Genomic DNA, 56,136 nt, shown 5'->3' on the forward strand with positions numbered 1-56,136 from the left:
TCGAGGCGTTGCCGACCTGGCCGGACGCCTCGCGCACCCCGAAGATGTTCTTCAGCACATCCTGCGTGCCTTGAGAGGCCTGCTGGACGCTGCGGGCGATTTCCTGGGTTGCCGCGCCTTGTTCTTCCATGGCGGCGGCGATGGTGCTGGTGATTTCGTTCATTTGATCGATGGTCGTTCCGATTTCTAGGATCGCATCGGCGGTCGAGCCGGTGGCGTTCTGGATCGCGTCGATCTGTTTGGTGATGTCCTCGGTGGCTCTCGCGGTCTGCCCCGCCAGCGCCTTGACCTCGTTTGCGACCACCGCAAAGCCCCGGCCGGCTTCGCCGGCGCGCGCCGATTCGATGGTGGCGTTCAGCGCCAGGAGATTGGTCTGTCCGGCGATGGTCTGGATCAGCGCCAGCACTTCGCCGATCTTCTGCGTCGCCTGCACCAGCTGATCGACCATCGATTCGGTGCGGCTGGCCTGTTCCACGGCGCTGCGGGCGATCGACGAGGATTGCGCCACCTGCCGCCCGATCTCCCTGATCGAGGATGAGAGTTCCTCCGCCGAGGCCGCCACCGTCTGAACGTTCTCGGCGGTCTGTTCGGCGGCTGCCGCAACCCGCGCGCTCTGCTGTGTCGTGGCGTCGGCAACACCGGACATCGACGAGGCGGAGCCCTGCAGCGCGCCGGCCGCATCGGCTGTTCCGCGAATGACGCCGCCGATGTTGCGCTCGAACTCGTCGGCGATCCGCCCAAGCACCGCGCGGCGCTCGGCGGCGGCGCGTGCCTTGCCTTCCTCCTGTTCCGCACGAAGCCGGCCGGCTTCGGCCAGATGATCGCGGAAGAAACGGAGGCTTCTGGCGATGCGGCCGATCTCGTTCTTGCGGTCGGTGAACGGCACGTCGAAGGCGAGATTGCCCTTGGTCAATTCGTCCATGGTATCGCAGGTCCTCGCGAGCGGGACGACGAGGCCGCGCCCCAGCCAGAAAGCGGCAACGCCTGCAATAGCGAGACCCAGCAGGCCGCCGATCGCCGACCACATCGCCCGATGGAAAATGACGGCGTCGATGTCGTCGATGTAAGCGCCGGCCTGGATGGCCAGCAGCTTGTCGCCAGAGCCATAGGAGCCGACATAGGCAATCTTCTGCAGATCGGCGCCTCCCGCCGCGCGGGGCGCGAAATATTCGAGGAAGCCGCCGCCGCTACGCGCGGTATTGACGATGGTCTGGATCACGAACTCGCCGTGGCCGTCCTTGTACTGCCAGCGATTGACGTTGACGTATTTCGGATTGGCATGGACATAGGTGACACCGGCGTCGGTGCTGCCGCCGCCATAGACGCCGATATAGTCGTTATATTCGCCCCAGCGGATGGCGCCGATCGCCGCGAACGCCATGTGGCGGGCCTGATCGGGCGTGATCCTGCCGGCCTTCGCCTCAGCGTCATAATGCGAAAGAATCTTCGTGGCGGCATCGACGAGGTCGTGCACCGTGGTTCGCCGCTCCTCGAGGACGGTGTTGCGCAACACCATGATCTGCATTGCGGAGACGACAAAGAACGCGAACGACAACACCGCGATGATCATCGCGAGGCGCTGGTACACGGTGAGATGCCGCATCGATCGAACCCCCAATTGAGGGTTCGAGGTCTAGCAACCCGGCATTAAGCTTTGGTTATCCCTTGGAGGCGGCATGGCCTGCGGATTTTGTCCGGCAGCGGCCATCGGCGCGGGTCTCGTCCCCCGTCAATGCCCGCGCGCAGGGGCATTCAAATCGATGGTCTTCAAGGTCAGCGCGATCGGCACCATGATGGCGCCGATAATCGCCAGCGTCCAGAACACGTCGATATAGGCGAGCAGGTCGACCTGGTGCTGCAGTGTCTGTCCGACCCAGGCGACCGCCTGGGAGGCCGCGTCCGATGCGTTGGAGCCGTGCGCGCGGAAGAACCGCGTCATTTTCTCGATGGTCTGCTGATAGCCGATATCGGATGGCGAGATGTTTTCGACCAGCCGGCTTTGATGAAATTGCTGCCGCTGGGCCAGCACCGTCTGCGCCAGGGCCACGCCCATCGAGCCGCCAAGGTTGCGCGCGACATTGATCAGGGCCGAAGCCTGGTTCGTCTTGTCCGGCGGGATTCCCTCGTAGGAGGCGGTGGTGATGGGAAGGAAAAGCAGCGGCAGCCCGACGGCGAGATAGATGCGCGACATGGCCGCGTAGCCATAGGTGATGTCGCCGGTGATCCCGGTGAGATGCCACATCGACAGGCCTGCGATCGCCGCGCCTGCGGCAATCAGATATCGCGGTTGCACCGATCCGATCAGTTTGCCGGTGATCGGCATCATCGCCATGGTGACAAGGCCGCCCGGAGACAGAACGAGGCCGGCCAGGAAGGCGGTATAGTTCAATTCGGTCTGCAACAGCTGCGGCAGGATCTGCGTCGTCGCGATCACGATCGCGCCGGTGCCGAGCATCGCGAGGAAGCACGCGCCGAACTGCCGCTGGCCGAGCAGGCGGACATCGACGATCGGATCGTCACGCAACAGCTCCCAGATCACGAGCGCGATCAGGCAAGACGCCGCGGCGATTGCAAAGCCCAGGATCATGGTCGATCCGAACCAGTCGTTGCGCTGGCCCTCGTCGAGCACGAATTCCAGCGAGCCCAGTCCGATCGCGACCAGCGCAAAGCCGACGAAATCGAAGCGCAGACCGTTCTCGATCAGCCTGCGCCGCTCGTCTTCGGCGCCGGACGGTTCGTTGACCAGCGTTCCCACCAGGAACAGCGAGAGCAGCCCCATCGGCACATTGATCAGGAAAACCCAGTGCCACGAGTAAGTGTCGGCGATCCAGCCGCCAAGGGTCGGACCGACCACAGGCGCCACCACGACGGCGACGCCGTAGATGGCGAACGCCTGGCCGCGCTTTGCCGGTGGGAAGGAGTCGGCGAGGATCGCCTGCTCGCTGGTGGCCATGCCGCCGCCGCCCAGCCCTTGCAGGATCCGAAACAGCACCAGCGCCTGCAGATTCCAGGCGATGCCGCACAGCAAGGATGCAACCGCAAAGGTCGCCACGCAGATCATGTAGAAGCGCTTGCGGCCGATGACGGTGGACAGCCAACCCGAGATCGACAGCACGATCGCGTTGGCGACGAGATAGCTGGTGATGACGTAGGTGCTCTCGTCGAGACCGACCGCAAGTCCGCCCGCGATGTAGCGCAGCGCGACATTGGCGATCGTCGTGTCGAGCACCTCCATGAAGGTCGCAATCGAAACGACGAACGCGATGAGATAGGGGTTATGACCGCCGGCCGCCGAACGTTCCGGCGACCAGCCGCCGGCGCCCGCCTGCGCGGCGTCGGTCATCGCACCTTGGTCCAGGGCTCGACCGACATGCCGGGCCCGATGGGCAGGTCCGCGGGCCAGTGGTCGACCACGATCTTCACCGGAACGCGTTGCACCACCTTGACATAGTTGCCGGTGGCGTTTTCAGCCGGCAACAGGCTGAACGCCGTGCCTGAGCCGGGTTGCACCGAGGCAACGTGGCCCGTGAGCTTGCGATTGGGATAGGCGTCGATGGTGAATTCCACCTTCTGCCCGGGCCGCATGTCGGCAAGCTGCGTCTCCTTGTAGTTCGCAACGACCCAGATGTCGTCGGGGACGAACATCATCAGGCTCTGCCCGGCAGCGGCCAGCGTGCCGACCGCGCCGGTCAGTTCGACCACGCGGCCGGGCTGGGCGGCGGTGACGTTGGTGTATTGCAGATTGAGTTCGGCCTGGGCCTGCTGCGCCCTCGCCTGCTGCAACGAGGCGTGCGCGCTTTCCAGCTGGGCCTCAAGCGTCTTGATGCCGAGCTGGGCCGCGATCAGCGCCGCTTTCGCGCGCGCGTCGTTGGCCTGCTGCGCGTTCAGGTCGGAGTGCGTCTGTTGCTCGCGCTGAACGGTGCCCGCGCCCTTTTCGAGCAGATCCTTGGCCCGCGCCTCTTCCTGCTGGGCGAACTTCAGCTGCGCGTCGGCCTGCTCGAGCTGCGCCTGCGCCTGCTTGATCTGCTCGTGCTGGCTGTCGATCTGTGCCTGGATGTTGTCGATGTTGGCCTGCGCCGCAGCGACCTGCGCCCTGGCCTGATCGAGCGCGATTTTGTAGTCGCGGTCGTCGATCTTGGCGAGGAGGGCGCCGGCATTGACATGCTGATTGTCGGTGACCGGCACCTCGGTGACGTAACCGGAAACCTTCGGCGAAATCGAAAAGCTCCGCGCGGCGACGAAGGCGTCGTCGGTCCATTCGTAGTCGCGGACGTCGAGCCAATACAGCAAGGCGGCGATCGCGGCGACGATGAGCACGCCTGCGCCAACAAGCGACAGTATCCAGTGCTCGCGCAGGCGATCGCGCAACGAGGATTTTGGCTTGCGCTCCTGCCCGCCACCTTGCTCGCCCGTTTGATGATGCTCCGGCGGCTGTTGCGACCGCCTGGCCGGCGGCTGCGGTTTGTTTTCGTCACGGCCGCGCTGTGTGGTCTGAGCGTCCACCAGGATGAACCTTTCGGCAAAATCAACCGCTGGTGCTACGCACAAGGCGAGGCTTGGTTCCTGAGAATTGAAGAGCTTCATCAGCCTTTAGCGAGCCGAAATGCCTCGGCGGACGCCGTTGCAAAACTGCTGCGTGCTGAATGCAGGGCCGCTGCTTTTGCCGGTGTTACGTCATGCCTCAGGCTTGCGGAGATCGAGCGGTGCTCTCTCTATTTTATTGTGGTCGACGACGGAGCCTTCGAAGCAGGTCCGAAGAAATCTCAGGACAAAGATCTTCAGTGAAAAAAAGAGCGCGATGGCGAGGGACACCATCGCGCTGAGAGGGGTAGTCGGGAGGGGTAGTTCGCGTTCCGGATTTTGATTACTGGGCCGGGACGTGATGCTTGCGGACGCGGTCGTAGGCCGAGCGAACCTTGGCCTGCTGCGCATCGGTCAGCCTGGCGCCGTCATTGAAAGTCTGCGGCGGATCCAGCCGACGCAGGGCGTCAGGAACGCCTTGCGCCGCCGCGGGGGTGACCGGCGCTGCGGAAACCAGCGCGATAAAGGCGGCGGCCCCGAAAACGAGGCTCAGGGCTCGGGTGTTCTGAAAGGATTTCGACATGGTGCATCTCTCTCGGTTAAAGCGTCATCCGGGCGAGCTTCAGTACCAAGATACTCTTTCCTGCCATCCAAGGTGACTGGTCAGCTTGGGTTTAAGGCGAAGTGATACTGAAGTCAGGCTCAGATACGCAGTGCATTCAATATGACCGGTCAGCTTAAAATGTCAACCGAGCTCAAGATCACGTTCACTTTAACAGCGCCTTGAAGGCGATGTTGAAGAAGTCGTCGATCGGCTCGCGGGCCTGGGTGATCTTCAGACGTATCGTTGCGCCTTCCCAGGCATTGACGAGGAAGCGCGCCATCTCGCCGGCATCGTGACGGGGATCGACCTCGCCCACCGCTTGCGCTTCGCGCAAGCAGCTTTCGACGGCACCGCACCAGGTCTCGAAGATCGAGCGCAACTCCTCGCGCATCCTCGGATAATCCGTGCTCATCTCGGCGGCGAACAGTCCCAGCATGCATCCGCGCGTGAAACCCAGCGTGATAAGCCGCTCGGACAAGTAGCCGAAGTGATTCTTCAGGCGGGTCAGCGGGGATACGCTTTCGTCGAACAGCATGTCCGAGCGCGCATTCTCGTCGAGATAGCGCCGCAACGCGTCGATCGCGAGGTCTTCCTTGTTCTCGAAATGATTGAAGAACGAGCCCTTCGGAACGCCGGCGGCGTCGGTAATGTCCTGGATCGAGCAGCCCTTGAAGCCGTGGGTGTGCAGCGTATCCACCGCGCTGCTGGCGAGCTTTTCGCGCAGGCTGGGTCTGGCCATCTAAGCCTCCCGATGGATGTTCTCTGGTTCGCGAAGGATGAGAAATTCTTCCTCCGTACATGACAGATATGCGACTAAACGGCCTGCTTCAACGCTAATCATGCCAAATCTGACCAGTCAGATTGTAATCTGGCAGATAACTACCATGATACCGTATATAGGGGCTTAATTTCGTGGCACGGAACCGCCGCGATGCTCAGACCATCGCAGGCAGCAACGATAACCCTGTCATTGCTGCCCGCATGCTGTCCTTGAACTCACCGCGCCTGATATTCGCCGGAAATATCCTTGCCGGTGTAGTCCGTCATCAGTGCGGTCGCGATCAGCGTGATGACGGCGCAGGCTGCGATGTAGATCGCAATGGCGGTCGCCGAATGATAGGTGGCATACAGCCAGGTGGCGATCAGCGGCGCCGGTCCGCCGGCGATGACCGAGGCAAGCTGATAGCCGAGCGAGGAGCCGCTATAGCGCAGCCGGCCGGTGAAGCTTTCCGCGATCAAGGCGGCTTGCGGCCCGTACAACATGTCATGCGGAATCAGTGAAAGGATGATCGCGAGAAAGATGATCGGCTCCGATCCGGTCTTCAGCATGGCGAAATAAATGAAGCCGAAGATTCCCGTCACCAGTGCGCCGATCATGTACATGTTCTTGCGGCCGATGCGGTCGGAGACATGACCGAACACCGGAATGGAGACGAACGACACCACGGACGCCGCCAGCACGGCACTGAGCAGGAAGTCGCGCGAGACGTGCAACGTGCCGATGCCGTAAGAAAAGACGAACGCGGTGAAGATGTAGAACGGCGCCTGTTCGGCCATCCGCGCAAAGGCTGAAAGCAGGATCTCCTTCGGATGTTCCTTGATCACCGCTAGCATCGGGGCGCGCTCGACCTTGCGCTCGGCGATCAGCCTGGCAAAGATCGGCGTCTCAAGAATGCCGAGGCGGATGTAGAGGCCGAGCCCGACGAGAACGATGCTCAGCGCGAAGGGAATGCGCCAGCCCCAGGCGAGGAATTGCTCGCCGGACATGCCGCTGAAGGCGAGCACGGCGAGGTTGGCGAGGAACAATCCGCAGGGTACGCCGAATTGCGGCCACGACGCCACCAGGCCGCGCGAGTGATTGGTGCGGGCCCATTCCATCGACATCAGAACCGAGCCGCCCCATTCGCCGCCGACGCCGACACCCTGGATGAACCGCAGCACGGTCAGCAGCACCGCGCCCCAGACGCCGACGCTGGCGTAGGTCGGCACCAGCGCAACCGCGAATGTCGCAAGCCCCATCAACAACAGCGTTGCGATCAGCGTTGATTTGCGGCCGATGCGGTCGCCGTAATGACCGAAGATCGCCGCCCCCACCGGGCGCGCGACAAAGCCGACGGCATAGATGGCGAAGGCCTCAAGCGTGCCGACCCAGGGATCGGAGTGCGGAAAAAACAGCTTGGCAAAGACGAGACCGGTCACCGTGCTGTAGAGGAAGAAGTCGTACCACTCGATCGCGGTGCCGATAGTTGATGCGATCACCGCGCGTCTGAGCTGGGTTCGATGTTCGTCGGGGCTGAGGGTGGGACCAAGGGGAATAACGTTGGCTTCGAGCGCTGACATGGCAATCCCTCCGCTGGCGTCCGATTCTAGCTTTCGCACTCCGTCGAAGCGGACACTTTTGCGAACGCTGGAATCAAAGGACCACCAGGAACATCAGGTTTCGAGTGGAGTTCAGGATTTGACGATCGCTCGGCGAGCCACGCGGCTATTTGGGCGGGAATGTCAAATCCACTCCACTCGCCCCGCGGCGGCTCCGCACGCACAGGATCGGAAAAAATTCGCCAACGGGCGTTCCGAGGAAACGGCCGCGCGGTGATGAAGGTTCCGTCGCGATCATCGTTCGCGGCCTAAACTTTGGGAGGACGGCGGTCGATTCCATCCGTCGGGCAGCGCGTTCAGGCGCGGGATTTTTCGGGACTGCCGAGCATTTTCTTGAAGAATGCGGCGCTATCGTTAACAGCGTCACGCCCTTTCCAGCCCAGATAGGTCAGCCGGCCGGACAAGGAATTGTAGCTGCGCAGGCGCCGCGATCCAAGGACGTGACCGACATTATCCGGAAACCGCTTGATCTCGCTTTCCACGAGTTCGGTGATCGAAGCCATCAGCGCATCCAGTCTCCGCCCCCAGTCGGATTCCGCAAGCTGGTCGATCCGGACCCTCAGCGCATATTCGGTATCGTAGATGTCGACCAGGATTTCCTTGGCGACCAGGATTCGCTCATGCTTGAGCGCGATGCGCAGCATGGTGCGCCTGTCTTCCATCCTGTCCAGCACCATGGATACGGCGGCCGCACAGGGCGTGGCGGCGACGTCGGCCGCGTTCTTGCTGGCCGCAGCCTTGGTAGCGAGACGGATCAGCTGCCATGGAGTCTTCAGGCGTCGCAAGACCAGCATCAGCGCGAACGGAAGCTGTTCCGAATGGGTCTTTGCGAAAGCCGCCAGCAGCGGTGAAATCTTGGCGAGTTCGGCGTTCTCGAAGCGGGCGAGCTTGGCCGGCAAAGCCTCGTTCAACTTGGCGAGTTCTTCACGCGCGCGAAGCGCGCTCAGCATCTTGGTCAGGTCGTCGAAAGCCGCCGGCGAGGCAGTGTAGGTTGCGAGCCTCGCTCGAATCTGGTCGGCGCTCTCCGGCGAGCCGAGCACGCCTTCCATGCTCTTGAGGACCTTGATCTGGAATGTCGCCGCCGCCTGGCGGGCCTCCCGCTGTTTATCCACTGCGATCAGGTCGTTGAGGCTCTTGATGTAGTCGCGCGCCATCGTCGGCAGGAGATCGCGGCTGATCCATTCCCAGATCGCCGACAATGAACCGCGCTGAATTCCGCCCGTCGTGGCGTGCTGGGGCGCGCCGTCGACCAGCAACGGCTCCAGCGGCGCGAAGAAATAGCGGGCCGCCGGGCTGTTGCGCTTCTGGCTCTGGCCGCTACCGCGAAACTCGGCGCGCAACGCCTCCATGACTTCGCCCGCCCCCGGGATTTCATTTCCCGAAAGCTCCAACCGCTCCAGTTCGTCCAGCAGATTGCTGCGCGTCGGCGGCGTCAATCGCTGCAAGAATTCTTTGAGGCGAGTCTGAATCATTGCAAATTGTTTCGAATAGGGAGGAAACCTTTGCAGTCCATTGGCGGCATAAGGGGGCATCAAATCAGGGCGCCGTAAATTAAGTCGTAAAAAAAGCCGTAAGAGGTTGCGCTTTCCCGCAAAAGTACCGGTTCGCGTGCCGCCCGACCGTTGAAGACTCTGCGCCCGCACCAAATCACGCCAAGTGCGGCGATTTCTTCGGCCTTTTGGCGCGGGTGATTAGCCGAAATTTAACCCTGACAGCCGGGCGCATGTCCTGCCGTGAACTTCACCATTGCAGGGTTCTCCACCCGTATTTGCCCGGGCGACAAAATTAACGGGGCATTCGGCCTCAGCCCTCTAACGGTTGCAAAAGCGGAACCCGTTACTTCGGTCTCGACTCCCGGCGCTTGGGCCTTCGCTCTCAATCGCGCCTTCTGCACCGATATCCGGCTGAAACGATGTCTGAAGAAAAGAAAGTCCTGGATCGCGTCACGTTCGGCCGCGGCTTTGACGTTTGCATCATGGGGATCGACGGAACCTGGCGCCGCAGTTGCCTGCTCCAGGCCATCTCGGATAACGACGCCGTGCTGACCGTGGAGGGCTCCATCCAGGGCCTCAATCTCAAGGAGTTCTTTCTGTTGCTGTCGTCGACGGGTCTCGCCTATCGCCGCTGCGAACTCGTTCGGGTCAACGGAACCGAGATGGATATCCAGTTCCTCAAGACCAAGGGCCGGAAGAAGAAGTCCAACAGCCATTCGAATTAGCGCGCTGGCACCGCAGCCAGTGTCGATTGCGACCGCAGGAACAAGAGCCCGCGATCAGGCAACTGCGTTGCCGAAAACCTTTGGTGTTCGCGTTAGCCCAAACCAGGTTGCTACTTGTGCGTTAAGCATTCGTCCCGTAGAAATACGGGGAAAGCGATTTACGGACTGCTTTGCAGATCGGCGTCGTTTTTTGCAGTTCAAGGGACGATGTCACATGAACGAAAAGCCCGCCTCCCGCGGTGAGATATTCGTCGTCGATGATGATCCTGCCGTCCGCGAAACCCTGTCGATCGTCCTTTCCGCCGGAGGCTACCAAGTCATCTGCTTTGCAGATGGCGCTGCGCTGCTGTCGGTCGCACGAAACCGCACCCCCGCCGCCATTCTGCTCGATGTGCATATTCCCGGCAGGTCCGGGCTCGATATCCTGAAGGAACTGCACGGCGAGGACTACCCGGCGCCGATCTTCATCATCTCGGGGCAGGGCGACATCGCGATGGCGGTGAGCGCGATCAAGAACGGTGCGCTGGATTTCATCGAGAAGCCGTTCCGCGGCAGCGAAATCGTGATGCGGCTGAACGAGGCGATCGAGGCCTATGCGCGCCGTCAGGCCGATCGCTCCGCCTCCGATATCGGATCGCTGCATTTCCCCGGCCGCGAGCCGCTGACCAGGCGCGAGCGGGAGGTGCTGGAGCAATTCACCTCCGGCGCCTCCAACAAGGAGGCCGGGCGGCATTTGGGAATTAGCCCCCGAACGATCGAAGACCACCGCGCGAACATCATGAAAAAGCTGGGCGCCCGCAATGCCGCAGACCTTGTCCGGATCGTGATGACCGCCTCGCGCGCTCCCTGACCCGTCGGCGCCGAGGTCTCCTGCAAAAATACCGGTCCGCTCGCGGCGGCTCTTGCTCGTCATGGATCGCCTGTGACATGACACAATCGAGGGTCACGAGGTGTCACATGGCTGAAAACAGGAAAAATCCCGATACGCTGCGCAGCGCGCGCTGGTTTGCGCCTGACGATTTGCGTTCTTTTGGCCACCGCTCGCGCGCCATGCAGATGGGCTATGCGCCCGAGGAATGGAATGGCCGCCCGGTCATCGCGATCCTCAACACCTGGTCCGACGCCCAGCCCTGTCACATGCATTTCAAGAGCCGCGTCGACGACGTCAAGCGCGGCGTCCTGATGGCCGGCGGCTTTCCGATGGAACTGCCCGCCTTGTCGCTGTCGGAATCCTTCCTGAAGCCGACTACCATGCTCTATCGCAATCTCCTGGCGATGGATGCCGAGGAATTGCTGCGCGGTCATCCGGTCGATGGCGTGGTGCTGATGGGGGGCTGCGACAAGACCACGCCGGCGCTCCTGCTCGGCGCGACCAGCATGAACATCCCGGCGATCTATCTGCCGGCCGGGCCGATGCTGCGCGGCAACTGGAAAGGCAAGACGCTGGGTTCGGGATCGGATGCCTGGAAATACTGGGATGAGCGGCGCGCCGGAAAGATTTCCGAGAAGGACTGGGTCGATGTCGAGGCGGGCATCGCCCGCAGTTACGGCACCTGCATGACCATGGGCACCGCCTCCACCATGACGGCGATTGCCGAGTCGATCGGCATGACGCTGCCCGGCGCCTCGTCGATACCGGCGGCCGATGCCGGGCACATCCGCATGGCGTCGGAATGCGGACGGCGGATCGTCGAGATGGTCTGGGAAGACCTGACCCCGCGGAAGATCCAGACGCGAAGTGCATTCGAGAACGCGATCACTGTGGCGATGGCGATGGGCTGCTCCACCAACGCGATCATCCATCTTATCGCGCAGGCACGCCGCGCCGGACAGGATATCGGTCTCGATGATTTCGAGACGGCAAGCCGCAAGGTGCCCGTCATCGCCAATGTGCGGCCCTCCGGTGACAAGTACCTGATGGAAGATTTTTATTACGCCGGCGGGTTGCCCGGCCTGATGAGTCGGATCAAGCCGCACCTGCATCTCGATGCACTCACCGTCACCGGCAGGACACTGGGTGAGAACATCGCGCGCGCCGAAGTGTATAATGACGACGTCATCCGCACGGTCGACGATCCGATCTACGCCGAAGGCGCACTCGCCGTGTTGAGGGGCAATCTCGCCCCCGACGGCTGCGTCATCAAGCCGTCGGCCTGCGATCCGCGCTTTCTCAAGCATACCGGCACGGCTCTCGTGTTCGACGACTATCCGTCGATGAAGAAGGCGGTCGACGATCCCGATCTCGATGTCACGGCGGACCATGTGCTGATCCTCCGCAATGCCGGCCCGCAGGGCGGCCCTGGCATGCCGGAGTGGGGCATGCTGCCGATCCCGACCAAGCTCGTGAAACAGGGGGTGCGCGACATGGTGCGGCTGTCGGATGCGCGCATGAGCGGCACCAGCTACGGCGCCTGCATCCTGCACGTCTCGCCGGAGTCTTATATCGGTGGACCGCTGGCGCTGGTGAAGTCGGGCGACAAGATCACGCTCGACGTCGCCGCGCGCACCATCAATCTTGATGTGTCGGAAGCGGAGTTGAACAGGCGCCGCGCCGCCTGGAAGCAGCCGGAGACGCGCTTCGAGCGCGGCTATGGCTGGATGTTCACGAAACACATCAGGCAGGCCAACGAAGGCTGCGATTTCGATTTCCTTGAAACCACGTTCGGAAAGCCGGTCGGCGAGCCCTCGATCTTCTAGCTGAAGCTGTCATTCCAGGCCTGCGCCTTCGGCACATCCCGGAATGACGACGGACAGGGATGAACCAATGTCAAAGCTCTCCGAACCTACCCGCAACAAGCTGAAGACTGTTTCCACCGCGACGGTGGCGACCGCGCTGTTCAAGCGCGGTTTTCGCATCCAGATGATTCAGGATGTGCATCCCTTGAGCGCTGAACAGCCGGTGCTGGTCGGGGAGGCCTTCACGCTGCGCTACATGCCGGCGCGCGAGGACCTCAACAAGATCGAGGTGTTTCGCGATCGCAGCCATCCGCAACGCAAGGCGGTCGAGGACTGTCCAGCGGGCTGCGTGCTGGTGATGGACAGCCGCAAGGATGCGCGCGCGGCCTCGGCCGGCGCCATTCTGGTGACGCGGCTGATGAAGCGCGGCGTCGCCGGCGTGGTCACCGACGGCGGCTTCCGCGATTCCGCCGAAATCGCCAAGCTCGGTTTCCCGGCCTACCATCACCGCCCGAGCGCGCCGACCAATCTGACGCTGCATCAGGCAATCGAGATCAACGTGCCGATCGGTTGCGGCGACGCGCCGGTGTTTCCGGGCGACATCATTCTCGGCGACAGCGACGGTGTCATCGTGATTCCCGCGCATCTTGCCGACGAAATCGCCAACGAGGCGGTCGAGATGACCGCGTTCGAGGATTTCGTCACCGAGCAGGTGCAGAAGGGCAGAACCATCTTCGGGCTCTATCCCGCAACCGATGAGCAGACGCTGGTCGATTTCGCCACGTGGCGAAAGGAGAAGGGACGGTAGCTTTCTTCACCACGCCCGGCTTACGGAGGGAGGCCGCATCGTATCAATGATGCGATGCGGGTGAGGAGGAGGCTTCACCGCCCTCGTTTGCTTCGGTAGTAGCCTGCTGAATCAAGCTCCTCATCCCAATCCTGCCCCCGCAAGCGGGAAGAGTGAAGCGGCGCAAGCGGCCCAGCACCAAAACCCTACGCCTCCTCCTTCTCGGCCAGTCCCACCGCCCACAGCGCGAACGCATAGCCGATCGCGACCTCGTCGAGCCGATTGAAGCGCCCCGAGGCGCCGCCATGGCCTGCGCCCATGTTGGTGCGCAGGAAGACAGGACCGCCGCCGGTCATGGTCGCGCGCAACTTTGCGACCCATTTTGCCGGCTCCCAGTAGGTGACGCGGGGATCGGTGAGGCCACCCATTGCCAGGATGGCGGGGTATTCCTTCGCCGCGACATTGTCGTAAGGCGAATAGGAGAGGATGGTCTTGAAATCGGCTTCGCTCTCGGCCGGGTTACCCCATTCCGGCCATTCCGGCGGCGTTAGCGGCAGCGAGAGGTCCAGCATGGTGTTGAGCACATCGACAAAGGGCACTTCGGCGATGATGCCCGCGAACAGCTCGCCGGCGCGATTGGCCACGGCGCCCATCAGCATGCCGCCGGCCGAGCCGCCATGCGCAACGATGCGTTTGGCGGACGTATATCGCTCCGCGATCAGCGCGCGGGCGCAGGCGATAAAGTCGTCAAAACTGTTGGTCTTCTTGGCGCGCTTGCCGTCCAGATACCAGCCCCAGCCCTTGTCGGCACCGCCCCGGATATGGGCAATGGCATAGACAAAGCCGCGGTCGACCAGCGATAGCCGGTTGGCGGAAAACGACGCCGGCATCGCCATGCCGTACGAACCATAACCGTAGAGCAGCAGCGGTGCCGTGCCGTCACGCTTCAGGTCGCGGCGGTGCAGGATCGACACCGGCACTTCGGCGCCGTCGTAAGATTTCGCCATGATGCGCGTGGTGACATAGTCGGCCGGGTTGTGACCGGACGGGATTTCCTGACGCTTCCGCAAGATGCGCGTCCGCTTCGCCATATCGTAGTCGTAGACTTCCGACGGCGTTGTCATCGACGAATAGGAGAATCGCAGGTTCGTCGTCTCGAACTCGTAACCTCCCATGGTGTCGAGCGAGTAGGCGGCTTCATCAAAGGCGATAGCGTGCTCCTCGCCGCCTTCGAGATCGCGGATGACGATCGCGGGCAGCGCATTGGCGCGCTCCAGTCGTACCATGTGGCCCGAATAAAGCTCCACATCGAGAACAAAGATGCCTTCGCGATAGGGGATCAGGTCGCGCCAGCTAGTCCGCTCCGGCGCGTGTAACGGCGCAGTGACGATCTTGAAATCAATGGCGCCGTCGGCGTTGGTGAGAATGAACAGCTGATCGCCGCGATCGTTGACCGAATACTGCACGCCTTCCTCACGCACGGCCACCAGCCGCGGCGTTGCATTCGGGTCGGCGAGGTCGATCAGGCGCTGTTCGGAAGTTTCGTGGTCACCGCCCGCGATCACGCAATAGCGGCCGGTCGAGCTTTCGTGGATATGCGTGAACCAGCCGGCGTCCGCTTCCTCGTAGACCAGGACATCGTCGGATTGCCTGGTGCCGAGGCGATGACGCCAGACCTGGAGCGGCCGGTGGTTGTCATCGAGCTTCACATAAAAGAACGCGCTTGCATCGCTACTCCACACCACGGCGCCGTCGGTCTCATCGACGACATCGTCGAGGTCCTTCCGGGTTGCCCACTCGCGGACCCGGATCGAGAAATATTCGGAGCCCTTGGTGTCCGCGCTCCAGGCCTGAAACCGGTGATCGGGCGAATGCCGCGAGCCGCCGAATTTGAAGTATTCATGTTCCGCGGCGAGTTGGTCGCCGTCCAGAATAATGTCGGCCTCGCCGCCTTCGCGCGGAGTGCGTCCGAACAGCTGATGCTGTCCGCCCTCACGGAACTTGCTCAGGTAAGCATAGAGCCCGTCAGGGGAGGGGACGCTGGAATCGTCCTCCTTGATGCGGGCGCGCATTTCCTTGACCAGCCGCTTCTGCAGCGCGGCTGTACGGCCCAGAACGCTCTCGGTATAGGCGTTCTCGGCCTCGAGATAGTTGCGGATATCGGCTTTGAGAACGGACGGGTCGCGCAGCACCTCCTGCCAGTTCTCATCCTTGAGCCACGCATAATCGTCGGCGATCGTGATGCCGTGGGTCGTGAAGGAATGCGGGCGGCGCTGCGCGATCGGCGGCGTCAACGGGCTCTTCTGGTCCATCGTCTGTTCTCACTTCAAAATGCGACCCGGGTGGCTTCTAATATCGGGATGCCGGCTCAGGATTGCCAGAGACCGGGTTTCACCGCCGGATTCCGCCACGCCGGCCCGGCCTCGATGAGTTCGTCGGGCAGGTCGCAGCTAAATCAATTCCGCAGGCGGGCGCCGGCATTGCCGCCCAGCATCGGAATCCGGTTGACGGCCAGTACCACCGCAAAGGTGATGAGCAGCATGGCGATGCCGAGCACGGAAATGGCGGCAAGGTCGCCGCTTTCGTTGAGGTCGTAGATCAGGACGCTGATCACCTTGGTCTGCGAGGTGAAAAGCACGATTGCCGCCGACAGTTCACGCATTACGCCGATGAAGATGAAGCACCATGTGGCAATCACGCCGGTGCGCAAGAGCGGCGCGGTGATCTGGCGCAACGATTGCAGACGGCTCGCGCCAAGAATGCGGCTTGCTTCCTCAAGCTCGGGATGAACGGTGGCGAACGCGGCCTGCAATTGCTGATAGGCGGACGGCAGGTTGATGGTCAGAAATGCGATCAGAAGGATCCAGAGCGTGCCGTAAAGCACGAAGGGCGGCCGCGTATAGCTCAGGAACAAGCCAACGCCGAGCACGATCCCGGGAACAGCGACCGGCGCGGTGGCGAGAAAGCCGAGCACGCGATGGCCTGCGATCACCTTGCGCGTGGTGACATAGGCGATGACCAGCGCGAGCAGGGTGCCGAGCGTTGCCGTCGACGTGCCGAGGATCACCGTGTTCTTCAGCGCGAGCTGGGTCGAGGATAGCTCCGTGAACACGAACACGATGTTGTGCAGCGTGAAGGTCGATGGCGTGACCAGCGTCGTGGCGTTGGCCGAGAACGCCGCATTGAACAGCGCGAAATACGGCAGGAACACCGGGTTGAGCAGCATCACAAGACAGAAGGCGATCGCCACCCAGCGCCACTTCTTCAGCTCGACCCGGCGCGGCGCGCCGTACTTTCCGCCGAGCACCGAGAAGCCCCGCCTCCCGAGCAGGAATTTTTGCCCCTGCAACAAGAGCACGGTCAACACCAGGAGCGGCACCGCGGCCGCGGCGGCGAGTTCGAGCTTGGGTGGATACTGGAACAGGCTCCAGATCTTGGTCGTCATGACGTGGAAGCCTGCCGGCAGCGCCAGGATCGCGGGCGAGCCGAACAGTGTCATGGCTTGCAGGAAGGCAATCAGCGCGCCGGCGATGATTGACGGCAGTGCCAAGGGGATCGTGATGCGCCGCGCGGTCGTCCAGGTCCGGCCGCCGAGGATCGCGGAGGCGTCCTCTAGCTCGCCGGGCATGTTGTCGAGCGCGTTGGCGACCAGCACGAACACGAAAGGGAAAGTGTAGCAGGAGATGACGAAGATGATGCCGGCAAGCGTGTAGATATCGAACAGATGTTCGTCCGATTGGGCACCCGTGACAAACCGAAACAGCTGATTGAGCAGTCCGCTGTTCGGCGCGGCCAACAGTTCCCAGGCGATGGCTCCTAGGAAGGGCGGCGTCACGAAAGAGGCGGTAACCAGCGCGCGGACGATTTGCCGGCCGGGCATGTCGGTGCGCGAGACCAGCCATCCCATGGGAGCCGCGATCAGGCAGCAGATGATCGCCGAGCTGGTCGCAATGATCGCGGTCGTCAGCAGCGGATCGAGAAAATCCGGATCGGTGAACAAGGTGACGAAGTTCTGCAACGTCAGGTGATCGGCCTTGTCGGTGACGCTGTAGATCAGGAGCCACGACATCGGCAGCGCGATCAGGATGATCAGGAACGCCGCAAACAGCCACAGCACCGGCTTGGTGAAGTCGAACTTGGCTTTCGGAGCCTCGAGGGTTTGCTGAAGGGCTGTCACTTCTGTACCGCCGCCTTTGGAGTGCCGTCGTTCCGGAGCGCGAGCGAGTCCCGAATGCATCTATCGATCCGTTCGGTGTGGGATCGAGACCATGCCTTACGGGGCGTCGCGAAAGGACGGCGCGGTTCAATGGACTTCATGCTTACACTCTAAATAAGCGCGCATAGCGCGTCTTGATTTCGTCCATCATCTTCTCGACGCCTGCCGCATCTTCCTTCATCAGCTTGATCTCGGAGATCCTGCGGCGTCCCGGTCTGGATATGACCTGGGGGTGCGCCGAATATTGCGCGGTCGTGTCGCTGAAGAATTGCTGGGTTTGCCGCGTGTGCAGCCATGCCTGGAACAGCCGCGCCGCGTTCGGGTGCGGAGCGCTCGCGAAGATGGCGGTAGGCCCCGAAATCGTCGGCGTGCCCTCAGCCGGATAGACCGGCTCGACAGGCTGCCCGGCTTCCTTCAGGAGCACGACATTGTAATCGTTGCCGTCGGCCATGATCGCACGCTCGCCAAGCGCCAGCTTTTTCGGCGGGTCGGTCGAGGATTGAACCTGCATGACGCGCTGCCTGGACAGCTTCTCCAGATAGCTCCAGCCGAGGTCGCGAACGATCTGGAAGGTCGCCGTCATGATGGTGCCGCTATAGGCAGGGTGTCCCTTGACCATCGTGCCGGCCCATTTCGGCTCGAGCAGGTCGGCGAAACTCGCCGGCGCCTCGGAAGCTTTGACGAGCCTGGTATTGTAGGCCATGGAGGACAACCAGATGCGCGAGGTCGCGGACATGCCGTCCGCGTCGCGGTAGTCGGCCGGAAAATATTTCGCGACGTCTTCAGGCACGAAGGGCGCCAGCCAGCCGCTGCGCTTCCACGAGATGATGTGCGACGCATCGGCCGTGGTGATTACGTCGGCGGCGTGGATATTGGATGAGAATTCCTGGCCGATCCGCTGGAACAGCCGCTCCGAGCCGGCGCGTTCGATCTGAACTTCGATGCCCGGATATTGCGTCTGGAAAGCGTTGCCGAGCTTCTCTCCGACCGGCAGGTCCATGGCGGAATAGAGCACGAGCTTGCCTTCGCGCTTCGCCGCCTCGATCAGTTGCGGCGTGATCGCAACCGGCTCCGGCGCCGACGCCTTCACAGGCGAAGCAAACAGCGCAAGCCCGAGCGCAGCCGTTCCCTTGATCGCTTCGCGCCGTGAAAGAGTTCGCCGGGACATTGCGTTCCCGCCTATCGGCTCAGCGCCCGGCAGCGTTCCGGCGGCAGCGTCAGCCACACCGGCGTGCCGGGAGGAATCGCGGTCTGCGGCGAGGTGACCGCGCGCAAGCTGGTGCCGTCGGATGTCTCGAGCACATAGTCGCGGTTGGCGCCGAGAAACACCTGCCGCGTCACCGTCGCCTTCACGGTATTGTCGGTCGGGTCCGGCGCGCTCGTCGACAGCTGGATGTCATGCTGGCGGATGGCGACGGCTGCGTCCTGATTGGCCGAGAGCTTTTCGCCCACGACGCGCAAGGTCGCACCGGAAAACGACACGTGGTTTTCATCGCGCGCTTTGCCCTTGATGACGTTGCTCGAGCCGATGAAGCGGGCGACGAACTCCGATTGCGGCCGGTCGTAGATGTCTTCCGGCGTGCCGAGCTGGTCGATCTTTCCGCCATTCATCACCGCGATGAGGTCGGCCGTCGTCATCGCCTCCGACTGGTCGTGGGTGACGTACACGGTTGTATAGCGATATTCGTCGTGCAGTCTGCGGATTTCGAAGCGCATCTCCTCGCGCAGATTGGCGTCGAGGTTGGAGAGCGGCTCATCCAGCAGCAGGGTTTCGGGCTCGACGACGAGTGCGCGGGCCAGCGCGACGCGTTGCTGCTGACCGCCCGACAACTCGCCGGGATAGCGTTCCGCCAGAATTTCGAGCTTGGTGGTTTGCAGGATCAGTTTGAGCTTCTTGGCAATGGTGTCGCGGTCCATCTTTCGCAGGCGCAGCCCGTAGACGATGTTCTCGGCGACCGTCATGTGTGGCCAGAGCGCGTAGCTCTGGAAGATCATCGACATCTTGCGCTGCTCCGGCGGCAGCGTGCGCGCGGCCGACGAGACCAGGCGATCGCCGACGCGGATCTCGCCCGATGTGGGCTCAAGGAAGCCTGCGATCAGCCGCAACGTCGTGGTCTTGCCGCAGCCGGAGGGGCCGAGAAGACAGACCAGCTGTCCGTGATCGATCCGCAAGCTCACATTATCGACGACCGTCAGCGATCCAAACCGCTTGGTGAGGTCACGCAATTCAACCGACGCCAATCGCTCCACTCCCGTTTGTTCTTTTGCGCATTCCGCCGTCACCGGATCGCCGCGTTCGGCGGACCCGTTTGCGACAAGAACAGGCCGGTTACTGGGAATGCGCCCCTGGCTAATTATTTATCGCCAGATCAATACTAAGCACGAATGCGGGGCGGCCGGAAAGCCGCCTTCACCGAGATGTCAGGCCGGGACGTTGCTGCCGAGCCAGTCGACCGCGGCCTCGATGCCGCCTTTGCCATGGGGAATGCCGAGCGCCTTGAGCGCGACCTCGATGACGCCGAGCGTCCCCAGGATCATCGGCGCATTGACGTGGCCCATATGGGCGATGCGAAACGCCTGGCCGGTCAATTCGCCGATGCCGACCCCGAGCACCACGCCGCATTTTTCCTTGGCATAGCGCTGAAGCGCCGCCGGGTTGTGACTGTCGGCCATCAGCACCGTCGTCACCGTGTCGGCGCGTTCGCTCGCCTCCGCGATATTGAAGCCGAGCACCTGCCCCTCCGCCCAGACCGAGACCGCCGCGCGCACCGCTTCTGCCAGCAGGCGGTGGCGCAGGAAGACGTTTTCGAGGCCTTCCTCGTTGATCATGTCGATCGCCTGACGAAGCGCGAACAACAGATGGACCGGGGCGGTGCCGCCATATTTGCGGTAATGCTCGGTGCCTTCGCGCTCGGTCCAGTCCCAATAGGGCGTGCGCAGGTTGGCCCGCCGGTGCGCTTCCTGCGCCCGATCGTTGACGGCGCAAAAGGAAAGGCCGGGCGGCGTCATCAGGCCCTTCTGCGAGCCCGACATCGCGACATCGATGCCCCAGGCGTCCATCTCGAACGGCATGCAGCCGAGCGAGGCCACGGTGTCGACCAGGAACAAAGCGGGGTGAGATGTCGATTTGATCGCCTTGCCGATCGCCTCGATGTCGTTGTAGGCGGCGGAGGCGGTGTCGACCTGAACCGCGAGGATCGCCTTGATCTTGTGGTCCTTGTCCTTGCGCAGACGCTCCTCGACGTCGGCGACACGAATGGCGCGCCGCCAGTCGCCCTTGAGCACTTCGACATCGACGCCCATTGCGGACGCGGCATTGCCCCAGTTGATGGCGAACCGGCCGCTCTCCAGCACGAGGATCTTGTCGCCGCGCGACAGCACATTGGAGAGCACGGCCTCCCACGCGCCATGACCGTTGGCGATATAGATGTAGGATTTGCCTTTGGTCGCGAACAGTTTCGAAAGGTCCCGCAACAGCCCGTCCGACAGTTGCACCATCTCCTCGGAATAGATGTCGAGCGCAGGACGGTGCATCGCCCGCAGAACCTCGTCGGGCATGGTGGTGGGTCCGGGGATCGCCAGGAACTCCCGGCCCGCGCGAACGGCCATTTCTGTGATTCCTTGTCGGTTCGAAGTGTGACAAGGGATGCCGGGGAATGGCGGCAAATTCAAGCGCGGATGGGATGATATTCGGGTGAGGCTGTCATGCAGCACCCGCTATTTCGTCAACGCATTGGCCACCGCGTGCCAGATCTGGTCCTTCAGTTCGGTAGCCGGCGGGCTTGGAATGACATCGACCGGTGCTGTCCTTTTCCGGCACGCCGTGACCAGCCGCAAGATCCACACTTCGCCGTCGGTGTAATAGGGGTCGCCGCCGCCGTTTCGCCCCGTCAGGGTCACGCCGACGCCAGTCACCTGGTATTTGGCGTCGACCATCTGTGCCGTTTCAAGGTCGGAGGCGAGCAGGCTGCGCTCGGCGTCGATATCGGCGGCGATGTGGTGGGTGATCGCACCGGTGTAATGACTGACGCCGACGCCGCGATCGAAGGTGGCGGCGCCGAGCCAAACGGGGCGATTTTCCTGGCCGTGATCGAGCACCTTCCAGAAACGCACATGGTGACGGCGGTCGGCGCTCGCGCCGAACGGCTTTTCGAACGCGAAATCCTCCGGCCTGCCGAGATAGAACAGCGGACTGACCGGGGCTTGGCGATAGGGGCGGTCGAGCAGCACGCTGCCGGCGATCTCGATCGACGATCGCGCGGTCACGGGATCGGCCGGCAACCAGCCGGCCGCCTGCATCGCGCAGAGCACATCGCGCTTGTCGCCGATCAGGCCGACATTGATGGGATCGCCGGGAATGCCTTGCGCGGTGCGCGTTACCATCGGCAGGTCGGCAAGCCGGCGTTGATGTTCATAGTGACTCCACAGCGCCGGCAGCGCCAGATAGGCGAGCGCCGTATAGCTCAGTATGATGCCGATCGCGCCGAGCAGAAAACGCTCGAGCCGCGCATGGGGATGCTGCGGTGGAAGAGGGATTTGGATTTGATGTTCGGACAAGGCGCCTCATGATTGCAATTGCCGCCTCATGGTTCGAGACGCGCGACGTGGCTGCGCTCCTCGCCATGACGGGTGTAATCTATCCTGAGGAACGCTCCTTCGGGAGCGCGTCTCGAAGGATCAGGCCGCGGCCTTAGCGCCGGGTCTCGCGGCAGCCGGCGGCTTCGGCCTCTTCGACCGAGCAGAACCAGCGCGTGCCCTTGCTGATCTTCATTTCGATCCGGGCGTACCATCGGCTGGTCGGCTTGTGATAGATGCACTCGCCGGCGCGGTTGACATTGCCCTTGATGGTGCAATCCGGCGAAGGCGCGACCGGCCCCGACGCCGATGCGAGCAGGATCGCATGCGCGCTTTCCGGCGGCTTGGTGGCGCCGAGGATGGTGGTCTTCTTGTTGCGGATCCGCCAATCCCACGGCGCGATGAACGCGCCCTGCCACATGCCGGCCTTGGCGTCCCGGGCGGTCTTCTCGTCGGCGTCATAATCGTGCGACAGCCGAGCCAGCGCCCAACCGCTTCGTACCAGCCATCTCTGGATGTCTTCGTGGTCCACGTCGCATCGCGCCACCACCCGGCCGCGGCGATCGTGCGCCTGGCCGCCATGGCAGGTCCAGGTCTTGCCGTCGGTATGCTTGATCAGTTCGTCGCGGGCGGCGACGCCGCAGGTCCAGCGCTCGCCCTTGTTGTTGAGGCAGAGTTGATCCACCGACGGCGCGTCGATGCCGCTGAGGCGAATGCGGGTGGTGCCGATCATCACGGTGTCACCCTCGCGCACCTTCGCTTGGCCTGTGATGTCGGTTGCCTGCGCGGCCGCCGGCAGCAAACACGCCATCATCGCGAACAGGATTTTTTGGCGCATGTGAAAGAACCGTTCAAACCCAATGGACAATCGCGAATTGTGGGGCGGATTTGGCTGAAACGCCAGTGGATTTCTGATCGTGTCGAGCGGTGGATGCGCTGGTCCGCTCCGCTAAGCCTTCGCTTGCGTGAGTGCCTTGTGCGCCAGTGACAGACCCATCAGCACAAAGGCTGACGTGACTTCCGGGCCGCCGACGAGAATACGAGTCGGCGTCTTCATCTTGTTCCACTCATACGCCTTGAACGGCCCATGCCGGCCGCCTTCGCCGAGCCGGCGCACGATGCACTGCAAGGCCGGCGCGAAAGCCGCGGTCTCTGCCTTCAGATGCCCCAATGCGATCAGCGCCAGCGCCGCATCGAACGGGTTCATCTCGTGGGCGATGAGTTCATCCTGCACATAGGCCAGCACCCGCTCTCGGATAAAATCAAAAGCTCCATCGGGATCGATCGTCCGCCGCGCATCCCCAGTCAGCGCCATGAAGGCGGCGTAGCAGCGGCCGAAATAGGCAGCGTAGAGTTCGGGCAGGTAGTAGATGTGGGAGCGCGGCTCGGCGAAGGCGCCGCTAGCGGCGAGGTTGCGCTGGAACTTGACGATGCCACGCACGAGATCGAGCCGCTGGGGCGTTTCCAGGATTTTCCAGCGGGCGAGGTTACGAAAGCTCACCTCGAGGACATCGAGGTTGAGCGTCGGATCGAGGTCGTTGCCGTAGGGGCGATCGCCGTTGATATTGTCGATCCAGGTGACGATCGCGCCATCATAGTCGATATGGTCGTTGATCGCGACCGTGACCTTGGGAGCGTTCGATCCGGCCTTGACCTGATAACCGGCATAGAAATCGGGGAGTGGCTGGTCAAGCATCGGATCATGGGAGCCGGCCTGCAAGGCGGCGGAAAACGAACAGGCCGTGGTGTCGCAATCCGGCACGTAGAGGCCGAAGCCGAGCGTCTGCTTGATCTGGGCAAAGAAGCGGGAAAATCGCGGATGCGGGGCCGGCGCGATCGCGGTGACGACATCGAAGCTGCGGCCGTCGGCGCCGCGTACCTGCTCGCGGCTTGGGCCGAGGCAAAACTCGGCCATGGCTGATATCGTGCGCCGCGCGGCCGCGTTTTCTTCCCTCGAGGCGAGTCCGCTTTCGAGAAAGCTCAAGAGCGCCTCGATGTAGAACGCATCGTAATAGGCCGAGCGATGCCGGATCTGCATCGGCTGCCACATCGGCTCGGCGATACCTTTCCAGGGCGGGTTGATCAGTTCGCGCACCGGCGAGCGCGCGATGAAGACGCGTGCCAGGTTGAACAGCAGCGTCGAATTCTTGTAGCCGCGCGCGTCAAGCCCGGTCAGCGCCATCAGGAAGTCGCGGCCGCGCATGTCGGGATCGCCGATCAGGTTGAAGGCGGCGTAGGCCGGGATGAAAGCGTTCTTTCGGTACGAGCGCAGCAAATGCGCGCCGCAGGCGCGGATCGCGTGTTCGATCTCCGAAATCTTTGTCGGCGCGACGTCCGATGGGGCGGAGGGTGGTCTCGGATGGTGCAGCTTGATCGTGTCGAGCAAGCGGGCGACCGGCTGACCGATGGCGGCCCAGTCCGGCGTCTCGTCGTCGCGCGCCCGGACCAGCGCCTGGCGGAGCGCCTCAAGGTTCGAGTTGTCCTTCAACTCGGCGAGGCCGCTGCGGCGGAGCAGCGGCCGCAAGGCGGGATTGGCGAGCGCGGTCCGGTAGAACCTGGCGAGGTGGGCGTCGCCGCCGCCTTCCTTGAGCAAGATCGGATCGCAGACGTCATAGAGCGATGGGCCATATTTTGGGGCGGTCAGCGCGCGGCAGGCGGCCCCGGCCATGTCATGAAACGTCATGGAATTTTCTCTCCGCGCGGCCTGACGCCGCACGCCCCATCGATGTCCGCGTGAAGGCGTTATCGATTCGGGGGCTCCCCAGACCTACCAGTGCGCCGAGCATTGCCACGAAAGATGCAGCGATTTCAAGCCAATGCGCCTTGGCGCGCTGCCAGTAAGGCCGCTCCTGTTGCGATATTAGGGGGGAACTCGGGAACCCGGTCGTCTCAAATTAACGGACAAATAAGGTTGCGGGCAGGTTACCGGACGGGTTAAGCCTTTGTTTGTTGCGGCGCCGCAAATTAAGCACAATTCAACAGCAAACGGCCCCCATCCCAAAAACCAGGCACGTATCCGGCGCGACCAAACCAGCGCGCCAATGGTGAGCATGATCGGGAAAATTGGAAGCCGGTTTTCCTCGCGACAAACCCGAAAGCATTGCGCGGAGATCAAGCTCCAAGAGATTTATGTGATTGCGGAGTCAGACCTGTAATGAAGCTTTTCGGCCCGTTCTTCCGACTTGGCACTTCCCGTCGCCTGCTCGCCGTCGCGGCTGCGCTCGTCGGCATGGTCTCGCTGGGCATCGGGGCGCATGCCGCGCTGAACAAGCGAACCGCGGAGCCCGTCAAGGTGGCAGCCAGCGACCAGGCGGAGAGCACTGCCAAGCCATCGACCCGGATCGCACTCGTCATCGGCAACGGTCATTATCCCGACGCCAATGCGCCCCTGACGCAACCGATCAACGATGCCCATGCCTTGACTTCGGCGCTCCGTCACGAGGGCTTTGACGTCGATGCCCTTGAAGACGCGACCCATGACGACATGGTCCGCGCGGTGGCGCGGCTGAAGTCGAAGGTTCGCGCCGACTCGGTGGTGATGCTGTTCTTCGGTGGCTACGGCATCCAGGTCGGCCGCGAAAGCTACATGATCCCGGTGGATGCGACGATCTGGAAGGAAGCCGACGTGCGGCGCGATGGCGTCAGCGTCGAGGCCGTGCTCGACGCGGCCAAGGAATATGGCGCCTCGGCCAAGGTCGTGGTGCTCGATGCCTCGCGCCGTAACCCCTACGAGCGCCGCTTCCGCGCGTTCTCCCATGGTCTCGCGCCGATCAGCCTGCCTGACAATTCGCTGCTGCTGACGTCGGCATCGCCCGGTAGGGTTGCTGACGACTCCACCGGTCTCAATTCCGTGCTGGTGACCGAACTGCTCAATCACATCGACACCAAGCGTGCCGATCAGCCGCAGGCCGCGGAGGCGATCTTCGACCAGACCCGCGTCGCGATCTCGCGTGCATCGGATGGCGCCCAGGTGCCGGCCGTCTCATCGACGCTGCTGGAAGAGGTCAGCCTCAACGTGGGGCACTGAGACCGATCTTGTCGTCCCCGCAAAGGCGGGGACCCCTACGCCTTGCAGTTGGGCGTCGCGGCCAGAATCATCCCGTCATCAGTTGAGCCGGCGGTTATGGTCCGGTGCGATTGGTGGAGCATGCCCAACTGCCGCTACCGCGCCTCGGCGCTCTCCATCACCGGCCGCACCAGATCCCCTTCGCGCAACAGGGCGCCGGCCCGTGCGACCACGACATCGCCCTCGGTCAGGCCCTCGCGGATTTCGATCTCGCCGCCCGACGTCAGTCCCACTTCCACACGCTTGGTTTCGATCCGCGCCCGCCGCACCACCTGCACCACGGTGCCGGCGGTGCCATAGAGCACGGCGGTGAGCGGCACCGAGACGCCGCAGCTCTTGCCGGTCGTGATCATTGCGCGGCCGGAACCGTTGACGAACAGCTTGCGGTTGGTGGTGACGCCGACGAAGACCTGGCCGAGCTGGCTGTTGGGCTCGACGGTCGCGGCGATGCGGCGCACCTTGCCTTCCACCTCGCCGCCGCCGACCAGGCGCACGCGCGCCGGCTGGTTCACGGCGACCTTCGGCAAATCCTCCGTCGACACCATCGCCACCAGGTCGAACTCGCTGCGTGCAATCACGGAGAACAACGCCTCGCCCCGCGGCGAGGCGACGGCGCCAAGGGTGGCGGTCGAGCTCAGGACAAGTCCGCCAACCGGCGATAGCACAGCGATCGAGCCGCCTTCGGGCAAAGCGAGCCGGGCGAGCACCTGGCCGGCGGTGACGGTGTCGCCGGGCTCGGCCATGACTTCCGAAACCTTCAGCCCGGGCCGCTCGGGGCGGACAAAAGTCTCCTCGCGCGGAATCAGGGTGCCGAACGCCTCGACTACGTTGGGGAAGCAGGATTTCGCAGCTTTGAGCACCGAGACGGCGGCGCCTTGCGGCCCTTCCTTCGCGGCGAGATCATCGGCGGCGAGGGCGGGGGATGTCGAGACGAGGGCAAGCGAAAACGAAACCGCCACAGCATATTGCATCAGCTTTTTGGAAAAGTGCGCGGCGGCAGGGCTCATGGCAAGTCCGAAAGACATTCGCTGACCGCTTATCGTTATCAGTATGATGCTATCACGGCTACCGCAGCTTTGCTTTCCCAATACGGCTCGGAAGCCGACGCCTCGGCCAACTCTGCCTCGTGCTGCCAACGCGTGACCGCCCCGACCATTGGACGGCCTACCGGCCGAACAACTGGCGCATGATGTCGTTCATCGGCCGGCTGTTCTGGTCCGGCTTGGCCGGGTCATTCTGGTCCGGCGCCGACGGATTGTTCGGAGTGCCGTTGCGCCCCTCGCTGGCTTTCAGCCCCTGCTCGATCAGGTTGCCGATGGCCGCGCCGAGACTGTCGAGGCTATTGTCGCCGGCTGTGTTGTCGCTGCCCGGTTCGCCCGGTGCGAACAGGCCCTTGCCCAACTGCTTGAGCCTGGCATAGGCCGCATCCGGATCGTCGAGAATGCCGCTGATGTCGGGATAGATGCGAGGGTTCGTCCACGGCCCATCGACGACGACGGGAATGCCGAACGCCACCTGATCCGATTTGCGGCCCTGCCCTTCGGTGGTCATCGCCAGCTTCGGCTCGACATGCAACGCCAGCGTTTGCGCGCCGAGATCGACCGTCCCGCCGCCGGTCACCTTCACCAGGGGACCGATCAGGTTGATGTCGGCCGTTTTCCCCTGACCTTTGTCGATGCGGAACGATGCCGAAAGCTGGCTCAGGTCGGTGATCTTACCCTGACCTTCCTGCCAGCCCGACAGCGTGCCCGAGGTCAGCGAACGGATCATCTGCGCGACATTCAGCCCGCGGATGGCGCCGTCGCTGAAATTGGCGATTACCGTGCCGGAAAGATTCGACATCAGCGCCTGCTGGCTTTGGCCCTGGGAACGAACGTCGATTGTCGCTTGCAGCTTGCCGTCGAGCTTGTCGAAGCCGGCCGTACTGCTCAAGAGCGGAAGCGCGCGAACGCCGTCAAGATCGCCGCGGATCGTATAGACCGGCATATCGGGCGAGACGTCGATCTCGACGGTGCCATTCGCCTTGCCGCCATAGGCGCCGACATTCGACAGCCTGCCGTTGAGCTTGCCGCTTTGGAGCGAAGCCTCGATCGCCGCGGGTGCAAAGTGCGCACTGCCGATGTTGAACTCGTCTGCCGACAGACGCAGCTGGCCATCGACGTAGTTGAGCCCGATCAGTTCAAAGCGATCGTTGCTCCAGGCAGCCGAAGCGTCGTCTGGCTTGGCCTGCGCTGCGGTGGCCGCGATAGCGAGGCGGCGGCAATCGAGGTCGAGTTTGAGAAGCGGCTTGTCGGCGAAATCGACCAAGGCCCAGCCGTCGAAAGTGCCGGTGCCGATCGCCCCGGAGAGATTGTTGATGCGGAGCGTGCTGCCGCTGATGCGGACCTCGGCCTTGCCCGACACGGGCGCCTGCAGCAGGTCCGGCGCATCGAGCGAGAGCTGTACCGGGATGGCCTGTCCTGGCTGCGAGGAGTCGGGCAGCGGGGAAGTGAGATTGAATGTCAGCGGATGGCTGCCGGCGCGTGCGTTGCCGTCAAGGCTAAGATGGCGGTCCGCGCCGACGGCGGCGCGAACGCTGATGCCCGCGATGTGATCTTCTACGTGATCATGGGTATTGAAAAGCGTGACGGTGGCGTCCGACACGGTGATGCGCCTGATGGTCGCATCGCGCGCATTGGCCGTGCCGGAGGCGGGCGCGGGCGTGGCGGTCGCTTTTGCAACCGGCCGCCGTTCTCGGTGCAGCGGAATGCGGACGGCCGGGCGATTGATCACAAGCTCAGTGATATCAGGCCGGCCCGACCACAGGCCGGCAACCGTCATGTCGGCCCGGATGCTGCCAATCGTCAGCCGGTTGCCGGTGTCTCCATCCGTTGGCACCTGCAAGGTCACCTCGCTCATGGTGATGCTGGGCGACGGCCACAGGGCGATCCTGGTCGCCCCCTTGATTGCCAGGCGGTAGCCGGTTTCGTGCTCGACCCGCCGCTCGATGGTGGAGGCCAAAAAGCCGGCGGGTATTCCGATGGTCAGGAGCAATGCCGCCACAACGACAATGCCCACAACAACGCCGCCTGCGATTCTCAAGGCTTTCATGTCGGTCTTCCGGATCATCCACAGCCAGAACTTGGGGCCGCGCAGCCTGTTTCCCAAGCCCACCTGGAACAGGAATGCGCTTCAAAGCCGCCAAAATAAATGCCGGCCGCGGCCGGATATGTGGCTTGTAACACAGTCCGGTCTCACGGCGCCGCCGCGCGAACGAGCAGCCGGGCTTCGTCGGCTCACTCGGCTGCCGGCGAATGGACAACGGCGTGCGGCTTGCGATCTCCGGCCGGCGTGGGGCCGTGGTCGCCGTCGAGACGGTCGCCCGACGTGATCAGCCTGCTGGCGAAGCGCCAGATCAGCTTGCCGACATCGTCCATCACCATGAACATGGCCGGCACGAAGACCAGCGACAGGATGGTCGAAAAGATCAGGCCGCCGATCACGGCAAGCGCCATTGGCGAGCGGAACTCGCCGCCGGCGCCGAATGCCAGCGCGGACGGGATCATGCCGGCGGCCATCGCGATCGTGGTCATCACGATCGGCCGGGCGCGCTTCATGCCGGCATCGATGATGGCGTCTTCCCGCGCCTTGCCCTCGCGAACGGATTCCACCGCGAATTCCACCAGCATGATCGCATTCTTGGTGACAATGCCCATCAGCATCATGATGCCGATCCAGACCGGCGTCGTGAGCTGCTTGCCGGTAATGAGCAGCGCGGCGATCGCGCCGCCGATCGAAAGCGGCAGCGAGAACAGGATCGTGATCGGTTGCAGGAACGTGCCGAACAGCAGCACCAGCACCGCGTAGACCATCATCAGGCCGGCGGTGATGGCGGAGGCAAAGTTCTCGGACAGTTCCTTGAGGCTTTCGGCATCGCCGGAGGGGCTGACCTTCACCCCCTTTGGCAGGGTCTTCATGACCGGCAGCTCGTAGATCCTCTTGGTCGCAGTTCCGAGCGCCGCCGTGCCGACCAGATCGGCTGCGACCGTGGCCTGCCGTTCGCGGTCGTAACGGTTGATGCTGGTCGGCCCCTGGCCCAGTTTGACGTCGGCGACCACCGACAGCGGCACACCGCCGTGTCCGCCGCCGATCGGCACCCGCAACTGCTCCAGCGTCTGCAAGTCGCCGCGCGCCGCATCCTCAAGCTGGACGCGGATCGGCACCTGGCGGTCGCCGGCGTCGAACTTGGCAAGCGCCGGACCGACATCGCCAATGGTGGCGACGCGAATGGTCTCCGATAGGCTCTCGGTGGAGACGCCGAGCCGGGCGGCAAGATCGGCGCGCGGCCGGATACGCAGCTCGGGCCGATCGAGCGCCGTTTCGGAGATGACGTTCGCGATCAGCGGAATCCGTTTCATCTGGTTGGCGAGCTCGCTCGCCACGTTGTTGACGATGTTGCTCTCGGCGCCGGTGACGACGAGCGAGACCGCGCGCAAGCCGTTTTCGTCGAGGAACCAGAAGCGGATATCGGGAACGCTTTCAAGCTCCCTGCCGATCGACAGCTCGAGCTCGCGCTGGGTGATCTTGCGTTCGGTCTTGGGCGTGTAGTTGATGATCAACGCTGCGCGGCGGACTTCGAACGTGCCGGGCGGAATCCGGCCACCATCGACGAACACGCTTCGTACTTCCGGGCGCTTGCGCAAGCGCGACACGATCTGCTCGGTGACCTTCTCGGTATAGGCAAGTTGCGAGCCGGGTGGCAGCTCGATCGCGAGCAGCGAGCGCGCGGTGTCCTGCGCCGGAAGGAAGCCCTGCGGCAACAGCGTGATGCTCCAGATCGAGGCGGCAAAAATTCCAAATCCGATCAGCACCGTGATGAAGTAGTGCTTTACCGACCAAGTCACGAGCTTCGTATAAGTCTGGAGCACCCGGCCGGGCGGCGGAATCTCGTGCGGATGGTCCTTGAGGAAATAGGCGGCCAATACCGGCGTTACGAAGCGAGCAGCGAGCAGGGAGAAGAACACCTGCACCGAAACCGTGATGCCGAATTGCTTGAAAAATTGTCCGGCGATACCAGACATGAAACTGGCGGGCGCAAATATCGCGATGATGGTGAGCGAGATCGCAATCACGGCAAGGCCGATCTCGTCGGCGGCCTCGAGCGCCGCGCGATAGGGCGATTTGCCCATCCGCATGTGCCGCACGATGTTCTCGATCTCGACGATGGCGTCATCGACAAGAATGCCGGTCGAGAGCGTGATGGCGAGGAAGCTGACGAGGTTGAGGGAAAAGCCGAGAATATCCATCGCCCAGAAAGCCGGGAAGATCGACAGCGGCAGCGAAATCGCGGCGATGATGGTGGCGCGGATGTCGCGCAGGAACAAAAGCACGATGACGACGGCCAGGATCGCGCCCTCGAACAGGGTCGAGATGGCCGCCTCGTAATTGCCCTTGGTGTATCGGACCGACGTGTCGATCAGCTTGAGATCGACTTCGGGGTGGGCGATTTTAAGCTCATCGATGCGCTTCTGCACGGCGGCCGCGACCACGACGTCGCTGGCGCCTTTGGAGCGCTTGATGCCGAGCGCTACCACCGGCTCGCCGTTGAACCGCGCAAACGTCCGCCGGTCCGCGATGGTGTCGGTCACCGTCCCAAGATCGTCGAGGCGGACTTCGCCGCCGCCCGGCAGGCTGATCATGGTTCCGGCGAGTTCATTGAGCGTCTTTGCGCCGGCGAGCGTGCGGATCGCCTGATCATTTTTTCCGATCTCGGCCCGGCCACCGGCGAGATCGACGTTGGTGCCGCGCAGGCGGCGGGAGACATCGACCGCGGTCAGGCCTGCGGCCTGCAAGCGATCGGGATCGAGCGAGACGAGAATCTCGCGCTCGACACCGCCGATGCGCTCGACCTGGGCGACGTTGCGCACGCCCTGCAGTGCGCGTTTGACCACGTCGTCAACGAAGTAGGACAGTTGCTCCGGCGTCTTGCCGGGGGAAATCGCGGCGTAAGTGACGATTGGCAACCCGATGACATCGACGCGCTGGATCAGCGGCTCATTGACGTTCTGAGGCAGGTTGGCGCGCACGCGCGTCACCGCATCCTTGACATCGTTGAGCGCGCGGTCGGTGTTGGTTTCCAGCGCGAACTGGATCGTCGTCACCGACAGGCCGTCGGTGATCGACGACGAGATGTGCCGTACGCCCTCGACGCCCGAGACGCCGTCTTCAATCGTCTTGGTGACCTGGGCTTCAAGTTCGGCAGGGGCGGCCCCGAACTGCGACACAGTAACCGAAATCACCGGGATATCGGCGCTCGGCAGCCGGGTCACCGCCAGTTTGGTGAAGCTGACCCAGCCCAACACCAGGAGAATGATCGAAAACACGGCAGAAGGCAGCGGGTGGCGGATCGACCATGCCGAGATATTGAGAGCCATCAGCGTACCTGCGTCCGGTCGTGGGCGTCGGAGAACACCGTCTTGATCTGGTCGCCATCATGCAGCGACGAGCCGGCGTCGGCCACGACGATTTCACCGACCTCGAGGCCTTCGAGGATTTCGATCGAGGTAGCGGAGACGAGGCCTACCTTTACCTTTCGTGTTTCGATGGTGTTGCCTTTAACCACCTGAACCGTCAGGTGGTCGATGGCGGTTCGTGGAACTGCGACGCCGCAGCTGCGCTTGGCATCGATGCTCGCCTTCGCAAACATGCCGATCTTGATATCGGAACTGCCGTTGAGCGTGATCCGGACATGGCCGAGCTGGGTGTTGCGGTCGATTTTTGGCAATACCAGGCGGATGCGGCCGACAATTTCCGGGCCGTTGTCGCGGGTGATCCGGGCCGTCGCGCCGGGATTGAGTTTTGCCATTTGAACCGCTGGTACCTCGGCATCGAGGTCGATCTCGTTGTTGACGGCAATGCGGAACATCGGTCCGGCCTGCGGCGAGGCGGGCGCACCGGCCATGGTGTTGACCTGGGTGACGAGGCCGGCGGCGGGCGCGCGCAGCGAAATCGGGCTGCGATTCGTCCCCAGCGGCGCGGTAAGGCGCGCCAACTCCTGGTTATCGGCCACGGTCTCGCCTTCGCGGACGAACACCTCCACGACCCTCGACCCCTCCTGTTCGACTCCGGCCACGGCCTCGCGGCGCGGCACCACAAATCCAGTCACCCGCACCAGGTCCGAAAAGCAGGCGTTGGCTGATCTGGTGACGACGACCAGCGCGTTGCCGGCCGACGCCTTGGGTTCGCCATGCCGGCGATGCTCGAACCAGTACCAGCCGGCCGCGAGAAACGTGAAAAATAAAACCGCCAGCGCAGGCTTGACGTACTTGGAAGGGTTCATTGCCGGGCTCGGCGCTCCTTGGTCGGGCGGACAAACGTCAACTCACTTCGAGGCGGTGGTCTTGTTTTCCGTGTTGACGACTTGCACCCGGCGGTTCACCTCGGACAGCGGATGCGCGGGATCCTTCAATTTGGTCTTGCCATAGCCGACGGTGATGAGATCGGCGGCCGGGATGCCGGAGGTCTCGACCAGGTAGTGCTTGATCGAGTCTGCCCGGCGTTCCGAAAGGTTCAGATTGTATTCCTCGCCGCCGGCGGCGTCGGTGTGACCGGCAACGATGAAGATCGACCCCTTCAGCTCGGGATTGGCGAGCGCCCGCCCCAGCGCCTGCACCGAGCGCAGTGACCTCGCGCTGATCCGGTCGGAATTGTAGTCGAAATTGATCTCCAGATCGATGTTTGGCTTGCTTTTCACGATCGCGGCGATCTGCTCACGTTCCTCCATCGACAGCGAGCGCGTCGACCGATTACGCAGCGATTGCATCAGCTTGCCTTCGGCCTCGGAAGCCGGATCACTCTGTGCCGGAGGGACCATCGAGAGGCTGCGGGTGAGCGGCTTTTTCTGCGGCGTCAGGGCCTTGAGGACCTGGTCTTCGGTGACGTCCTCGGCGTTGGCGGCGCCGAGAGAGAGTGCGGCGCCAATGGCGAGGAGCGAAACAGCAGCAACAAAGACAATCTTTGCGGGATGCCTCGACATCGCCGATCCTCCTTAGGGCGCGTTCGTAAATCAGGCGGCTCCGTCTGCGGGAGCCTTATGGAAAGGCGTCGGATGTCAGTTTACGCCATAGCTAGCGAATTCCTTGACAATATTCGGGTCCATGGCCTTCGCGTTGTTGATATCGACCTCGCCATCCGAAACAGCGCCGCTACGCTGGCGCGCCAGGCCGCGCCCATATAGCGACGAGGTCAGCCGCGGATTGATGCGCAGCGCCGCATCGAAATCGGCGATCGCGTTCTTGTTCAATCCACTTTTCAGGTTGACGAGCCCGCGGCTGTCGAGGGCATCGACAAAGTTCGGGCGCAGCCGAAGTGCTTCGTTGCAGTCCCTCAGTGCGGGTTGCAAATCTCCGATCACAGCTCGCACCCAGCATCGGTTGTTGTAGGCTTCGACGTCCCGGGAATGGAGGCGGATGGTATCGCTGAAGTCCCGGATCGCGAGGTCATACGCCCCCTTGCTGGCATAGACCTGACCGCGCCTGTAGAGGCTGCTGACGTCATCCGGGTTTTCCGCAAGCTTCTGATTCAGGCCCTTGATGACGGGATCATCGGCGAGCGAGGGGGACGGCGGCGGCTCGTTGCCCGGAATCCTCGCCACGGGAGGTTCGGGTTGCGGCATGGCCGGCGCTTCTGTTTTCGGTGGCGCGGGCGTCTCCACGCGTGGTGCGGGCGGGGGCGGAGAGATGTCGGCGCTCTGCTGTTGCGGAGACGAAGTCGCGGGGTGCGCCCCTCGAACGAAGGAGAAGTCTTCCGCCAGCGAAGACGAAATCCACGGAACCTGTTCGCGCTGCGAAGCCCGGGTGACTCCGAGGCGGGTGCGATTGAGCGTCTCTTCCGCCGTCAGGTTCGGAACCCGCATTTCCTTGAGCAGTTCCTGAACGAACAGGCTGTGATCGCCGCCATTGTCCGATACCACCGAACTGAGCGCCGCAGAATACATCACCAGCGAGCCATTGGGCGCGATCACCGGCGCGAGCCCGGCCGAAGCGCTGCGAAATCGTCGTTCGTAAGGATTTCGCCGCGAAGCATCGATCAGGGCGATCTTGACGCGGGCGCCGCGGTTGTTGATTTCGCCGAGGATGGTCTCGAGGCTGAAACCGTCGCGCCGCACATCCGCCTCGGTCCAGATCTGGGCATCGACCGGAATCATGAAGCTCTGGCGGTTGGACTGGATGCCGTAGCCGCTGAAGAAGATCAGCGCCACGCTGCCCGGCTTGATCTGGCTGTACAGGCGATCCAGCGCCTTGCGCATTCCGTCGTTGGTCAAATTCTCGCCGGTCTCGACGGTGAATCCGTCACGCTTGAGTTCGTCGGCGACGCTCCGCGCGTCATTCACCGGCTCTTTCAATGGCGCATCTGCGTCGGGGTACTTCGCATTGCCGATGACGAGCGCCATCCGGTCGGCGGCGGCCGCAGCCGAAGCGAGGTTCGGGACGAACAAAAGAGCCAAAAGACTCAAAAGAGCCAGCAAAGAAGGGCGGATACTCATTCTGCGTCTGTCCAGGCAATTTGTGCGTCAGTTTCAACGCGTAAGCGGTGAGACCCCAGGCCCCCGCCCGGCAACTTTATCCCACGAAGATCGGATTAATCAAACCGCGCTCCCAAGCGGTGTCAATGTCTGCAAAGGCGCCAAATCGCCCGCGGTCTCGATTTTTTCAGACATCGCCGCCGTGCTCGGTTTCAGTGCCGCCCTTCAATGGTTCAATCTCGCCTCAGGAAGTTCGCAGGGTGCCTCTTCTCGATGACACATTGCGGCCGATCGGCAATTTCATCTGGCCGTCATGAGTCCCTGGGGTTTGACCTTTTGACCTGGCGGTGGCTTGCTGAAGCCGGCCCAACCGCAAAAAGAAGCTTGACGATGGAAACGACCTACGAAGTCCACGCACTCCGCTACGCGACCATGTCGCCGCGCACCCCTCACATGAACTACATCACGCCGGATCCGCATGAGACCGCAGCATCCGACCTCGATTATTTCGTGTGGTTGGTCCAGGGTGGCGGCCGCAACATTCTCGTCGATACCGGCTTCAATGCAGAAGAGGCGGCGGCGCGAAGCCGCAAGCTCACGCTGAACCCGGCAGAGGCGCTGACGCGCTTCGGGGTTCGTCCCGACACCATCGATGACGTCATCGTCACCCACCTGCACTACGATCATGCCGGCAATCTCGACCTGTTTCCGAAAGCGCGCTTTCATCTGCAGGATCGCGAGATGAGCTATGCCACCGGGCGCTGCATGTGCTTCGGTCATCTGCGCCACCCGTTCTCGATCGAGCATGTCACGCTGATGGTGCGGCACGTTTACGGCGAACGCGTCACCTTCCATGCCGGTGAGGGCAGCATCGCCCCCGGCGTCACGGTACATCATGTCGGTGGACATTCCGACGGTTTGCAGGTGGTTCGGATCGCGACGACGCGGGGTCCGATCGTGCTGGCGTCCGATGCGGCGCATTTCTACGGCAACCTGCACCGCCGCAATCCGTTTCCGATCGTCTACAACATCGGCGACATGTGCGCCGGCTGGGAGACGGTCGAGCGCCTGGCCGGGCATCCGGATCGCGTCATCCCCGGACATGATCCGTTGGTCGCCGAACTCTATCCGCGCGCCAGCGACAAGGTCGACGCCTTTGCGCTGCACCGGGCGCCGTCTCGTTCCTTCGCAAAATAGAGTCCCGCGATGGCAGGCTATAGCAATCTCGGCTTTGTTGGTCTCGGCGTGATGGGCGAGCCGATTTGCCGCAATCTCGTCAGGAAAAGCGGCGCGCGCGTGACTGCCTTCGATATTGCGCCGGAGCCGCTGGCACGGCTGAAGGCGGAAGGAGCCGCAATTGCCAACTCCGTGGCTGAGACCATCGGCCAATGCGAGGTTCTTTTCCTATGTCTGCCCAGCGCCAGGCACGTACGTCAAGTGTTCCAGGACGAGGGCATCCGGAACAACATTCGCAAAGGCCAGATCGTCGTCGATCTCGGTACGTCGTCCGTGAGCCAGACCCGCGAGTTCGCAGGCCAGGTGCAGGCAAAGGGCGCGTTCTGGGTCGATGCGCCGATCGCGCGAACGCGTCAGGCCGCGCAGGACGGCACGTTGAGCGTGATGGTCGGCGCGACGGCGGAACTATTTGCAGCGCTCAAGCCGCTGATCGAGTGCTTTGCCACCGACGTCACGCTCTGCGGGGGCACCGGGGCCGGGCAGGTGACGAAAATCCTCAACAATATGGTGTTGTTTCAGACGGTCAACGCGCTGTCGGAGGCGGTGGCGCTCGCCCGCCGCAATGACGTCGATCCGGCATTGCTGCTCGACACCCTGTCAAAAGGCTCAGCCGACAGTTTCGCGCTCCGCAACCACGGCATGAAGGCGATCGTGCCGGGCAATTTCCCGGAGCGCGCGTTCTCGACCGAATACGCGCTGAAGGATCTGTCCTATGCATTGGAGCTCGCCAAGGACGCGGGTTTGAGGATTCGCGGCGCGGAGTTGACCGGAAAGATCCTGCAGGAAGCGATCGATGCCGGTTCGGGCGGCGCGTATTTTCCCGTCATCGCAAAACATCTCGACGGAGGCCAGTCCGCCATGATCGGTCGTTTTCCCGGGCTCACGCCGACGCGCAGCCGCGCGGTAGTCCATGACGATCTCGTGCTGACCGTTGCCGTCGCGCCCGACCCGGTCACTCCGTCGATGTACGAACAAACAAAAAAAGCGCTGGCACGGATCGACGAAAGCCTCGCACTGTCCGGAACGAACAAAAGCAAAATCCTGTCGGCCATCGTCTACATCACTGATATGTCGAAGAAGGGCGAGATGAACCAGGCCTGGGACGAATGGGTGGACAAGGCCGATCCGCCGATGCGTGCTTGCATCGGCGTTGAACTGGAGCCGCCGCACATCGTGGAAATCGTCGTGACCGCGGCGAAGTGAACTTGGCGCAAGCGTCTTGTACGCCGTTCAGTAGCCACCCGCCTTTGTGGCGGCTCCAATTGTCTGCGCGAGACCAAGGCTCTGCTCGATCTTGGAGAGCGCGGCTGCGAGTTCCTTGCGCTCTCCCGCCGACAGGCACGAGAGAATTTCCTGTTCCTTGCCCAGGAGCCGCGGGATCAGTTCTTCATAGAGCTGCCGACCCCTCGGCGTGAGCTGAAGCGCGAATTCGCGTCGGTCGTCCGGGTTGGCGACGCGCTCAATGATCTTGCGCCGCATGAGCGCCGTGACGGCCCGGCTGATCGTCGATTTGTGCGTTCGGGTGCAATAGGAAATGTATTGAGCGGTACAGGCGCGTTCACGAAATCCGAGCGTCGCCAGCACCCGCCATTCCGGAATGTCCAGCCCGTAGCGTTCGCGATACTCGACGGACAAGGCCGCGCTCACCTCGGCCGCCAGGCGATTGAGGCGGAACGGCATGAAACGGAACAGATCGAGGGTTGCCTTGGCCAAAATGGCTCCGATCACGGGTTGCGCCGGCGCCGCGGCGGGTCTAAGATAGTTGCAAATGAAACTAATTTAACAGGGCCGGCTCCTTCTGGCCAGAGCCTCCAATGCCGATGTCGCAGGGCAACAGCCAGGACGAACCTAGGGCGAAGACCCGGTTCGGCTATCATCGCCATGCCGATCAGAGCCGGCTTGGCGCGGACATCGCCATTCATCCGGTGGTCGTGGTCGGCGCGGGGCCCGTGGGGCTGTCGCTCGCCATCGATCTGGCGCAACGCGGCCAGCCGGTGCTGTTGCTCGATGATGCGGATCGCATCGGCGAGGGGTCGCGCGCGATCTGCTTCTCGAAGCGCTCGCTCGAATTCTGGGACCGGCTTGGCGTTGGTCAGCGCATGGTCGACAAGGGCGTGGTCTGGCAGGTCGGAAAAATCTTTCACGGCGCCTCGCTACTCTACCAGTTCGATCTGTTGCCGGAGCAGGGCCATAAGCGCCCGGCCTTCATCAATCTTCAGCAGTTCTATGCGGAGGCCTATCTGGTCGACCGCGTCGGGGAATTGCCCGCGATCTCCTTGCGCTGGCGCAACAAGGTCGTCGGATTGGAGCGGCGCAACGACCACGTCGTCCTCTCAATCGAGACACCCGAGGGGCCATACCGGATTGGCGCTAGCTACGTCGTCGCCTGCGACGGCGCACGTTCGACGCTGCGCCAAATGGTGGGTGCCGAGTTCGCCGGTCAGGTGTTCGAGGATCAGTTTCTGATCGCCGACGTCAAGATGACCGCCGAGTTTCCGACCGAACGCTGGTTCTGGTTCGATCCGCCGTTTCACGCCGGCAGGTCGGCCTTGCTTCACAAGCAGCCGGACGACGTCTGGCGCATCGATCTGCAACTTGACCGCGACGCCGATCCGGTCGCCGAAAGGCAGCCGGAAAATGTGAGGCCGCGGATCGCGCGCATGCTCGGTCACGATCACTTCGATTTCGAATGGATCTCGCTTTACAAGTTCCAGTGCCGGCGGATGGCGAGTTTCCTCCACGGCCGCGTGATCTTTGCCGGCGATGCCGCCCATCAGGTTTCGCCATTCGGCGCGCGCGGCGCCAATTCGGGCCTGGAGGACGCCGAAAATCTGGGCTGGAAGCTTGACCGCGTGCTGCGCAGGACCTCGCCGGAAACCTTGCTGGAGAGCTACAACACCGAACGTAGCCAGGCGGCGGACGAGAATATCCGCGAATCCACCCGTTCGACGGATTTCATGGCTCCGAATTCGCCTTGCGAAGCCAGGCTGCGCAAGGTCGTGTTGTCGCTCGCCAAGGAAACCGAATTCGGCAAGCGAATGGTCAATGGCGGACGACTTTCGGTTCCCTCGATCTACCAGACCCCGTTGTCGACCGCAGATTGCGAGGACTGGCGCGGCGGCCCGCGTCCCGGTGCCTCGATGGTGGATGCGCCCATCTCGAAGCCCGGCGGCGAGGCCTCATATCTCACCGACGCCTTCGTGGACGCCGGTCGGGGCTTTGCGCTGGTCGCATTTGCCGACGGCGAGGCCATCGACCTTCCAGAAGAAGTCGCGATGATCCCGATCGGGAGTGCGGGACTTTCCGATGCTGCCGGCCTTCTCGCCGCGCGCTACGATGCCCGGCCTGGAACTGCTTATCTGCTTCGACCGGACGGCTACGTGGCGGCGCGTTTCCGTCATCCGACGCGCAGTGCCATCGAGGCTGCGCTTTTGCGCGCGTCCGGCAACAATTGAGTCGGCCATGGCGTTGGTAACTCGCTCGAAATTTGAAAGACCGGACGATGCGTTTCGCGCGATCGTTGAGGCGCATCGCGGACTGAGCGAGGAGGCGAGCGCCGATCTCGATGCCGCGCTGGTTCTCATTCTCGCCAATCACATCGGCGACATCGACGTGCTGCGCGAGGCGATCGAGCTGGCAAGGCGGCGGATGGTGGAAGCGAGGCAACAGCAACAGCAGCAACAGCAGCAACAACAATAATGACCAACAGGATTGAAGCGATGGCCAAGGGATTTGCGTCTACGACCGATATGGCGGAGAAGAAGGTCACGTTCTCCGAAATCGGGTCCGACCTTTATGCCTTTACAGCGGAGGGTGACCCCAACACCGCGGTCATTGTCGGCGAGGACGGCTGCCTCGTCTTCGACGCGCAGGCGACGCCGGCGATGGCAAACAAGGTGATCGAGCGTGTGCGCACCGTCACAGACAAGCCGATCAAATATGTCGTGCTGTCACATTATCACGCAGTACGCGTGCTCGGTGCGTCGGCCTACAAGGCACAGGCGATCATTGCCTCGGAGGAAACGCGGCGGCTGGTTGCCGAACGCGGCCAGCAGGATTGGGATTCCGAATACGGCCGCTTCCCGCGGCTATTCCAGGATGCGCAAAGCATTCCCGGGCTGACCTGGCCGACGCTTACCTTTGAAGGCGACATGTCGATCTATCTCGGCAAACGCGAGGTGCGCCTGATGCAACTTGGCGCAGGGCATACCTCGGGGGACATCGTCGCCTGGGTGCCAGATGCGGAGGTGATGTTCTCCGGCGACCTCATCGAATATCACTCAGCCTGCTATTGCGGCGATGCGCATCTGCGCGAGTGGCCCTCGACGCTGAACGAAATCCGCGCCTTCAATCCCAAGGCGATCGCGCCGGGACGCGGCGATGCGCTGAAGGGGCTGGCGACGGCTCGAGAAGCGATCGCGATGACGCGCGACTTCGTCACGACGCTTTATGGGGCAGCGGAAGCCGCCGTCGCCAGGGGACGCAGTCTCAAGGACACGATGGCGTCGACGCGCGAGGTAATGGATCCGAAGTTTTCCAGCTTTGCCATCTACGAGCACTGCCTGCCGTTCAACGTCTCGCGCGCGTTCGACGAAGCGTCCGGAATCGACGATCCCGTGATCTGGACCGACAAGCGCGACCGCGAAATGTGGGCCGCCCTGCAAGGAGGATGATCATGAATATCAATGCCTCTCCCGATGCGATCAGCCGCAGCCCGGCCCATATCACGCCCGGCTACATGTCCGGCTTCGGCAACAGCTTTGAAACAGAGGCGCTGGCCGGCGCATTGCCGATCGGGCGCAATTCGCCGCAGCGTTGTGCCTATGGGCTCTATGCCGAGCAGTTATCCGGCTCGCCCTTTACGGCGCCGCGCGGCAGCAATGAGCGTTCCTGGCTCTATCGCATTCGCCCCTCCGTGAAGCATTCCGGCCGTTTCGAAAAGACCGATATCGGACTGTGGCGCACCGCGCCGTGTCACGAGCAGGACGTGGCGATCGGCCAGTTGCGCTGGGATCCGGTGCCGATCCCGAAAGCCGAGATGACCTTCCTGCAAGGCGTGCAGACAATGACGACCGCGGGCGATGCCGGGACGCAGGCGGGCATGGCGGCGCATGTTTTCCTGATCACCAAATCCATGGTCGACCAGAACTTCTACAACGCCGATGGCGAGATGCTGTTCGTTCCGCAGCAAGGCGACCTGCGCTTCGTGACCGAATTCGGGCGAATTGACGTGGAGCCCGGCGAGATCGCCGTAATTCCGCGCGGCGTGAAATTCCGCATCGAGCTGACCGCCGGCCCCGCTCGTGGCTATCTGTGCGAAAATTACGGCGGCGCCTTCACGTTGCCGGAGCGCGGACCGATCGGCGCCAATTGCCTTGCCAATGCGCGGGATTTTCTCACTCCGGTCGCCGCCTATGAAGACAAAGACACGCCGACCGAATTGTTCGTGAAATGGGGCGGCTCGCTCTACGTGACCAGACTGCCGCACTCGCCGATCGACGTGGTAGCCTGGCACGGCAATTACGCGCCGTACAAGTACGACTTGAGAAACTTTTCGCCGGTCGGCGCGATCAGTTTCGATCATCCCGATCCGTCGATCTTCACGGTGCTGACTTCGCCGTCCGAAACGGCCGGTACGGCCAACATCGATTTTGTGATTTTCCCGGAGCGATGGATGGTTGCTGAAGACACCTTCCGGCCGCCCTGGTACCACGTGAACATCATGTCTGAATTCATGGGCCTGATCTATGGGGTCTATGACGCGAAGCCTCAAGGGTTCACGCCCGGCGGCATCAGCCTGCACAACATGATGCTGCCGCATGGTCCCGACCGCGAGGCCTTTGATCACGCCAGCAACGGCGAATTGAAGCCGGTCAAGCTGACGGGCACGATGGCCTTCATGTTCGAGACGCGATTTCCGCAGCGCGTCACCACGCACGCGGCGAAATCTTCGACGCTGCAGCGCGATTATGCGGATTGCTGGAAGGGTCTGGAGAAACGGTTCGATCCGAACAAGCCTTAGGGGCTCTGTCATCCCAGAGCGATGACTCGGCATCGCCCTCGGAATCCATTGCGCCGGGTATCTTGGAGAAATGGTTCCGGATATCCGGTCCGCGGCTCCAGAATGACAAGGAAACCTTCGAGATAGCGAGGACGCGATAATGACCCATCCCAACGATCCCGCGCTTCGCTCCTTCATTCCGGTCGACGCCGAATCCGATTTTCCGATTCAGAACCTGCCCTACGGCGTGTTCTCTGCGCGCGGCCTCGCGCCTCGCGTCGGCGTTGCGATCGGCGACTACGTGCTTGATCTCTGGGAGCTGGAGCAGGATGGCAGACTCGCTGTCGGCCAGGACGGCCCCGGCGTGTTTGTCGCGGATACACTCAATCCCTTCATGGCACTGGGGCCGAAGGTGTGGGCGGCGACGCGTTCGCGGATCAGCGAGCTTCTCCGACACGACAACGGTGAGCTGCGCGACAATGAAGCATTGTGTCGCCGCGTGCTGGTACCGATGAAGGAAGCGAGGTTGCATCTGCCGATTGCCGTTTCCGGCTACACCGATTTTTACGCCTCAAAAGAACATGCCAGCAATGTCGGCATCATGTTCCGCGGCAAGGAGAATGCCTTGCAGCCGAATTGGCTGCATATGCCGGTGGGCTATAACGGCCGGGCGTCGACCGTCGTGGTGTCCGGCACGAAGGTGCGGCGGCCGCGCGGGCAATTGAAGCCGCCGGGTGCCGACCTTCCCAGCTTCGGCGCCTGCAGGCGGCTCGATTTCGAGCTCGAAATGGGGGCGGTGATCGGTCAGCCGTCGCCGATGGGCGAGACGCTGACGGAAGCGCTGGCAGAACAGATGATCTTCGGCTTTGTTCTGCTGAACGACTGGAGCGCCCGAGATATCCAGCAATGGGAGTACGTTCCGCTCGGTCCGTTTCTGGCGAAGGCGTTTGCAACCTCGATCAGCCCATGGGTTGTGACCTCAGCGGCGCTGGAGCCATTCCGCCGGCAGGGGCCGAAGCAGGATCCGGCTCCATTGCCGTATTTGCAGCAAACACAGCCCCACAATTACGACATCGAACTGGAAGTCGCCTTGCGGGCGGCGCCGATGAGCAAGCCGGCGCGCATCTGCCGCACCAATTTCAAGTACATGTACTGGTCATCGGTGCAGCAATTGCTGCATCATGCTTCCTCCGGCTGCGCCATGAATGTGGGCGATCTGTTGGGCTCCGGCACGATGTCGGGACCGGAGAAAGATCAGCGCGGCAGCCTGCTCGAGATTTCCTGGAACGGCACCGAGCCGGTCGAGCTTGCCAGCGGCATCACGCGGACATTTCTCGAAGATGGTGATTCGCTCGTGATGCGCGGCTGGTGCCAGGGCAACGGTTACCGCGTTGGCTTCGGCGAGGTCGAAGGCACGATTGTGCCGGCTTGAACTCATTACGGGTCTGGTCCTTGACCATCCCGGATGACGCGTGACTATCGCTGCTCCGGCGGAATATCCCGAATCCGCTGCACGTGTGCCGCGATAGCCTCGTGCCCATATTCGAGATGCATACGCTTGTCCGATGGCGGTTGCTTTACGACCGACACGCCAGGCCGCCATTCGCGCGCGGGGCGGATCGGCCGCGGCGCGAATCCTCCCCCGCAATTCGGGCACACATTCTCGAGCTTATCCTCGGCGCAGGCCGCGCAGAACGTGCACTCATAGCTGCAAATCCGCGCGTCTATCGCATGCGGCGGCAGATCCTTATCGCAGTATTCGCAGTTTGGCCGGAGTTGCAGCGCCATGTCTTTCTCCGTGGGACGCGCAGCATCATCGCAGGACGCGCCGGAGTTTCGAATGCCGGATTTACCTCGATTCCGGACAAGGACCTTGGCCGACGCGCCCGATTTTTATCGGGGAGAAGCATCCTTGCTTCGCCACTCGCGGACGAGACCGGCTATATCCGCCTGCGCCGGCTCGCGGATAGCTGACGGCGTGCGCGAGAAGCGCGGCGCCGGCGCCGGCTGCGTGGTGCCGTGGCGTTTCACGAAGGCTTTCCGGGCGGCCATGTGAGGATGTTCCGGTGCCTCGGCGATCGTCAACACCGGAGCGAAGCAGACGTCGGTGCCTTCCATGACGGCGCACCATTCGGCGCGGGTTCTGGTCCTGAAGACGTCGGCCAGCTTCTGCCGCAGCGCAGGCCAGGCCTCGCGTTCCATCTGGGCGTCGAACACGGCATCCGAAAGCCCGGCGAGTTGGCGCAGCAATTGATAAAATTGCGGCTCGATCGAACCGATCGAGATGAAATTGCCGCAGGCGCACTGGTAGACGCCATAGAAGTGAGCCCCACCATCGAGAAAGTTGCTCTCTCGCGCGGTGGTCCAGCGGCCGATCGCCGCGAAGTCATAAAACATGGACATCAGAGAGGCCGCGCCGTCGCACATCGCGGCATCCACCACCTGGCCCTTGCCGGATTTTTTCGCCTCAAGCAGGGCTGCGAGCACGCCGACCACGAGATAAAGTGCGCCGCCGCCGAAATCTCCGACCAGGTTGAGCGGCGGCACCGGCCGCTCCGCGGGTCCGATCGCGGCCAGCGCGCCGGTCACCGATATATAGTTGATGTCGTGGCCAGCGGCCTGGGCCAATGGCCCATCCTGGCCCCATCCGGTCATGCGTCCGTAAACCAGCCGGGGGTTTTTAGCCAGCACCGCGTCGGGACCCAGACCGAGCCGCTCCATCACGCCAGGCCTGAAACCTTCCACCAACGCGTCGGCGTGTTCGAGAAGATCGAGCACCTGGGCAATCGCCGCCTCGCTCTTGAGATCGATCTCGACCACCTTGCGTCCACGCGCTGCCGCCGATTTCTGGTTTTTCTTCGCGCCCGGGCGGTCGAGTGTGACGACCTCCGCCCCCATATCGGCCAACATCATGCAGGCAAACGGACCGGGACCGATGCCGGCAAATTCGACGATGCGCAAGCCAGCCAGCGGGCCGGACGCCCCGCTGGTCAATGTCTGATGATCCGCCATGGTGAGCATTTTAATTACCTGTATGGCCCCGCGGGTTCGGTGATAGTCCGCCAAACCATCGATACCCGTCAACCGGCCGCCAGCAGCCTGGCCCTCGCGCAATTTGAGGGCCTCCGGCGGTTTACGAGCTCTTATCCATTCTATTCTAGGTTCCTCACGACCCGGTGTTCGCGTTTTGACGGGGCCGCGGGATGTATCAGTAGGGCAGGGGGAGCGGCGGTGAAGTTTTTGCAACGTGTCAGGCTGGTGCCATCAAAGCTGCCCGCCTTACGGTTTCGCGGCAAGATCAGCCTCGGCTTTGCCGTCGTACTTGCGATTTCCGCGGCCAGCATGGGCGTCGCTTATCTGGGGTTTGAGCGCGTTTCAAACGGCGTCACCGCCTACCGCGCGAGCGTGTCGGAATCGGATCAGGCCAAGAACATCGACCGCGATTTGATCGCCTACCGGGCGCTGGCCAAATATTATGTGGTGACCGGCAAGGCGGACGACGCCAAGGCCGCGCTGACAGCGGAAGCTGCGCTCAGGAATGCCATTGATCAGGCGATGAGAAGCGTGGATACGACGAATAACGAGCGCACCAAGCTGGTCGCGCGCCTGCATTCGGAGTTTCACTCTTTCACCAAGGTCTTCGCCGATGTCGTGAAGATCAAGAATGAAAGCGAGCTGATCAGCCAAAACGAGCTGATGCGGAACGGCAATCAGCTGCGCTACAAGCTCGACGACCTGCCAAGCGGGGTTGAAGACGATGCGACGCTGGCCGCCGTCACCATGGCGAGCAAGAAGGTGGCCGCGCTGTTCCAGACCGCCACGGCGCTGGTCAACACCTTCGTCGTCAATTCCGACCAGTCGATTGCCACGGGCGCCCTGGCCCGCCTGAAGTTCGTCGAGGCGGCATTGAAGGCCATTCCGGCCGACGAGCCAAAGGTTGCACAGGCCGTCAAGGACGCGTCCGGCTATCTTGAAGATTATCGCAAGTCGGTCACCAAGCTGGTCGATAACGCCAAGGAGCTTGACGAGCTCTCGATCGAGATGGCGGACTCCACGGTTGCCATCATGAAAGCCTCGAACGCGATGAAGGCTGAACTGCTCGCCGAACAGCAGCGGCTGGATTCCGAATCCGGCGCGATCATCAGCGAGACCCAGCGCCTCATCGTCTTGCTGGCTTTCGGCGGCTTCCTGTTGGGCGGGGTGCTGGCGCTGCTTTTGGGATCGGGCATGTCGCGGCCGATGATTGCGATGTGCAAGGCGATGCGCGAGCTTGCCGGCGGCAATTTCGATGTCGTGCTGCCGGGACTCGGCCGCCGGGACGAACTCGGCGAGATGGCTGCGGCCGTCGAGGAGTTCAAGGTGCAGGCGATCGCGAAGGCCGAACGCGATGCGGCGGCGCTCGACGAGCAGAACAAGGCCGCGGCTGCCGGCCGCCGGGCCGAGCTGATCCGCTTTGCCGATGAGTTCGAGGCAGCGGTCGGCAGCATCGTCGCCAATGTGTCGGCTTCGGCCGTGCAGCTCGAGGCGTCCGCGGGAACGTTGACGCGAACGGCGGAGACCACCCAGGATCTGTCGGGGCAGGTGGCCGGCGCATCCGAGCAGGCCTCCAGCAACATGCAATCGGTTGCAGCGGCGACCGAGGAACTCTCCTCCTCCGTCGACGAGATCGGAAGGCAGGCCCAGGAGTCCAACCGCATCGCAGAGGCGGCGGTGCTCCAGGCCCAGCAGACCGACGGCCGCATCGGCAAGCTCTCGCGCGCCGCGCAGGAAATCGGCGATGTCGTCAAGCTGATCACCGCCATTGCCGAGCAGACCAATCTTCTGGCGCTCAACGCCACCATTGAAGCGGCCCGTGCCGGTGATGCCGGGCGCGGATTTGCCGTTGTTGCTTCCGAAGTTAAGTCGCTGGCCAGCCAGACCGCCAAGGCGACCGACGAGATTTCGACCCATATCGCCGGGATGCAGGGCGCTACTCAGGAATCGGTTGCGGCGATCAAGGAAATCGGCGGGACCATCGGGCAGATTTCCACCATTGCCTCGGCGATAGCGAGTGCCGTCGAGGAGCAAAGTTCGGCTACCCAGGAAATCGCGCGCAGCGTGCAGAACGTGGCGGAAGGCACCAGTGAGGCTGCCGTGAATATCATGGAGGTTAACCGGGGCGCGGCGGAAACCGGCGCAGCATCGGCCAACGTTCTGGACGCGGCGCGATCGCTGTCTTCTGAAAGCACGCGGCTGCGCGAGGAACTCGATCGCTTCATGAGCAATATCCGCGCCGCCTGACGAGGCTGGTGGCGGCCCGACGTCTACTCCTTGCCGAATTGACGCTTCAGCTCGACCTTGGCGCGGTTCAAGCGCGCGCGCTGCGCCTGGCTCAGGGTCTTGCCGGCGCGGTTAATGTAGAAGGTCAACATCGAGAGCGCCGAGCGATAGGCGCCCGCTTTGCGGCGCGAGCTGCGCTCGGCAGAGTGCTTGAGCGAGGCAGCGATCCGTTTTGGATCCCGCTGGGTAAACACACCGCGCTTGAGGTCGAGCGCATCGCTCTCCCGCGTGACGCGCTGCGACCATCGCCTGGAGGATGATCTCTTGCCGGCGGTCTTTCCTGGGGCTTTCTTCGCAGGCCTGGTGCCCCGGCGGCTCGCAGGCCGGCGTGCCGCCGCCGATTTACGTGGTTGCGCCATGTCGAATTCCTCTGATTTCTTCGCGCCAACCCGCGGGAGCCCTGCCAGTTCCTCCCAAGCGCGTGCCGGGAACCCCTTCGCCCGCATCGACGTTAAGGATACCTGTGGTCCAGTTCCAATATTTGCATCCCTCCCGGCAGGCACTTTTGCAAATGCTAGAATTAAGGGACCACGCGCAGAGACAAGTATCTCATGGAGTGGATCTGACTTTTGCTTGAGGCTCTGCGGCCCGACCGGGAGCGAATGTCTGATCCACGCCACCTTGCACGCTTCGGAACGGCCTGTTGCTTTCGAGGCAATTCCTGATCGGTCCAGCCTCATGGGTTTGCAGCGACGACAGAGCGATTTGGACGCCGCAATCAAGCCTGCGCAGGCGGACGACCCTTATATTGTCGAAACCAGTATTCCTTTCCGGCTAGATGCGCTGCGCTGGAGCGGCTTTCATACGCGCGTCGTGCTCGCGCTCGGCATCACCTGGGTGCTTGACGGGCTTGAAGTCACGCTGGCGGGGGCGTTGTCCGGGGCGCTTAAGCAAAGTCCGACTCTGCATTTCTCGAATTTCGAGGTTGGATTCGCCAACAGCTGTTACCTCGCCGGTGCCGTGCTTGGCGCGTTCGGCTTCGGCTGGCTGACCGATCGCATCGGCCGCAAGAAGCTGTTCTTCATCACGCTCGCGCTTTATCTCACGGCCACCGCGGCGACGGCGCTGTCATGGAGCCTGGCGAGCTATGCGCTGTTCCGCTTCCTGACCGGCGCCGGCATCGGCGGTGAGTACACCGCTATCAATTCGACCATCCAGGAACTGGTCCCGGCGCGCTATCGCGGATGGACAGACCTTATCATTAACGGAAGCTTCTGGATCGGCGCGGCGCTTGGCGCCACCAGCGCGATCGTGCTGCTCGACCCGGACTGGTTCTCCGTCGATCTTGGCTGGCGGATTGCCTACTTCACCGGAGCATGCCTCGGCCTCGCCGTGTTTGTGATGCGGATATGGATTCCGGAGAGCCCGCGATGGCTTATCATTCACGGTCACCCCGATCGAGCCGATGCGATCATGTGCGGCATCGAGCGCTCGGTCACGGGGCATGCGCAGAATCAGTCGGCAGCCGGAGGGCAGGCGCCGCTGCGCTCATCGCCGAAACTTCGGATCCGCATGCGCGATCATACGCCGCTGTCGGAAGTCGCGCACACGTTGTTCGGCCTGTACCGCAAACGATCGCTGGTCGGCCTGGTGCTGATGATCGCCCAGGCCTTCTTTTACAATGCGATTTTCTTCACCTTCGCGCTGGTGCTGATCGATTTCTATGGAATACAAGCGGACCGCGTCGGCTGGTACATCCTTCCTTTCGCAGTCGGCAATTTTCTGGGCCCGCTCGTGCTCGGACGGCTGTTCGACACGCTGGGCCGCCGTCCGATGATCGCGTTCACCTACGGCATTTCCGGCATTCTGCTACTGCTCTCGGGCTATTTGTTTGAAATCGGCGCGCTCAATGCGACAACGCAGACCATTGCATGGATGGTCATCTTCTTCTGCGCTTCTCCGGCGGCCAGCGCCGCCTATCTGACGGTTAGCGAGAATTTTCCGCTGGAGGTGCGTGCGCTGGCAATTGCTGTCTTCTATGCAGTCGGCACCGGAATTGGCGGCGTCGCGGGACCTCTGGTGTTCGGTGCGCTGATCGATACCGGCTCGCGCGGCAGCGTCTTTACAGGTTATCTGCTCGGGGCGTTCTTGATGCTGCTGGCCGCCGCAGTCGGATGGCGTTACGCGGTGGCGGCGGAGCGCCGGCCGCTCGAAGCTGTTGCACAACCGCTGGCATCGGTGGAGTATTCAGAATGAACGAAGGCCTGGCATGAACGAACATGTAGCCGACCGCGCGTTACCCGATCCCCAGGAGCCCTGGCCCGCCGAGGGTGCTTCGCTCGATCTGATCACGGAAGTGCTCGCGAAGCGCCTCGAGAGCTGTGCCATTTTGCTCGACATCGACGGTACGCTACTCGATCTTGCGCGCACCCCGCGCGAGGTGTGGGTGCCGCCGGGGCTGGCGGCCACGCTGCATGCGCTGCACGGCCGGACAAAAGGCGCGCTCGCGCTTGTCAGCGGCCGGTCCCTCAACGATATCGACCTGATCTTTGCGCCGGATCGATTCCCCGGCGTCGGCGGCCATGGCGCAGAGATGCGGCTTTCAACAGAGAGCGAAGCGGTCGCCACCCATGCGCCACCGCTCGATCCGGAGCTGAAGCGCCGTCTGGCCGCGATCGCCCGGCTCAGCCCCGGCATTCTGCTGGAGGACAAGGGTTACTCGCTCGCTTTGCATTACCGCCTTGCGCCACATGCGGAGAGAGCGATCTACGAGGCAGTATCGCTGATCCGCGCCGATCTGCCGAGCGCAGCGATCGAGGTTCTTCCCGGAAAATGCGTCTGCGAGATCAAGCAGGCGGGCTTCGACAAGGCGAGCGGCGTGCGTGAAGTGATGAGGCACGAGCCGTTCAGCGGCCGCCGGCCCATTTTTATCGGCGATGACGTGACCGACGAGTCGGTCTTCGCGATCATGCCGGAGCTTGGCGGATTGGCTTTCTCGGTTGGTCGTCACGCCGCCCGCGTCGCCGGCCATTTTGATGAGCCTCGCGATGTCCGCAGCTGGCTGAAATGCCTCACTGATGGCAAAGCTTTGGCGTAGCGATGATCGCGGAACCGGTCGTTCTCGCGGCTCCCACGGCGCGTGAACGAATCTTGGCCGCGGAGGCACGCATTTGCGACGCTGCATCGCCTGAATTCGGTTTCAATTCATTGGAAAAGTGACGCGGAACCATATTGATGAACGGTTGTTAACACACGAGCGAACCATCAGGAGGGGAGCCGGTGAGCCTCGTCGTCGTTTCAAATCGGATCACGCGCGGCCATGCCAATGAACCCATCACGGGAGGTCTGGCCGCCGCACTGCTTCCAATCGTCGAGAAATCGGGCGCGATCTGGGTCGGTTCCAGCGGCCGGGTGCGCGACGGTGTCCAGAAGGAACCGTTTGCCGAAATCGAGGCGCTCGGTACCGGTGCGCTTGCGATGCTTGACCTGCCGGCCGCGCATTATGAAGGTTACTATGAAGGCTTTGCCAATTCTGCTTTGTGGCCGGCGCTGCATTCGCGTGCTGACCTGATCCGGGTTTCGCAGGGCGATTATCTGTCCTACCGGGAAGTCAACGCGTTCATGGCGCGGGCTCTGCTCCGCTTCCGCAAGCCCGAGACGGCATTCTGGATCCAGGATTATCACTTCCTTGCTCTCGGAGCGGAATTGCGCGAACTCGGCGTCGACCAGCCGGTCGGCTTCTTCCTGCATACGCCTTGGGCGCCCCGTGACGTGATGGAGGGCGTTCCGCATCACCGCGAACTGGTAGAGGCGATGCTGGCCTATGACCTGATCGGCTTCCAGACCGAGGGTGATTGCGAAAATTTTACGAACTATCTCTCGTCAACCCTGGACCTTGTGATCGAGGATGGCACGGTGGCGACTCCGCACGGGACGACGCGCCTCGCGGTGTTTCCGATCGGCATCGATGTGGAAAAATTCGCGCGCCAAGCCACCAAGGCCATTTCACACCCGGACGTGTCGCGGCTGCGCCGCAGCCTAAACGGCGAAAAACTCGCCATCGGCGTCGACCGCCTGGATTATTCCAAGGGGCTTATCAATCGCGTCAAGGCCTTCGACAAGATGTGGACTCTGCATCCGTCGCTGGCGCGCACGGCCTCGCTGCTCCAGGTCGCAACGCCCTCGCGTGGGGCTATCGAGGCCTATGGCCAACTGCAAAGCGAACTCGCGAAACTCGTCAGTGACGTCAACGGCCTTCATGGTGAGGTGGACTGGACGCCGATCCGCTATCTCAACAAGGGTTTCAGCCAGACCGTGTTGGCCGGCCTTTACCGCACCGCGCAGGTGGGCGTGGTGACGCCGCTTCACGACGGCATGAATCTGGTGGCGAAGGAATATGTCGCCGCGCAAAATCCCGCCGATCCCGGCGTGCTCGTGTTGTCGAAGTTTGCGGGTGCAGCCAACGAGCTCGACACCGCGCTTCTGGTCAACCCTCACGATATCGATGGCATGGCGCGAGCGATCGCAACGGCGCTATCGATGCCGCTGCTCGAGCGGCGGATGCGCTGGGAGGCAATGATGGCCAAGCTTCGTCGCGGCTCCATCCAGCAGTGGTTCGAGGCCTTCGTCGAGGCGTTGCAGAAGGCGCGGGCCGAACGCGAGGCGGCGGCGCTGCGGCCTGTTTTGAGGCCGCCGAATTTGTGGCCGCTCCGCTCCGTCAACGCCTGACTGCGGGATCGACGGCGAAGTAAAAGCCGGTCCGCGAGGGTCCTCATTGCAAGAGGTAATGCGTCGAGCGCCGCCGCCTGCCCGTGGCATCGGTGATCCGCGGCTTCGCCTACTCCCGCGGTCGCAGTTCTGCGCCTGACGGCGGCCGCATATCCGGCCGTCGTCAGAATGCCGAGGCCATCGCCCGGCGGATCCGCGCGTGATCCTGACGCTCGCTTATCCGCACCACAGAAGGAGGGGGATATCGAGAGCCGGCGGGGTCACCCCGCCCCGCGGCGCCATGGTCTCCCGGAATAATTTCCAAATCTTTTCAATGTCTTGCTGAAATGACGGTGGACGCTGCGCGGGTGCACTTGCAAAAGTCCGCGCGCACCTTCAAGAGAGGACCTCTTCGGAGAGATGGCCGAGTGGCTTAAGGCGCACGCTTGGAAAGCGTGTGTGCGGGAAACCGTACCGTGGGTTCGAATCCCACTCTCTCCGCCAGAAGGTCGTTCCAGAAAGTTTCACCCAGCCCCAATTCCTGACACAAAGAGCTGTAATAACAGCTGCTTATGCGGAGTTTGGCGTTCCATTCAATTCCATCCCGTCTCGCCAAATCTCATGCCTAAGTGTATGTAAAAGTGTATGTAGCCGGGGTGCCGGTATATGGCGCGAGGATTCGGAAAACTGACGGCCAAGCAGGTCGAGCATTTGTCTCGGCGGGGGATGCACGCTGACGGCGGCGGCCTGTATCTCCAGGTGGCGAAGGGCGGCTCCAAGAGCTGGCTGTTTCGATACAAGCTTTATGGCCGCACGCGCTGGCATGGTCTCGGGTCACTGCGCGATGTGGGCCTTGAAGAAGCGCGCGAGAAGGCAACTGACGCTCGCAAGGTCCGCCGCAATGGCGCCGACCCGATCCAAGCCAAGCGCGAGGCGGAAGCCGCTGCCCGCATCGAGGCCGCCAAGGCGATCACGTTCGGAGCGGCTGCTAAGCGCTTCATCAAGGCCAATCGGGCCGGTTGGAAAAATGCCAAGCACGCCGATCAATGGGGGATGACGTTGCTCGGCGTCGACCAGAAGGGAAAGCCGACCAGAAACGACTACTGCAAGACCATCCGTGATCTTCCGATCGGCGCGATTGATACGACGCTGGTCCTGAGAATCATCGAACCGATCTGGGCGAGCAAGACCGAAACGGCCAGCCGCATTCGCAGTCGCATCGAGCAGGTCATCGATGCCGCCAAAGCGAAAGGCGAGTTCAAGGGCGAAAACCCGGCCCGCTGGAAGGGGCACCTCGATAACCTGCTCCCGGCCACGTCGAAGGTTCGCAAGGTCCGCAATCATCCGGCGCTGCCTTATCGGCAATTGCCCGACTTCATGCGCAAGCTCCGCGAGCGCGACGGTGTAGCTGCCGCAGCTCTTGAGTTTCAGATACTGACGGCCGTCAGGCCCGGCAACGCGGTAACGGCGAAATGGGACCAGGTCGATCGGCAGACATCAGTCTGGACCATTCCGGCTGCACTCATGAAGAGCGATGCCGAACACAAAGTGCCATTGAGCAAGGCGGCGCTCGCCGTGCTCGATCGCATGGAAGTCACGAAGGATGATAGCGAGTACATCTTCCCCAACAGCAAGGGCAAGCCTCTGAGCGACGCCTCGACGGCCGCGGTGATCAACAGGATGAATGAGCTCGAGCGGCGCTGGATCGATGCGAAACTCGACCGTGAAATCGTACCGCACGGCTTCCGCTCATCGTTCCGCGATTGGGCGGCAGAGCACGGCTATGACGATCCCGTCGCCGAAGCTGCGCTCGCGCACAAGGTCAGCGACGACGTAGTCGCGGCCTATAGGCGCACGACCTTCTTCGACCTGCGCAAGCGGATGATGGAGAACTGGGCTGACTATTGCGCCCGACCGTCCAGCAACGATGACACCGTCGTGGCGTTCCGCTCGCAGTCATGAAGCCGGTGGTCGATGTAGCTTCGCTTATTCATGTATTCTTGAAATGTCGCCTCTGAACGTTCCCCCAGTGCCTTGCATCGTGTTAATTACCGAGCGGCAAGAGAAGAGAAATTTATGCATTTGCCTTCGATCAACGAAATCCGCCCTTAAACTCCAAAGGACGCGCTCTTATTTGCATGGCCATACGTCTCTGAGCGCAGTAATGGTCAAATCGACGAAAGGCTCGTGAAGACGCGCAGGATGGGCGTCAAGATAATTAATCACCACACGTAGGGACTGTTGGACGGTTGCATCGGTAGGCGGACAAAACCGAAGTCCAACAGGCAGCGTCGGACCAATGGCCCCCAGAGCAATAAGCGTTCCGTCGCAGATGCCCATGTTGTATGCAACTTGATCGTTGTTCATTCTTTTATTTGTGTCATACGCTTCGATTCGCATCTTGCAGGTCGACACTAAGTCGTTGCCAGTCTGCGCGTCTACAGTCCGATCACACATAATAGATAATAGAAAAACACCGCTCGCGGCCGCAGCAAGTAAAAGTGCTTTCACGAGACACCCTCCCTATCATTTCGTTCGATTTTCGAAATCCTATGAAAATTTAGCAATATCTAAGCCCGAAAAAACAAATCGAGCGGGCCGCCAATTCTCTTGCAACTTGTGTCGCAGGCGACGCACTATTGCTGGTTTGTTTGTTCGATGTCATTTTGCTGACTGGGTTGGGGTCTGCCGCAATGACTGTTCGCAAAATCCGTAAGCTCAGCACCATGGCCTCTTATGCGTGTTTGCTTCTGGTCGTCCCAGTCTTGGAAGGTTGTTCAAACGTAGGTCCCGGTCTACCCAACCATCCGATGGATTGCGCCATAGGCGTCCCATGGGCTGACTGCCTGCCGGGCACACCCGGCTATAGAGGCCCTACTGCACAAGAGACGCAAGCGAAGTGGCAGGCGGTCGGAGAGAAAGTGCGCGCGGCGACGGCGGAATGTCGGGAGAAGCGCCTTGCAAAGGAAATTAAAGGTTTCAAGGCATCTGCCGAGTGTTCAAACCCGCAGATAATTGCTGCGTATCAAGAGGCGCAATATCAATACATGGATCTAGTTTTTGTTGCCGCCGCAGCTCGCGTGGCTGGAGGCGAAAATGTCGACAAGGGAAAGATCACCGAAGCTGAATACGACCTTCAACTAGCCGAACTGAACAGTCGCATAGTCGCGGAGGAAGAGCGCCGCAATCTTGCGAAGACAAATGTACAAGCAGCACAGATGCAGGCACGGGCCGCACAGGTGCAGGCTACAGGCTCCTTGATACAGGGCTTGGGTGCGCTTCAATCAGCTCAGGCAGCAAGCCGACCGGCACCTGGCGCGCGGCAATCAGGATGGAAGTGGAGCGTCAATCAGGATGAGAGAGCTTTGCCGGGCTCGTGACGAAGGGAG

44 protein-coding genes, 1 tRNA gene and 1 pseudogene are annotated in these 56,136 nt (G+C 62.5%); 20 read left to right on the plus strand and 26 right to left on the minus strand.

Features of this window, described 5'->3' with window-relative positions:
- The 7 genes from NEZ08_RS13850 to NEZ08_RS13880 form a co-directional block, all read right to left on the minus strand.
- Nucleotides 1-1,603, minus strand: a 1,603-nt coding sequence (locus NEZ08_RS13850; protein WP_298107624.1) for a methyl-accepting chemotaxis protein, incomplete at its 3' end; no start/stop codon positions are given.
- A 126-nt stretch (nt 1,604-1,729) separates the two neighbouring features.
- Complete coding sequence (locus NEZ08_RS13855; protein ID WP_298107627.1) at nt 1,730-3,343, minus strand: DHA2 family efflux MFS transporter permease subunit; 1,614 nt, start codon at nt 3,341-3,343, stop codon at nt 1,730-1,732.
- A complete protein-coding gene (locus NEZ08_RS13860; protein ID WP_298107630.1) occupies nt 3,340-4,503 on the minus strand; it encodes an HlyD family secretion protein in 1,164 nt (387 codons plus the stop codon). The genes NEZ08_RS13855 and NEZ08_RS13860 overlap by 4 nt, the downstream gene beginning before the upstream one ends.
- A 361-nt stretch (nt 4,504-4,864) precedes the next feature.
- Nucleotides 4,865-5,104 (minus strand): hypothetical protein, encoded by a 240-nt coding sequence (locus NEZ08_RS13865; protein ID WP_298107633.1) that lies wholly within the window; start codon nt 5,102-5,104, stop codon nt 4,865-4,867.
- Between the two features lie 184 nt (nt 5,105-5,288).
- Complete coding sequence (locus NEZ08_RS13870; protein ID WP_298107636.1) at nt 5,289-5,864, minus strand: TetR/AcrR family transcriptional regulator; 576 nt, start codon at nt 5,862-5,864, stop codon at nt 5,289-5,291.
- 257 nt (nt 5,865-6,121) lie between these two features.
- Nucleotides 6,122-7,465 carry an MFS transporter gene (locus NEZ08_RS13875; RefSeq protein ID WP_298107639.1) on the minus strand — a complete coding sequence of 448 codons (1,344 nt, stop codon included), beginning with the start codon at nt 7,463-7,465 and terminating at the stop codon, nt 6,122-6,124.
- Between the two features lie 335 nt (nt 7,466-7,800).
- On the minus strand, nt 7,801-8,976 hold the full coding sequence (locus tag NEZ08_RS13880) for a hypothetical protein (protein WP_298107642.1): 1,176 nt from the start codon (nt 8,974-8,976) through the stop codon (nt 7,801-7,803).
- 440 nt (nt 8,977-9,416) lie between these two features.
- On the opposite strand from NEZ08_RS13880, the gene NEZ08_RS13885 reads away from it, so the two are divergent.
- The 4 genes from NEZ08_RS13885 to NEZ08_RS13900 all read left to right on the plus strand — a co-directional run bounded on the left by NEZ08_RS13885 (nt 9,417) and on the right by NEZ08_RS13900 (nt 13,206).
- Nucleotides 9,417-9,722, plus strand: a complete 306-nt coding sequence (locus NEZ08_RS13885) for a PilZ domain-containing protein (RefSeq protein WP_298107644.1) — start codon at nt 9,417-9,419, stop codon at nt 9,720-9,722.
- 214 nt (nt 9,723-9,936) lie between these two features.
- Nucleotides 9,937-10,572: a response regulator gene (locus NEZ08_RS13890; RefSeq protein WP_298107647.1), complete on the plus strand. Its 636-nt coding sequence runs from the start codon at nt 9,937-9,939 to the stop codon at nt 10,570-10,572.
- Nucleotides 10,573-10,679: 107 nt separating this feature from the next.
- The gene (araD, locus tag NEZ08_RS13895) at nt 10,680-12,419 is read left to right on the plus strand and encodes an L-arabinonate dehydratase (RefSeq protein ID WP_298107649.1); all 1,740 of its coding nucleotides are present in this window, start codon (nt 10,680-10,682) and stop codon (nt 12,417-12,419) included.
- Nucleotides 12,420-12,486: 67 nt separating this feature from the next.
- Entirely contained in the window at nt 12,487-13,206 is a 720-nt protein-coding gene (locus NEZ08_RS13900) for a ribonuclease activity regulator RraA (protein ID WP_298107651.1), read from the plus strand.
- Nucleotides 13,207-13,391: 185 nt separating this feature from the next.
- Here NEZ08_RS13900 and NEZ08_RS13905 read toward each other — a convergent pair whose 3' ends face one another.
- From NEZ08_RS13905 to NEZ08_RS13940, 8 genes are all read right to left on the minus strand, one after another.
- A complete protein-coding gene (locus NEZ08_RS13905) occupies nt 13,392-15,497 on the minus strand; it encodes a S9 family peptidase (protein ID WP_298107653.1) in 2,106 nt (701 codons plus the stop codon).
- A gap of 143 nt (nt 15,498-15,640) precedes the next feature.
- Entirely contained in the window at nt 15,641-17,422 is a 1,782-nt protein-coding gene (locus tag NEZ08_RS13910) for an iron ABC transporter permease (protein ID WP_298107655.1), read from the minus strand.
- 82 nt (nt 17,423-17,504) lie between these two features.
- Nucleotides 17,505-18,569, minus strand: coding sequence for an extracellular solute-binding protein (locus NEZ08_RS13915; RefSeq protein ID WP_298107657.1), 1,065 nt, complete (start codon nt 18,567-18,569; stop codon nt 17,505-17,507).
- Nucleotides 18,570-18,580: 11 nt separating this feature from the next.
- Nucleotides 18,581-19,642, minus strand: coding sequence for an ABC transporter ATP-binding protein (locus NEZ08_RS13920; RefSeq protein WP_298107659.1), 1,062 nt, complete (start codon nt 19,640-19,642; stop codon nt 18,581-18,583).
- Nucleotides 19,643-19,822: 180 nt separating this feature from the next.
- The gene (locus NEZ08_RS13925; RefSeq protein WP_298107662.1) at nt 19,823-21,010 is read right to left on the minus strand and encodes an aminotransferase class V-fold PLP-dependent enzyme; all 1,188 of its coding nucleotides are present in this window, start codon (nt 21,008-21,010) and stop codon (nt 19,823-19,825) included.
- Between the two features lie 108 nt (nt 21,011-21,118).
- Nucleotides 21,119-21,892 carry an LssY C-terminal domain-containing protein gene (locus NEZ08_RS13930; protein WP_298107721.1) on the minus strand — a complete coding sequence of 258 codons (774 nt, stop codon included), beginning with the start codon at nt 21,890-21,892 and terminating at the stop codon, nt 21,119-21,121.
- 199 nt (nt 21,893-22,091) lie between these two features.
- Nucleotides 22,092-22,814 carry a thermonuclease family protein gene (locus NEZ08_RS13935; protein WP_298107663.1) on the minus strand — a complete coding sequence of 241 codons (723 nt, stop codon included), beginning with the start codon at nt 22,812-22,814 and terminating at the stop codon, nt 22,092-22,094.
- A gap of 111 nt (nt 22,815-22,925) precedes the next feature.
- The gene (locus NEZ08_RS13940; protein ID WP_298107665.1) at nt 22,926-24,659 is read right to left on the minus strand and encodes a hypothetical protein; all 1,734 of its coding nucleotides are present in this window, start codon (nt 24,657-24,659) and stop codon (nt 22,926-22,928) included.
- Between the two features lie 471 nt (nt 24,660-25,130).
- On the opposite strand from NEZ08_RS13940, the gene NEZ08_RS13945 reads away from it, so the two are divergent.
- Nucleotides 25,131-26,003 (plus strand): caspase family protein, encoded by an 873-nt coding sequence (locus tag NEZ08_RS13945; protein WP_298107666.1) that lies wholly within the window; start codon nt 25,131-25,133, stop codon nt 26,001-26,003.
- A 134-nt stretch (nt 26,004-26,137) separates the two neighbouring features.
- Here NEZ08_RS13945 and NEZ08_RS13950 read toward each other — a convergent pair whose 3' ends face one another.
- From NEZ08_RS13950 to NEZ08_RS13975, 6 genes are all read right to left on the minus strand, one after another.
- The gene (locus NEZ08_RS13950; RefSeq protein ID WP_298107723.1) at nt 26,138-27,013 is read right to left on the minus strand and encodes an HlyD family efflux transporter periplasmic adaptor subunit; all 876 of its coding nucleotides are present in this window, start codon (nt 27,011-27,013) and stop codon (nt 26,138-26,140) included.
- A gap of 193 nt (nt 27,014-27,206) precedes the next feature.
- Nucleotides 27,207-29,132 (minus strand): AsmA family protein, encoded by a 1,926-nt coding sequence (locus NEZ08_RS13955; protein ID WP_298107668.1) that lies wholly within the window; start codon nt 29,130-29,132, stop codon nt 27,207-27,209.
- A 185-nt stretch (nt 29,133-29,317) separates the two neighbouring features.
- Nucleotides 29,318-32,455 carry an efflux RND transporter permease subunit gene (locus NEZ08_RS13960; RefSeq protein WP_298107670.1) on the minus strand — a complete coding sequence of 1,046 codons (3,138 nt, stop codon included), beginning with the start codon at nt 32,453-32,455 and terminating at the stop codon, nt 29,318-29,320.
- Nucleotides 32,455-33,360, minus strand: coding sequence for an efflux RND transporter periplasmic adaptor subunit (locus NEZ08_RS13965; protein WP_298107672.1), 906 nt, complete (start codon nt 33,358-33,360; stop codon nt 32,455-32,457). Before NEZ08_RS13965 ends, NEZ08_RS13960 begins: the two co-directional genes overlap by 1 nt.
- Before the next feature lie 42 nt (nt 33,361-33,402).
- Nucleotides 33,403-34,056 (minus strand): OmpA family protein, encoded by a 654-nt coding sequence (locus NEZ08_RS13970; protein WP_298107675.1) that lies wholly within the window; start codon nt 34,054-34,056, stop codon nt 33,403-33,405.
- A gap of 75 nt (nt 34,057-34,131) precedes the next feature.
- Entirely contained in the window at nt 34,132-35,565 is a 1,434-nt protein-coding gene (locus tag NEZ08_RS13975; protein WP_298107677.1) for a caspase family protein, read from the minus strand.
- Nucleotides 35,566-35,934: 369 nt separating this feature from the next.
- On the opposite strand from NEZ08_RS13975, the gene NEZ08_RS13980 reads away from it, so the two are divergent.
- The 3 genes and pseudogenes from NEZ08_RS13980 (at nt 35,935) to NEZ08_RS13990 (ending at nt 37,983) form a co-directional block, all read left to right on the plus strand.
- Entirely contained in the window at nt 35,935-36,741 is an 807-nt protein-coding gene (locus tag NEZ08_RS13980) for an N-acyl homoserine lactonase family protein (RefSeq protein WP_298107680.1), read from the plus strand.
- Between the two features lie 9 nt (nt 36,742-36,750).
- A pseudogene (locus NEZ08_RS13985) lies at nt 36,751-37,623 on the plus strand (NAD(P)-dependent oxidoreductase); the annotation flags it as partial.
- A gap of 120 nt (nt 37,624-37,743) precedes the next feature.
- Nucleotides 37,744-37,983 carry a RidA family protein gene (locus NEZ08_RS13990; protein ID WP_298107726.1) on the plus strand — a complete coding sequence of 80 codons (240 nt, stop codon included), beginning with the start codon at nt 37,744-37,746 and terminating at the stop codon, nt 37,981-37,983.
- A gap of 27 nt (nt 37,984-38,010) precedes the next feature.
- Here NEZ08_RS13990 and NEZ08_RS13995 read toward each other — a convergent pair whose 3' ends face one another.
- On the minus strand, nt 38,011-38,460 hold the full coding sequence (locus tag NEZ08_RS13995) for a MarR family transcriptional regulator (RefSeq protein ID WP_298107728.1): 450 nt from the start codon (nt 38,458-38,460) through the stop codon (nt 38,011-38,013).
- 140 nt (nt 38,461-38,600) lie between these two features.
- On the opposite strand from NEZ08_RS13995, the gene NEZ08_RS14000 reads away from it, so the two are divergent.
- From NEZ08_RS14000 to fahA, 5 genes are all read left to right on the plus strand, one after another.
- On the plus strand, nt 38,601-40,235 hold the full coding sequence (locus tag NEZ08_RS14000) for an FAD-dependent oxidoreductase (protein WP_298107731.1): 1,635 nt from the start codon (nt 38,601-38,603) through the stop codon (nt 40,233-40,235).
- A 7-nt stretch (nt 40,236-40,242) separates the two neighbouring features.
- Nucleotides 40,243-40,479 carry a DUF2783 domain-containing protein gene (locus tag NEZ08_RS14005; RefSeq protein ID WP_298107683.1) on the plus strand — a complete coding sequence of 79 codons (237 nt, stop codon included), beginning with the start codon at nt 40,243-40,245 and terminating at the stop codon, nt 40,477-40,479.
- A gap of 20 nt (nt 40,480-40,499) precedes the next feature.
- A complete protein-coding gene (locus tag NEZ08_RS14010) occupies nt 40,500-41,453 on the plus strand; it encodes an MBL fold metallo-hydrolase (RefSeq protein WP_298107687.1) in 954 nt (317 codons plus the stop codon).
- 2 nt (nt 41,454-41,455) lie between these two features.
- The gene (hmgA, locus tag NEZ08_RS14015; RefSeq protein WP_298107690.1) at nt 41,456-42,802 is read left to right on the plus strand and encodes a homogentisate 1,2-dioxygenase; all 1,347 of its coding nucleotides are present in this window, start codon (nt 41,456-41,458) and stop codon (nt 42,800-42,802) included.
- Between the two features lie 139 nt (nt 42,803-42,941).
- Nucleotides 42,942-44,213: a fumarylacetoacetase gene (gene fahA, locus NEZ08_RS14020; protein WP_298107693.1), complete on the plus strand. Its 1,272-nt coding sequence runs from the start codon at nt 42,942-42,944 to the stop codon at nt 44,211-44,213.
- A gap of 44 nt (nt 44,214-44,257) precedes the next feature.
- Here the strand turns inward: fahA and NEZ08_RS14025 are convergent, their stop codons facing one another.
- Nucleotides 44,258-44,569, minus strand: a complete 312-nt coding sequence (locus NEZ08_RS14025) for a DUF1272 domain-containing protein (RefSeq protein WP_298107696.1) — start codon at nt 44,567-44,569, stop codon at nt 44,258-44,260.
- Nucleotides 44,570-44,674: 105 nt separating this feature from the next.
- Nucleotides 44,675-45,793, minus strand: a complete 1,119-nt coding sequence (locus NEZ08_RS14030; protein ID WP_298107733.1) for a CaiB/BaiF CoA-transferase family protein — start codon at nt 45,791-45,793, stop codon at nt 44,675-44,677.
- A 219-nt stretch (nt 45,794-46,012) separates the two neighbouring features.
- Here NEZ08_RS14030 and NEZ08_RS14035 point away from each other — a divergent pair, with 219 nt between their 5' ends.
- A complete protein-coding gene (locus NEZ08_RS14035; protein ID WP_298107699.1) occupies nt 46,013-48,061 on the plus strand; it encodes a methyl-accepting chemotaxis protein in 2,049 nt (682 codons plus the stop codon).
- A gap of 23 nt (nt 48,062-48,084) precedes the next feature.
- Here the strand turns inward: NEZ08_RS14035 and NEZ08_RS14040 are convergent, their stop codons facing one another.
- Nucleotides 48,085-48,459 (minus strand): DUF3175 domain-containing protein, encoded by a 375-nt coding sequence (locus NEZ08_RS14040; protein ID WP_298107702.1) that lies wholly within the window; start codon nt 48,457-48,459, stop codon nt 48,085-48,087.
- Nucleotides 48,460-48,778: 319 nt separating this feature from the next.
- Here NEZ08_RS14040 and NEZ08_RS14045 point away from each other — a divergent pair, with 319 nt between their 5' ends.
- The 5 genes from NEZ08_RS14045 to NEZ08_RS14065 all read left to right on the plus strand — a co-directional run bounded on the left by NEZ08_RS14045 (nt 48,779) and on the right by NEZ08_RS14065 (nt 54,709).
- A complete protein-coding gene (locus NEZ08_RS14045) occupies nt 48,779-50,296 on the plus strand; it encodes an MFS transporter (protein WP_298107709.1) in 1,518 nt (505 codons plus the stop codon).
- Nucleotides 50,297-50,309: 13 nt separating this feature from the next.
- Nucleotides 50,310-51,137 carry a trehalose-phosphatase gene (gene otsB / locus NEZ08_RS14050; RefSeq protein WP_298107711.1) on the plus strand — a complete coding sequence of 276 codons (828 nt, stop codon included), beginning with the start codon at nt 50,310-50,312 and terminating at the stop codon, nt 51,135-51,137.
- A 182-nt stretch (nt 51,138-51,319) separates the two neighbouring features.
- Nucleotides 51,320-52,768: a trehalose-6-phosphate synthase gene (locus tag NEZ08_RS14055; protein ID WP_298107713.1), complete on the plus strand. Its 1,449-nt coding sequence runs from the start codon at nt 51,320-51,322 to the stop codon at nt 52,766-52,768.
- A 393-nt stretch (nt 52,769-53,161) separates the two neighbouring features.
- Nucleotides 53,162-53,251: transfer RNA gene (locus tag NEZ08_RS14060), tRNA-Ser, on the plus strand.
- A gap of 162 nt (nt 53,252-53,413) precedes the next feature.
- Complete coding sequence (locus NEZ08_RS14065) at nt 53,414-54,709, plus strand: site-specific integrase (RefSeq protein ID WP_298107716.1); 1,296 nt, start codon at nt 53,414-53,416, stop codon at nt 54,707-54,709.
- Nucleotides 54,710-54,877: 168 nt separating this feature from the next.
- On the opposite strand, the gene NEZ08_RS25795 is transcribed toward NEZ08_RS14065, so the two are convergent.
- Nucleotides 54,878-55,204: a Rap1a/Tai family immunity protein gene (locus tag NEZ08_RS25795; RefSeq protein WP_367278415.1), complete on the minus strand. Its 327-nt coding sequence runs from the start codon at nt 55,202-55,204 to the stop codon at nt 54,878-54,880.
- Between the two features lie 464 nt (nt 55,205-55,668).
- On the opposite strand from NEZ08_RS25795, the gene NEZ08_RS14070 reads away from it, so the two are divergent.
- Entirely contained in the window at nt 55,669-56,127 is a 459-nt protein-coding gene (locus NEZ08_RS14070; RefSeq protein ID WP_298107718.1) for a hypothetical protein, read from the plus strand.
- Nucleotides 56,128-56,136 lie beyond the last annotated feature (9 nt).

Source organism: Bradyrhizobium sp. (assembly GCF_027451485.1).
In the GTDB taxonomy this organism is placed as follows: domain Bacteria; phylum Pseudomonadota; class Alphaproteobacteria; order Rhizobiales; family Xanthobacteraceae; genus Bradyrhizobium.

Bases quoted from the DNA above. Each gene is read 5' to 3' on its own strand.
- NEZ08_RS13935 (WP_298107663.1), bottom strand. From the start codon at position 22,814: ATGCGCCAAAAAATCCTGTTCGCGATGATGGCGTGTTTGCTGCCGGCG.
- NEZ08_RS13990 (WP_298107726.1), top strand. From the start codon at position 37,744: ATGTACGAACAAACAAAAAAAGCGCTGGCACGGATCGACGAAAGCCTC.
- NEZ08_RS14025 (WP_298107696.1), bottom strand. From the start codon at position 44,569: ATGGCGCTGCAACTCCGGCCAAACTGCGAATACTGCGATAAGGATCTG.
- NEZ08_RS13975 (WP_298107677.1), bottom strand. From the start codon at position 35,565: ATGAGTATCCGCCCTTCTTTGCTGGCTCTTTTGAGTCTTTTGGCTCTT.
- NEZ08_RS25795 (WP_367278415.1), bottom strand. From the start codon at position 55,204: ATGTGTGATCGGACTGTAGACGCGCAGACTGGCAACGACTTAGTGTCG.
- NEZ08_RS13855 (WP_298107627.1), bottom strand. From the start codon at position 3,343: ATGACCGACGCCGCGCAGGCGGGCGCCGGCGGCTGGTCGCCGGAACGT.
- hmgA (WP_298107690.1), top strand. From the start codon at position 41,456: ATGAATATCAATGCCTCTCCCGATGCGATCAGCCGCAGCCCGGCCCAT.
- NEZ08_RS14010 (WP_298107687.1), top strand. From the start codon at position 40,500: ATGGCCAAGGGATTTGCGTCTACGACCGATATGGCGGAGAAGAAGGTC.
- NEZ08_RS13980 (WP_298107680.1), top strand. From the start codon at position 35,935: ATGGAAACGACCTACGAAGTCCACGCACTCCGCTACGCGACCATGTCG.
- NEZ08_RS13995 (WP_298107728.1), bottom strand. From the start codon at position 38,460: ATGCCGTTCCGCCTCAATCGCCTGGCGGCCGAGGTGAGCGCGGCCTTG.
- NEZ08_RS13865 (WP_298107633.1), bottom strand. From the start codon at position 5,104: ATGTCGAAATCCTTTCAGAACACCCGAGCCCTGAGCCTCGTTTTCGGG.
- NEZ08_RS13885 (WP_298107644.1), top strand. From the start codon at position 9,417: ATGTCTGAAGAAAAGAAAGTCCTGGATCGCGTCACGTTCGGCCGCGGC.
- NEZ08_RS14065 (WP_298107716.1), top strand. From the start codon at position 53,414: ATGGCGCGAGGATTCGGAAAACTGACGGCCAAGCAGGTCGAGCATTTG.
- NEZ08_RS13950 (WP_298107723.1), bottom strand. From the start codon at position 27,013: ATGCAATATGCTGTGGCGGTTTCGTTTTCGCTTGCCCTCGTCTCGACA.
- NEZ08_RS13965 (WP_298107672.1), bottom strand. From the start codon at position 33,360: ATGAACCCTTCCAAGTACGTCAAGCCTGCGCTGGCGGTTTTATTTTTC.
- NEZ08_RS14005 (WP_298107683.1), top strand. From the start codon at position 40,243: ATGGCGTTGGTAACTCGCTCGAAATTTGAAAGACCGGACGATGCGTTT.
- NEZ08_RS13905 (WP_298107653.1), bottom strand. From the start codon at position 15,497: ATGGACCAGAAGAGCCCGTTGACGCCGCCGATCGCGCAGCGCCGCCCG.
- NEZ08_RS13870 (WP_298107636.1), bottom strand. From the start codon at position 5,864: ATGGCCAGACCCAGCCTGCGCGAAAAGCTCGCCAGCAGCGCGGTGGAT.
- NEZ08_RS13915 (WP_298107657.1), bottom strand. From the start codon at position 18,569: ATGTCCCGGCGAACTCTTTCACGGCGCGAAGCGATCAAGGGAACGGCT.
- araD (WP_298107649.1), top strand. From the start codon at position 10,680: ATGGCTGAAAACAGGAAAAATCCCGATACGCTGCGCAGCGCGCGCTGG.
- fahA (WP_298107693.1), top strand. From the start codon at position 42,942: ATGACCCATCCCAACGATCCCGCGCTTCGCTCCTTCATTCCGGTCGAC.
- NEZ08_RS14040 (WP_298107702.1), bottom strand. From the start codon at position 48,459: ATGGCGCAACCACGTAAATCGGCGGCGGCACGCCGGCCTGCGAGCCGC.
- otsB (WP_298107711.1), top strand. From the start codon at position 50,310: ATGAACGAACATGTAGCCGACCGCGCGTTACCCGATCCCCAGGAGCCC.
- NEZ08_RS13890 (WP_298107647.1), top strand. From the start codon at position 9,937: ATGAACGAAAAGCCCGCCTCCCGCGGTGAGATATTCGTCGTCGATGAT.
- NEZ08_RS13900 (WP_298107651.1), top strand. From the start codon at position 12,487: ATGTCAAAGCTCTCCGAACCTACCCGCAACAAGCTGAAGACTGTTTCC.
- NEZ08_RS13945 (WP_298107666.1), top strand. From the start codon at position 25,131: ATGAAGCTTTTCGGCCCGTTCTTCCGACTTGGCACTTCCCGTCGCCTG.
- NEZ08_RS13880 (WP_298107642.1), bottom strand. From the start codon at position 8,976: ATGATTCAGACTCGCCTCAAAGAATTCTTGCAGCGATTGACGCCGCCG.
- NEZ08_RS13960 (WP_298107670.1), bottom strand. From the start codon at position 32,455: ATGGCTCTCAATATCTCGGCATGGTCGATCCGCCACCCGCTGCCTTCT.
- NEZ08_RS14045 (WP_298107709.1), top strand. From the start codon at position 48,779: ATGGGTTTGCAGCGACGACAGAGCGATTTGGACGCCGCAATCAAGCCT.
- NEZ08_RS13925 (WP_298107662.1), bottom strand. From the start codon at position 21,010: ATGGCCGTTCGCGCGGGCCGGGAGTTCCTGGCGATCCCCGGACCCACC.
- NEZ08_RS14030 (WP_298107733.1), bottom strand. From the start codon at position 45,793: ATGGCGGATCATCAGACATTGACCAGCGGGGCGTCCGGCCCGCTGGCT.
- NEZ08_RS13970 (WP_298107675.1), bottom strand. From the start codon at position 34,056: ATGTCGAGGCATCCCGCAAAGATTGTCTTTGTTGCTGCTGTTTCGCTC.
- NEZ08_RS13875 (WP_298107639.1), bottom strand. From the start codon at position 7,465: ATGTCAGCGCTCGAAGCCAACGTTATTCCCCTTGGTCCCACCCTCAGC.
- NEZ08_RS14000 (WP_298107731.1), top strand. From the start codon at position 38,601: ATGTCGCAGGGCAACAGCCAGGACGAACCTAGGGCGAAGACCCGGTTC.
- NEZ08_RS13955 (WP_298107668.1), bottom strand. From the start codon at position 29,132: ATGAAAGCCTTGAGAATCGCAGGCGGCGTTGTTGTGGGCATTGTCGTT.
- NEZ08_RS13910 (WP_298107655.1), bottom strand. From the start codon at position 17,422: ATGCATTCGGGACTCGCTCGCGCTCCGGAACGACGGCACTCCAAAGGC.
- NEZ08_RS13940 (WP_298107665.1), bottom strand. From the start codon at position 24,659: ATGACGTTTCATGACATGGCCGGGGCCGCCTGCCGCGCGCTGACCGCC.